We start from the raw sequence: 57,671 nt of genomic DNA, 5'->3' as shown, positions 1-57,671 counted from the left end.
AGAGGGTTCGCCCTGCAAATGCCTTGCGATTGAGCTAGAATCTGTCAAGATTTCGTGAGCTAAGTACGTCATTCGCGACGCGTTTGGCCTCAAACTACTGGTAACCGCCCCAATGGGGGGCACCCTTCATATTTTTCCCGGAGCAGACCCGTATGGCGCTGGAGCGCACCCTTTCGATCATCAAGCCCGACGCCGTCGCCAAAAACGTCATCGGTGAAATCTACTCGCGCTTCGAAAAGGCCGGCCTGAAGGTCGTCGCCTCGAAGATGAAGCACCTGTCCCGCAAGGAAGCCGAAGGCTTCTACGCCGTGCACAAGGAGCGTCCCTTCTTCAATGCGCTGGTCGAGTTCATGATCTCCGGTCCGGTCGTGATCCAGGCGTTGCAGGGCGAGAACGCCGTGCTGGCCCATCGCGACCTGATGGGTGCCACCAATCCGAAGGAAGCCGCGCCGGGCACGATCCGCGCCGATTTCGCCGATTCGATCGATGCCAATGCCGTTCACGGCTCCGACTCGGCCGAGAATGCGAAGATCGAGATCGGTTACTTCTTCGCCGAGACAGAAGTCTTTCCGCGCTGAGCAATGACGTGAATCAGGCTGCAGACAAGGTCAACCTGCTCGACTTCGATCGCCAGGGGTTGCGCGACTACTTCGCGCAACTCGGCGAGAAGCCTTATCGCGCCGAGCAGGTGATGAAGTGGATCTACCATCGTCTCGAAAACGATTTCGAGAACATGACCGATGTCGGCAAGAGCCTGCGCGAAAAGCTTGCGGCCGTGTGCTACGTCGGCCCGCCGAAGTCGATGTTCGACAAGGCGGCGATCGACGGCACGCACAAGTGGCTGCTGGGCATGGATGGCGGTAACGCCATCGAGACGGTTTATATCCCGGAACCCACCCGCGGCACGCTCTGCGTATCGTCGCAGGTAGGTTGCGCGCTGAACTGTCAGTTCTGCTCCACCGCCACACAAGGGTTCAACCGAAACCTGTCGACCGCCGAAATCATCGGCCAGGTCTGGGTGGCGGCCAAGCATCTCGGCAACGTCCCGCACCAGCAGCGTCGCATCACGAACGTGGTGATGATGGGCATGGGCGAGCCGCTGCTCAATTTCGACAACGTGGTCGCCGCGATGAGCCTGATGCGCGACGATCTCGGTTTTGGACTGGCCAGCAAGCGCGTCACGCTCTCGACCGCGGGCCTCGTGCCCATGATCGACCGCCTGTCGACAGAAAGCGACGTATCGCTGGCGGTTTCGCTGCATGCGGCGAACGACGAGCTGCGCACGGAGCTGGTGCCGCTCAACAAGCGTTATCCACTGGCCGAGCTGATGGCTGCCTGCGATCGTTACAACGAACGCCGGCCGCGTACGCACATCACGTTCGAATACACGCTGATGAAGGGCGTTAACGACCAGCCCGAACATGCGCGCCAGCTCATCAAGTTCATGCGTCGCGTGCACGGCCGGAACAAGGTCAACCTTATTCCCTTCAATCCGTTCCCGGGTACGCGTTTCGAGCGCTCGGACCCGACGGTCATCCGCGACTTCCAGACGCAATTGCTCAACGCAGGAGTGCTCACCATGCTCCGTCGCACGCGTGGCGACGACATCGATGCGGCGTGCGGGCAGTTGAAGGGGCAAGTGCTCGATCGTACCCGCCGGCAGGCGGAATTCCGCAAGAAGCTCGAAGAGGGATCGGTGAATGCGGCTTGAGCGGTGGGGAATGATTCTGGCGCTTGCTCTTGCAAGCGTCGGCTGTGCCGGCGGCGGCGGGGGCCTTCGCGAACCGACGAGCGCGGACAAGCGCTCAGAGGGTGCACAGGTGCACACCGAGCTCGGTCAGCGTTATATGCAGAATGGCGATCTGCAGGGCGCGCTCGAGAAGCTCAACAAGGCGCTTCAGTTCGACCCGAACTATCCGCCGGCGCATACCGTCATCGCCGTGCTTTACGAACGTATCAACGATAACGCGAACGCGGAACTGCACTATCGCCGCGCCGTGGAGCTGGAACCGAAGAAGGGTGCGGCGAACAACAATCTCGCTGTATTCCTGTGCAAGGAAGGCAAGGTTCCCGAGGCGCAGGGCTATTTTCAGCGCGCGTTGGCCGATCCCTTCTATGCCACGCCCGACCTGGCCATGGCCAATGCCGGTACGTGCCTTCTGAAAACCCAGGACCTGGACGGCGCCGAGGTCTGGTTCCGCAAGGCGCTGGAAAAGAATCCGTCCAACGTGGATACCCTGTATCAGGTCGCCCACGTGTTGTACCTTAAGAACGATGCATTCCGTGCTCGTGCTTTCCTGCAGCGCTACGAGGCGCTCGGGGCGGTCAGTCCGGATTCGCTGAAGCTCGGTCACGATATCGAGCTCCGTCTGGGCAATGGGGAGGTTGCCCGGGACTATGCCAAGCGGCTGCGCGACAGGTTCCCGGATTCGGAACCCGCGCGCGCCCTAGACGCCAGCGCACCTTAAATGACATCCGTACAGTCGAATACACCAGGGCACGACGACCGCGAACAGGATCTCTTCGCCGGTCTCGATGTGAACGCACCCATGGAGGATGCCGTGGAGCAAAAAACTGAATCGAATCCGCAGGAAAGCGGCCGCGTACTGATCGATCTGCCCGATGCCATGGCATTCGGGGCGCGCCTGCGTGCCGCTCGCGAAGCACGGGGCTTCACGATCGAGGCATGCGGACAGGCACTGCGCCTGCCGAGCCGGCTGTTACGCCAGTTGGAAGCAGGCGAGTACGGCGGTATCGACTACCAGGTCTATCTGGCCGGTTATCTCACCAAGTATGGCCGTCACGTCGGGCTGGACGAGGATGCCATCCAGGCCGAGCTGGCGCGTCTGACGCCACGTCAGCCCGATCTTGTCGTCACGGGTGGCGTATCGCATTCGCGCTTCCTCTTCGAGCGCTATCTCACCGCTGCCACCTATGTGGTGCTGACGGCTGTGATCGTCGTGCCGATGGTCTGGCTCGGCGTACGTGGCACGCTGGACCGGGATATGGCCCATCTGTCGCCGCTGGATGCCTCGCCGGTAGCACAGCAGGATGCTCCGGCCGGGACCAGTTCTTCGGCCGCGGTGGCCGCAACGGATACAAAGCCGGTTCCCGTCGCTCCCGAGATGCACCCGGACGAACAGCCCCTGCTTGCGTCCATGGCGATGTTCCCGTCGCTCGACCATGCCAACCGTCAGCCGGCCGCCCCCGCGGCCAGCGCTCCCATCGGGGTCGGTCATAGCCTTACGCTGAACCTGCCTTCGGCCAGTTGGGTGGAAGTCACGGCCGCCGATGGTTCCCGCCTGGAATATGGCCTGCTGCCTGCCGGCACGCAGAAATCGTATTCCAGCGAGTCGGCTCTCGACGTGCGCATCGGAAATGCCGCCGGCGCCCAGGTCACCATCGACGGCCAGCCGATTCAGCTTGAAACGTTCCGCCGCGCCAACGTCGCGCGTTTCCGCGTCGACATCAGCGACGGCAAGGCCACGCCAGTTACGCTCTGACGCCCGTTCCCGAGCCGCTTTGCGCGGCCCGGTACTCGCCTCCGACGCCGTTCGGAGGCGCTTTTCGGTTATGCTTGCCTATTATTCCGGTCCGCGGGTTCCGCTGGCCGGGTTCACGGCTCTCAATAGTTTTTTACTGCGCGGAGCGCAGTGGGTGATTGCATGGCATTCGACGTTTACGACGACTACGAACAGGGCGAACGCGTCCAGCAATGGCTGCGTAAAAACGGTGTATCCATTCTCGTCGGCATCGTGCTCGGCCTCGTGCTGATCTTCGGCTGGCAGAAGTGGAAAAGTCATCGCGCCGAACACGACCAGACCGCGGCAGCCGAATACGAGGCATTGCAGCTGGCCGTCTCGCTTAACAAGGCGAACGAGATCGAGTTGCGCACCGATACGCTGACCAAGGACTTCGGCGACACGTCCTATGCGGTCTTCGCGGTCGGCGAACGCGCCCAGCGCAACGTTATCGCAGGTAAGGCCGACGCCGCCCAGACCGACCTGGAATGGGCGAAGACGCATGCGAAGGGCGACACGCTCAAGGGGCTGGTCGAACTGCGCATTGCACAGGTTCAGGTCGCCCAGAACAAGCCGAACGACGCTATCGCTACCCTCGATTCGATCGCCGGTAATGCATTTGCTTCACTGAAGCAGGAACTACGCGGCGACGCGATGGTCAAGCTTGGACGCTCCGACGATGCGCGCAAGGCCTACCAGGCTGCGCTCTCGGCAATGGGCGAAAGTGCGCCGCAACGCGGCGTCGTTCAAACGAAACTCGATGATCTGGCTGCGGCCGGGAAGCAGGGTGCATGAAACGTTTTTGGGCTATTGCGTTGACCTCGCTGGTCGTACTGTCCGGCTGCCATTCTTTCAAGAAGGAAAACGTCGAGCCACCGACACCGTTGGCGAAAGATTTCAAGCCAACGATCAATGTCACCCGTTTGTGGAAGTCCAGTCTGGGTGACGGCGCAGCCGCCACCGGCGTGCGCATGCGTCCCGCGTTCTCCGACGGCGTGCTCTACGCTGCCAGCACCGATGGCAAGATCGGCGCGTTCGATGCCGCCAGCGGCAAAAAACTGTGGGACAAGAGCACACGGACCCATGGCTGGTTCGGCTGGGGCGACAAGAAGCGTCCCGACGCACTGTTTTCGGGCGGCCCCGCGGCCTCCGGCGATCTGCTGGTCGTCGGTACGCTCGATGGCCATCTCTATGGCATGAACGCGAAAGACGGCACCCGTCGTTGGGAAGCCGAGCTGTCCTCCGAAGTCATCACCGCTCCGGTGATCGTTGGCGATCTGGTGGTGGTCCGCACCAACGACGGCCGTATCTACGGCGTCGATGCGGCCAGCGGCGAACGTCGCTGGGCCTACGATCAGTCCTCGGTGCCGCTGCTCAGCCTGCGCGGCAATGGTCGCCTGCTGGTAGCCAACGGCGTGGTGTTCATGGGGACCGACGGCGGCAAGCTGGTGGCGCTGCGTCTGGACAACGGCGAGAAGCTCTGGGAGCAGACGCTCTCCAGTGGCGAAGGCCGTACCGAGATCGATCGCCTGAGCGATGCCGACGGCGCCATCGTGCTCGATGGCAGCACGCTTTACGGTGCCGCTTATCACGGCCAGATGGTCGCGGTCGACGGCCCCAGCGGCCGCCCGCTGTGGAACCACGCGTTCTCCACGTTCACGTCGCTCGACGCACATGAGAACTCCGTGTTTGGTGCCGACGACCAGTCCGTCCTTTATGCATTCGACAAGTCCGGTGGTGCGAACATCTGGAAACAGGATGCCCTGAAGTACCGCTGGGTCACCGGTCCGGCCGTGCAGGGTAACTATGCCGTCGTTGGCGATGCCGAAGGGTACGTCCACTGGCTCAGCACCACCGATGGCAAGATCTCCGCCCGCGAACGCCTGTCGAAGAAAGCCATCCGCGCCCAGCCTCTCGTGGTTGGCGATACCGTTTATGTCGAAGATGTCGAGGGTCATATTGGCGCCTATCGCATCGCGACACCCTGATTAACAGGATTAATGCGTTCCCATGTTGCCCGTCGTCGCTCTGGTCGGTCGTCCCAATGTCGGTAAATCGACCCTCTTCAACGCGCTGACGCGTAGCCGGGACGCTCTTGTCGCGGATATGCCCGGCGTCACGCGCGATCGCCATTATGGCGTTTGCCGCCTGGCGCATCGGCCCTTCGTCGTTGTCGATACCGGCGGTCTGTCCGGTATCGACGAAGGCATCGAAGGCCTTACGGCCCAGCAGGTTCGCCTCGCTATTTCCGAAGCCAACCTGCTGGTGTTCGTCGTCGATGCACGCGACGGCATCCTGCCGCTCGATGCCGCGATTCTTGGCGAGCTGCGTCGCAGCGGCAAGCCCATCGTCGTGGTGGTCAACAAGGTCGACGGCACGGACGAGCAGGCCTCGCTGGGCGAGTTCGCCAAGTTCGGCATCGCGTCCACGTTGCCCATGTCGGCCGCGCATAATCGTGGCATCGATCTTCTCGTCGAAACCGCGTTGCCGCAATTGCCGGACGATCGCGACGACGACCCGGGTCTGGAAGACAGCGGCATCCGTGTCGCCATCGTCGGCCGGCCGAACGCGGGCAAGTCCACCCTGATCAACCGTCTGCTCGGCGAAGATCGCCTGATCGTTTCCGATGTGGCGGGCACCACGCGCGATCCGATCCGCGTGCCGCTGGAGCGCGACGGCAAGAAGTACACCCTGATCGATACCGCCGGCGTCCGTCGTCGCGCTCGTGTCGAGGAGGCTGTAGAGAAATTCAGTGTTATCAAGACATTGCAGTCCATTGCTGCGTCGCAGGTTACGATCGTTCTGATCGATGCCCGCGAGAATCTGGCGGATCAGGACCTCACGCTGATCGGTCATGCCATCGAAGAAGGTCGCGCGCTGGTCATTGCCGTCAACAAGTGGGACGGCATGGACACGTATGCGCGCGAGCAGTGTCAGCGGGCACTGGAGCGTCGCCTGCAGTTCGTCGAGTGGGCGAAAACCGTCTTCATTTCGGCGCTGCATGGTTCGGGCCTGCGCGAACTGATGAAGGCCGTCGTGCGCGCGCATTCCGCGGCCACGCGCGTCATGAGTTCGTCGGAACTGACTCGGACGCTGGAAAAAGCCTACGAGGCCTACCAGCCGCCGCTGGTACGCGGCCACGCTCCCAAGCTGCGTTATGCGCATCCGGGCGGCTCCAATCCGCCGACCATCGTCATCCACGGCAGCCGCACGAAACATATCGCGCCGGCTTACCGTCGCTATCTGGAAGGTTTCTTCCGGAAGCGCTTCAAGCTGGAAGGTACGCCGGTCCGCGTCGACTTCCGCGATGGCGAGAATCCGTTCGCCGGCAAGAAGAACGTACTGACGGACAGTCAGGCGGCTCGCCGCCAGCGTATGATCCGAAACGCAAAACGCCGCGAGAAGTAGTCGCGCGTCCATTGAAGGGAGACCCTCGTGACCGACGCGTTCGACCGTGACCAATGGCTCGCGGCATTGCGCGGGCGGATCGTCGAGGTTCCCGTCGTGGAAGCCATGGCGCGTCAACTGGCCGGGGCGCTGATCGTCGACGTACGCGAAGATGGCGAGCGTGCCTCCGGGTCTCCGGTGGGCGCCCTCGGTTTATCGCGTGGTTTCCTTGAATTGCGCATCGAGCAGGCCGAGCCCGATCGTTCCCGCGACATGCTTCTCGTATGCGGCAGTGGCCAGCGCTCGCTGCTTGCGGCCGAAGCACTGCAACGCATGGGTTACGCCCGGGCTGCCTCTGTCGCTGGCGGTTTCGCAGCGTGGAAGGCGGCGGGGCTGCCCGTCGCATCGGGCGCATTCGATGCCGATGCCAGCGAGCGTTACGCGCGGCAGATGCTTCTGCCGCAGGTCGGTGAAGCGGGGCAGGCGAAGCTCGCCGCATCGCGCGTGGTATTGATCGGTGCGGGCGGCCTCGGTGCGCCAGCGATGCTGTATCTCGCCGCTGCTGGAGTAGGCCGCATCACGCTGGTCGACGACGATCGGGTCGAACGTTCCAACCTCCATCGACAGGTAGTGCACGCCGATGCGCGTGTGGGACTTTCGAAGGCGGAATCGGCGCGCATGACGCTGCTCGGGCTTAATCCGCGCATCGTTGTCGACACGCGCGAGGAACGCCTCCGTGCGGAAAACGTCGAGGCACTGATTCGCGACCAGGACGTCGTCATCGACGGGGCGGACAATTTCGCGACGCGCTATCTGCTCGCGGCCGCCACGCGCCGGCTCGGCATTCCGATGGTTTACGCCGCCGTCGAACGCTTCGCCGGCCAGCTCAGTGTTTTCGATCCGCGTCGCGACGATTCGCCGTGTTATCGCTGTCTGTTTCCCGAGCCGCCGGCCGCCGCCGATGCACCCAATTGCAGCGAAGCGGGCGTTCTCGGCGTATTGCCCGGCGTCGTTGGGCTATTGCAGGCTACCGAAACGCTCAAGCTGTTGTTGTCCATGGGCGAGCCGCTGGTTGGGCGGTTGCTGACCTATGACGCGCTCGACATGCACTTTCGCGAGTTGCGTTTGCGGCGCGATCCGGACTGCCCGGGGTGCGGCACATCCGCGCACTTCGACGGTTATGTCGACCTCGAACGGATGTGCGCCGCCGCTGGTTAAAGGCCTTCAGTCAAGATCGGTCGGAATCAGCGAATACATCGCCGCGTCCACGGCCACGCCGCGCAACACGAGACGATGGCGCTCGATGCCTTCGAAACAGGCCCCGATGGATTCGGCGGTTCGCCGGCTGGGTACGTTCGCGGCGGCAGCGACGACCTCCAGCCGCGTGACTTTCACCGCATCGAAAGCAAAGCGGGTCGCAAGGCGTCCGGCGCGCGTAGCGATGCGCTGTCCCTGGCGGCTCTGGCGCACCCAGTAACCAAGATTCGCGAACCGGTGTTCGCGATTGATCTGGTTTATACCCATGCCGCCCAGGAATTCGTCCGTTGCCGCATCGACGATGAGGAATGCGTAGTGATCGCCGACGAACCACCCTTCGAGGCAATGCTCGATCCATGCGCGAGCCGTTTCGAGGCCATAGTCCGCATGGCACCAGTCCTGCCAGTACCCCACGGTATCGACCGATTCGCGAACGGCGTCGGCCAGCGCGTCCGCGTCGGCCTGCCGGTACGGGCGAAGCGATATGCCGTCGCCCGTAAGGTCGCGCGGGTAGGGAAGAACGCCGGTCGGTGGGGTCGTCGTATCCATGTGTTTAATTCTTACTGTCGGTTCGGGGCCCAAGAGGCGATAATGCGCGATCCGCCCCCGAAACGAACACAATGACCGCACGTATTCTCGACGGCAAGCGCATCGCGCAGGAATTACTCGATCGCATCGGTCGTCGCGTGGCCAAGCGTGTCGCCGAGGGCAAGCGTCGTCCCGGTCTGGCCGTGGTGCTGGTGGGCGAGGATCCCGCATCGGCGGTGTACGTGAAGAACAAGCGCAAGGCCTGCGATCAGATTGGCTTCACGTCGTTCGGTTATGACCTGCCGGCATCGACGACGCAGGAAGATCTCATCGCGCTTATCGACCGTCTCAACGCGGACCCGGCCGTTCACGGCATCCTCGTACAGTCGCCATTGCCCCACCATATCGACGAAGACGCCCTGGTCGACCGTATCGACCCGGGTAAGGACGTCGACGGCTTCCAGGCCGTCAATGTCGGCCGTCTCGCCCTGCGGCGCTTCGGCCTGCGGCCGTGCACGCCCAAGGGTGTGATGACCTTGCTGGGTCATACCGATCGCCCGGTACGTGGCCGGCACGCCGTGATCGTCGGCGTCTCCAATCACGTCGGTCGCCCTCTTGCGCTTGAGCTTTTAATTGCTGGATGTACAACAACTTGCTGCCATAAGTTCACGCAGAATCTGGAAGATTTTGTCGCCCAGGCCGACATCCTCGTAGTGGCCGCCGGCAAGCCGGGCCTCGTGAAGGGCGAATGGGTGAAGCCGGGCGCGGTGGTTATCGACGTGGGTATCAATCGCCTGGACGACGGTCGTCTCGTCGGCGATGTCGAGTTCGCGCCTGCCGCCGAACGCGCCTCGTGGATTACGCCGGTGCCGGGAGGCGTTGGACCGATGACGGTAGCGACGCTGATGGAAAACACGCTGGAAGCAGCCGAAGCCATTGACGACCTGTCATAGACGTCCTGTAAAAATGTGCACTTGCAAGGTATAATGCCGCGATTTACTCGCGGGACTAATGCTTATGCGCATCCTTGCCGAGGCACTCACTTACGACGATGTGTTTCTGGTTCCCGGCCACTCCACGGTTATGCCGCGCGATGTGGACACCTCCACGCGCTTCACCCGTGGCCTGCGACTGAATATCCCCATCGTTTCGGCGGCCATGGACACGGTCACCGAAGCACGACTGGCCATTACGATGGCGCAGAACGGTGGCATGGGCATCATCCACAAGAACATGACGTTCGATCAGCAGGCCGCCGAAGTGCGCCTGGTGAAGAAGTTCGAAGCGGGCGTTATCCGCAGCCCGATCACGGTCCGTCCGGACACATCCATCAGCGAAGTCCTCCGCCTGACCCGTGCGCACAACATCTCCGGCGTGCCGGTGGTCGACGGCGAAAAGCTCGTCGGCATCGTTACCAGCCGCGACTTGCGTTTCGAGCGCAAGCTCGACGATCCGGTCCGCAACATCATGACCCGGGAAGACCGGCTGATCACGGTCAAGGAAGGTGCGGATCACGACGCCGTGCTGGAATTGCTGCACCGTAACCGCATCGAGAAAGTCCTCGTCGTCAACGACGCGTTCCAGTTGCGTGGCCTGATCACGGTCAAGGACATCCAGAAAGCGCGCGACAATCCCAACGCCGCCAAGGACACCCACGAGCGTCTCGTCGTCGGTGCCGCGGTCGGTGTCGCGGGCGATACCGAGCAGCGCGTCGAAGCGCTGGTCGAAGCGGGCGTCGACGTTATCGTGGTCGATACCGCCCACGGTCACTCGCAGGCGGTCATCGACCGTGCCGGTTGGGTAAAGAAGCGCTATCCACAGGTCCAGGTCATCGCCGGCAATATCGTTACCGGCGAAGCGGCGCGCGCGTTGCTCGACGCGGGTGTCGACGCCGTCAAGGTCGGCGTCGGTCCCGGCTCCATCTGCACCACGCGCATCGTCACCGGCGTGGGCGTGCCGCAGATCACCTCGATCGATCTCGTCGCCACGGCGCTGAAGGGTGAAATCCCGCTTATCGCCGACGGCGGTATCCGCTATTCCGGCGACATTCCGAAGGCCCTCGCGGCGGGTGCGTCGTCGGTGATGCTGGGTTCCATGTTTGCCGGCACTGAAGAAGCGCCGGGCGAGGTCGAACTGTTCCAGGGCCGTCAGTACAAGAGCTATCGCGGCATGGGTTCCATCGGTGCGATGCAGCTCGGCTCCAAGGATCGTTACTTCCAGGACGAAGCCGACGCCGACAAGCTCGTGCCCGAGGGTATCGAAGGTCGCGTGCCGTATCGTGGCTCGCTGAGCAATATCGTCCATCAGCTGATCGGCGGCCTGCGTGCTTCGATGGGCTACATGGGCGCGGCCTCGGTGGAAGAAATCCACCAGAAGGGCACCTTCGTGAAGGTCACCGGCGCGGGCGTGCACGAAGCGCATCCGCACGATATCCAGATCACGAAGGAAGCACCTAACTACCGTCTGGACTGACGCGCATAGCGCGTCTTCCAGGCTTACAGGACGCCCGACACTCGCCGGGCGTCTTGCTTTCCGGGTAACGCTGCGCAGTGGCGCGCGGAACCCGCAGATTTTCATTCGCTGGAATTTACGATGACCGACATCCATAGCGACAAGATCCTCATTCTCGATTTCGGCTCGCAGTACACGCAGCTGATCGCCCGTCGGATCCGCGAGATCGGCGTCTATTGCGAAGTCTGGGCGTGGGACCACGCTTCCGACGACATTGCGGCTTTCGCACCGCGCGGCGTCATTCTTTCCGGCAGCCCCGAATCGGTCACCGAAGAAAACTCGCCGCGGGCTCCGCAGTGCGTGTTCGAGCTTGGCGTGCCGGTGCTGGGTATCTGCTACGGCATGCAGACCATGGCCGAGCAGCTCGGTGGCAAGGTCGAGGCGGGTCATCACCGCGAATTCGGCCCGGCCGACCTGCGCTTCGGCAGCAGTGCGCTGTTCGAAGGCGTGGTCGCCGACGGCGAGACGCTTGGCGTGTGGATGTCGCACGGCGATCGCGTGACTGCGATTCCGCCCGGCTTCGCCGCGATCGCTGCCACGCCCAGCCTGCCGCTCGCCGGGATGGCCGACGAGACGCGTCGTTTCTACGGCCTGCAATACCATCCCGAAGTCACTCACTCCCAGCGGGGCCTGGAGCTGTTGCGTCGCTTCGTCGTCGACCTCTGCGGCGCGGCCACTTTGTGGGATGCGACGCACATCATCGAAGACGCCGTTGCGCGCGTGCGCGAACAGGTCGGCAGCGACAAAGTGTTGCTCGGTCTTTCCGGTGGCGTCGACTCGTCCGTTGTTGCCGCGCTGCTCGAGAAAGCGATCGGCGACCAGCTGACCTGTGTCTTCGTCGACACCGGTCTGCTGCGTTTCCAGGAAGGCGACCAGGTCATGGCGACCATGGCCGAACACATGGGCGTGCGCGTCATCCGCGTCGATGCGAAGCAGCGTTTCTTCGACGCGCTGGCGGGGGTCGAAGACCCCGAAGCCAAGCGTAAGGTCATCGGCCGTCTGTTCGTCGAGGTCTTCGATGAGGAATCGCACAAGCTCGAAGGCGTGAAGTGGCTCGCGCAGGGCACGATCTATCCCGACGTCATCGAATCGGCCGCCGGCAAGACGGGTAAGGCGCACGTCATCAAGAGCCACCACAACGTGGGCGGCCTGCCGGAGACGATGAAGCTCAAGCTCGTCGAGCCGTTGCGCGAACTCTTTAAGGACGAAGTCCGTCGCATTGGTGTCGAACTCGGTCTGCCGAGCGACATGGTCTATCGCCATCCGTTCCCGGGGCCCGGCCTTGGCGTACGCGTCCTTGGCGAGGTCAAGCCGGAGTTCGTCGACCTGCTTCAGCGCGCCGATGCGATCTTCATCGAAGAGCTGCGCAAGCACGGCCTTTACGATCGCGTCAGCCAGGCGTTCGCCGTCTTCCTGCCAGTACGTTCGGTGGGTGTGGTCGGCGACGGCCGCGCTTACGAGTGGGTCATCGCGCTGCGCGCCGTCGAGACCATCGACTTCATGACGGCGCACTGGGCGCATCTGCCGTACGACTTCCTTGATCGCGTATCAACTAGAATTATCAATGAGTTGCGCGGTATATCTCGTGTTGTTTATGACATAAGTGGCAAGCCGCCCGCGACGATCGAGTGGGAGTGATTTGCATGCTATGGGTGGATGGTCAAGGCCATCCACCCATAGCCATTCCGTGGGTGGTTTTGCGTCGAGCTTCTTGCGTGTATACAACGTCAACACACTAAGGGGCGGCAACCATGGCCGCGGCACCACGTAGCTCCACCATCAATCTGCGAATCCAGACGCCTCAACGGGCCCTGATCGATCAGGCGGCGCGAGTCGCGGGTAAGAATCGTACGGACTTCATGCTGGAAGCCGCGTTCGAGAAAGCGCAGCAGGTACTGCTCAATCAGACGGTGTGTTCGCTCGATGCCGAACAGTTCAGCCGTTTCGAACAAGTGCTGGATGCTCCTGTGGAGCGCCTCGATGCATTGAACGACCTGTTGCGACGCAAGGCGCCATGGGATCTTTGACGGGCGGGACTCTCACTGTCCCCATGCCGTTGACGGAAGAGCATCGACTCGATGCATTTCGATGCGTCGAGCCTTCCCTCGAAGATTGGTTGAAACGACGCGCGCAACGTAATCAATACGGCGCGCTTCCCGTGTCTATGTCACCTGCCATGAGCGGGACGTCGTGGGTTATTACGCTTTATCGACGGGTGTCGTGGCGCATGCCGAAGCGCCCGGACCGCTGCGCCGGAACATGCCCGATCCTATTCCGGTAAGTGTTCTTGGGCGGCTGGCCGTTCACCGGGATGGGTCGGGCCAGGGCATCGGTTCGGGGTTGCTCAAGGATGCGGTTCTTCGAAGCGTTCGTCTCGCCAGGGAGGTCGGCATGAAGGCGATGCTGTATCACGCCCTGGGCGACGAAACAAAGGCGTTCTACCTGCATCACGGTTTCTCCGAATCGCCCATCGAACTGCTCACGGTGATGCTCAACCTTACGAAGATCGTTCCCGGTTGACGGAATGGTCGGTTCGAATCACCCCGTCCATGCCAACGCACGGATAACCCGGCCAAAATTGCCACGCGCGGAGCCGGGTTCCTTTATCGATGGCATCATTCCGAACGGCGGCGTTCGCCACGGCGTGTAAGATCGCGTCACACCTATGGCGGAATGGCACAAATGGCTCTGCGCAACCTCGACGACCTGACGGTCTTCCTCAAGGTGCTGGACTGTCAGAGCTTTTCCGCGGCCGCGCGTGCGCTCGACCTCGCGCCGGCCACTGTCAGTAAGCAGATGGCCCGGCTTGAAGCGGCGCTGGGAACCAGCCTCTTCGAACGCAATACGCGGCGATTGAAAATCACCGACGAAGGAAGGGCAGTCGCCGAGCGCGTACGTGCGGCAGTGGCTTTACTTGACGAGGCGGGCGACGTTGCGCGTCAGGGCAACGATGGACTTTTCGGCATGCTGCGCGTCACGGCGCCCGTCCTGTTTGGAAGCCGCTACGTGGCAGCGGCTATTGCCTTGTTTCGCGAACGTCATCCCCAGGTCGGCTTCGAGCTGCACCTGACCGATCGAGTGGTCGATCTTTACGCCAGCGATCTGGACCTGGCGATCCGCTTCGGCCGCCTCGCCGATTCGCGGCTCCTGGCGCGGGGGCTGGCAACCAGCCGGCGCATTCTTGTTGCGTCGCCCGACTACATTCGACGTCATGGCCAACCAATACATCCACGCGACCTCCGGCAGCACCGGTGTTTGCTCTTCGCGTATCCGGGTCTGCGCGATAACCGCTGGTCGTTGCGCAAGATCGGTGGTCGCGGCCTGGTGGAGCAGGTCGACGTAAACAGCGATCTCAGCAGCGATAACGGCGATGCGTTGCGCGTGTGGTCCGCGGCAGGCATGGGCATCGCGTTGCGCGAGACGTGGAATGCTGCCGGAGATCTGTGTCAGGGGACGTTGCTGCGCGTGCTTCCGGAATGGGAAGAGCCCGGGACACCCATCAGCGCGGTGCGTGCGCGCCGCGATCCCGTGCCAGCACGTCTTGCCGCCTTTATCGATTTCCTGGCCGAACTATGGACGGAACCGGCCCCCTGGGACCGGTTGCTCGGCCCGTCGGCGGATTCGAAACCGCCCGGAGAAACGCCATGACCGCCTATGTTGCCCTGTTGCGCGCAGTCAATGTCGGCGGGACCGGAAAGCTGCCGATGAGCGAACTGAAGGCCATGTGCGAGCGCGCGGGTTTCGGCACGGTAAGCACGTACATCGCCAGCGGCAATGTGGTTTTCACGACGCGAATGGCCGAAGCGCGCGTCAAGGCCGCGTTGGAGGAGCAACTGGCGGCCTATGCCGGCAAGGCGGTCGACGTCGTCGTCCGTAGCGCGAGCGAAATGGCGGCGGTACTCGCCGCGAATCCGTTTCCAAAGGATCCGCCCAATAGCACCGTCGCGATTTTCATGGACAAAGCACCCCCCGCGGACGCACTCGATCGCGTTACCGGTGTGCGCGACGAGCGCATGGGCCTCGGTCTTCGGGAAATCTATGTCAGTTACGGAAGCGGCATGGGAACGTCGAAACTGAAGATTCCCGCCGCGGCGAAAGGCACGGCACGAAACCTCAATACGATTGCCAGGCTCGCCGGTATGGCGGCTGCCTTACAATAGGGCATGTCCGATACCTCGCCATTCGAAGCGTCCGCCGCTTCCCTGTTCTCCGACGATGACCGCGCGTTCATGGCCCGTGCGCTCGAACTGGCCGCGCACGCACGCGACGCCGAGGGCGAAGTGCCCGTGGGTGCCGTGCTGGTAGTCGACGGCGCCATCGTCGGGGAAGGCTGGAATCGCAACATTTCCCTGAACGATCCGACGGCGCATGCGGAGATTCAGGCGCTGCGCGCGGCCGGTCAGGCGCTGGCCAACTATCGGTATCCGGGATCGACGCTATACGTCACGCTGGAACCATGCTCGATGTGTGCGATGGCGATGGTGCATGCACGGGTGGGGCGCGTCGTATACGGGGCTGCCGATCCCAAGACCGGCGCCGCGGGCAGCGTGTTCGATACGTTGGTATCGGACCGCCACAATCACCGTGTTTCGGTGCAGGGTGGCCTTTGCGCGGACGAGGCGTCGACGATGCTTCGCGAGTTCTTCCGCGCCCGCCGCTAACCGCTTTTTTGTAGGATCCCGCAAGCGGGCTCCTACAAAAAAGCGGCCAGTGCTTCGGCTATGGGTCGTTCGATCTTCAGCGTCAGCAAATCGTCGGCACGGGTTACGCCCAGGTTGAGCGACGCGATGGGCAGACCGCGCCGCGATGCTTCCAGTACGAAGCGATATCCCGAATAGACCATCAACGACGAACCGGCGACGAGCATGGCGTCGGCGCGGTCGAGGTGCGCCCAGGCGGTATCTACGCGTGCACGCGGGACGTTCTCTCCGAAGAACACGACATCCGGTTTCAGGATGCCGTCGCAGACCAGGCACGGCGGCACGTTGAACCGCGAAAAATCGACACCGTCCAGATCCGCATCGCCATCGGGGGCGATGGCGGCGCTGACCTCCAGCCAGTCGGGATTCGCCTCGATCAGCCGGTATTGGAACGCGTTGCGCGGGCGAATGTCCCCGCAGTTCATGCAACGCACGCGATCGAGTCGTCCGTGAAGATCGACCACATTCAGACTGCCGGCGGCTTCGTGCAGCCCGTCGACGTTTTGCGTCAGCAATAACTCAATGCGGCCGGCATGTTCCATCGCGGCAAGTGCGCGATGCGCGATATTGGGGCGCGCGCGGCCGAAGGATTGCCATCCGATCATGCTGCGGGCCCAGTATCGGGCCCGGGCCAGCGCCGTCCCCATGAATGCTTGCAGGGTCATCGGCGGGCTGCGTTTCCACGCGCCGGCCCCGTCGCGATAGTCCGGAATGCCCGAATCGGTACTGATACCGGCGCCCGTCACGACGAAAAGACGCTTGTGCGCGAAAACGAAGTCTTCGAGCGGCGTGCGCTGGGAGTCGCGTTCGGCAGGCAGGTTCACGGGAAGGCCGGGAGGCGGGAGAGTGGAAACTATATCGCAGCCTATTCACGGAAGGATGGCGCATATCTGGCAAAATGCGAGGTCGAACAAAGGGCGTGGCCTGGAACTTGCCCGTCTTTCGTGACATGCCGCATGGAGCATTCGATCGATGGGTCGCGCAGGAATGTGCAGGCAGGCGACCGGTCGCGTGACGCGCTCCGGGTGCGTTCACGTTAAACTGGTTAGGGTTTGTAATGGCACCAGGAAGGGCACCTGGCGATGTCATGGTAAGGGGATAGTGGTGAGTGTACGTTCCGGGATGCATGCCACAGGACTGGCTGTTGCCATCTCTGTTGCCCTGTTGTCGATGTCCGGCGCGGTTCGGGCAACGCAAGTCCGCGAATTCGTGTCGCGCGACGACCTTATGCGGCGCATCGCGGACGAACGCGCGGCTGGTCGCCGTTTCGATGCCCTGAAGTTATGTGAAGACATCCTGGCCCGTTGGCCGGACGATCGCGTCGCGCGCGCGCAGGAGGCGAGCCTGCTCGCCGAACTGGGCGGTTCCGTTCGCGCGGAGGAACTGGCGCGTAACGAACGATCGCCTCGCGAAGCCGTCGCGATGCAGCGCTTGCGTGCGGATGTGGTGGCGCACGAAATCCGTTGGGCCGATGCCGAGCCGGTCGATCCGCGCGTGCCTTACGCCGAGCCCGACGCAGCGGTCGCCGACCTGGATCGTCTGATTGCCGAAAAACGTCCCGATATGCAGGACATCGCCACCCGCGCCCGCATCGACCGCCTCGTTGCGCTGGAAAAGGCGGGCAGGGCGGACGAAGCGGTGTCCGCGTACGACGAGATGCGCGCGACCGATGTCACGGTTCCCGCGTATGCGCAGCGACCGGTGGCCGATGCATTGCTCCAGCGACATCGCCCCAGGGAAGCCGTTGCACTGCTCGAGGACAGCATCCGTCAGGACCCCGGTCCATACGATCCGATCGAAACCGATCCGCATATCCCCCTGATGTATGCGTACATGGAATCGAACCGCACATCGAAGGCCTTCGAGACGATCGATACGCTCGCCGAACGCGAGCCGCGCTGGATACGCAGTCCCGTAACGCCCACTCCGATACAGAATTCACGCAAGGTCGATGCCGATCTGAATGCGGCACTGTTGCGTGAATATGTCGGCCTGCTCGACGAAGCCCATCGACGTCTCGTGCTCATGAGCGACGAAGCGCCCGCCAATGCCGCCATCCGGCGCGAACTGGGCCTGTCCGAACTTTCGCGCGGGTGGCCGCGGCAAGCCGCGGACACGCTTGCGATCGCGGGAACGCTGGATACCAACGATACCGGCGTCGACCTCGGCCTCATAAACGCCAACCGCACGCTGAACGATTACGCGAGCGTCGAGCCGTCGTTGCGCCATACCGAAACCCTGGCGCCACGCAGCAATCGCGTGAAGGAAGAGCGATTGTCCTGGGAGCGCGAACGCGGCTGGCAGTTCGACATCACACATGCGAACGGTAGCGGTAGCAGTCCCGACTACGGCGACCGTGACGCGGAGACGGAGGCGACCATCGCCAGTCCGCTTATCGACGATCATTGGCGCGTGCTCGGCATCGCGCGTTATGCCTCCGCGGCGTTGCCCGAGGGCAATGTGCAGCGCGAGCGCGTCGGTCTGGGCCTGCGCGGCTACGCGCGTGGTCTTGAAGCCTATGTGCAAGCGCTGCCGTCCACCGATCGTTTCGTCGGCCGCACGGCCATCGAAGCCGGTGCGAAGTACGCGATCAGCGACCACTGGACCGTGACCGCCGACTGGAGTTCCGCGGGTTCGGACGTGCCATTGCGTGCTCAGTATTACGGTATATCGGCCAAAACGTTGGATACCGCGGTCATCTGGCGCGCCAGTGAACTTACCCAGGTGAAGTTCACCGCTTCGCAGGGTCGCTTCAGTGACAACAATAAACGCAATGCGTGGCAGGCGGCGCTCGTCCAGCGCGTTTACACGGCGCCGTATCTCACGCTCGACGGTGGCCTGGAACTGGGCGGCTCGCGTAACACCTTGCCCGACCGTCCTTACTTCAATCCCAGGCACGACACGTCATGGGCGGTTACCGGACGGCTGGAAAACCTGCTCCACCAGTTCTACGACCGCACGTGGCGGCAACGTATCGACGTTGCCGTGGGGCAATACGCGCAACGCGGTTATGCGACAGGCTGGCAGGCCAGCGCGCGCTACGGGCAGACTTTCGAGCCGCGCGCAGGCCTCGGTTTCGGCTGGGGCGTGGGTTGGCACAATCAGCCATACGACGGCAAACGCGAGTCCCGCGTCGTGCTGGACCTGACGATGCACTGGGGCGAATGACATGACGTTACGCAAGTTTGTTGTTTTCCTGCTCCTGATGGTGATTGCCTCTGGCGCGGCGGCCGAACCGGCGGCGCCGGGCAAGAACACGCTCATCGTGCTGGCGTATCACGATGTTCGCGACGACGTGCGTAGCGATGCCGACCGCGATCCCGATGCGATCAGTTCGGACCGTCTGGTATCGCACTTCGACTGGCTGCGCGCGAACGGCTATCACGTCGTCAGTCTCGAACAGGTCGTCGCGGCCAGTCATGGCGGTGCCGCATTGCCGGATCACCCGGTATTGCTGACCTTCGACGATGGCTTGCGTAGTTTTTATACGCGGGTCTATCCCTTGCTGCGCGCCTATCGCTACCCGGCGGTAGCCGCGCTCGTCGGTGCCTGGATCGACATGCCCGACGGAAAGACCATGCCGTACAACGGAAGCACATGCGACCGGTCATGCTTTATCACCTGGGATCAGGTCAAGGAAATCCAGTCCAGCGATCTGGTCGAGTTCGCTTCGCACAGTTACGACCTGCATCACGGCATCGACGGCAATCCTCAGGGTAGCCAGCCGCCTGCCGCCGTGACCGCGCGTTACTTCGCCGACAGCAAAAACTACGAGGACGAAGCTGCCTACGGTGCACGCATCCGCGCCGACATGAAGAAGAGCGCGGACGAGATCGAAGCCCGGACAGGCCATCGGCCGCGTGCCATTGTCTGGCCTTACGGCGCGTATAACCTCGTCGCGACGAAAATCGCAGCGGAAGAGGGTATGAGCGTATCGATGAGTCTCGACGATGCGCTGCCGACCCTCGATCCGTCGCACACGATTCCGCGTCTCCTGATCAGCGACAACATCGACGCTATTCATCTGGCGTGGTTGATGCGCCATCCGCCGCGCGTCGATCCGATTCGCGCGGTCCAGGTCGACCTGGACTACGTCTACGATCCCGATCCGGTGCAGCAGGATGCGAACCTGTCGAAGCTACTGGATCGCATCAAACGCATGCATCCCACGCAGGTATGGCTGCAGGCTTATGCCGATCCGGACGGCGATGGCGTAGCCGATGCGGTGTACTTCCCGAATCGCCATCTGCCGATGCGGGCCGATCTCTATTCGCGCGTCGAATGGCAGTTGCGCACGCGCGCCGGCGTGCAGGTATTCGCGTGGTTGCCGGTCATGGCGTTCCGCTTTCCCGATGGCGCGACGCTTCCTTCGCTCGGTGCCGGCGATGCGAAGGACAAAGACCACTTCCGTCTTGCTCCGTGGAATCCCAAAGTGCGCGCGATGATTGGCGACGTCTACGAAGATCTCGCACGGCACGCGGACTCGGCAGGCATCCTTTTTTCCGACGATGCCTACCTGCGCGATACCGACAAACTCGGGCCCTGGGCAGGCGACAGCGCCACGCAGCGTACCCAGCGTCTTGTGGACTTCACCAAAGAACTGGCCGAGCGTGTACGGCGCTGGCGTCCGCTGGTGCTGACTGCGCGTAATATCTATGCCCGGCCGATCGTCGACCCAAAAGCCGAAGGGTGGTTTGCGCAGAGTCTTCAGGCGTTCGTCGCGGCTTATGACGTCACCGCTGTGATGGCGATGCCGCAACTGGATAACGAATCGCCTTCGGATGCCTGGTTCCGGCGTCTGCTGGCGTCGGTAAAAGCCCAGCCGGGTGCGCTCGATCGCACGTTGTTCGAAGTAGCCACCGAGGACTGGACTCGTAAGCAGCCCATTCCCTCCGCGACGATCGCCCATCGACTACGCTTGCTGCAAACGGGTGGAGCGCTTCATCTCGGCTATTACCCCGACGATTTCCTGAGGGACCATCCGAAGCTCGAGACCATCCGGCCCGCGATTTCCGCCGCGGATTATCCCTATCCCTTGCCGGATCGGTAGCCATGGGCGGAACCATCATTCACTGGTTACTTGAGTTCGCTTTTTTCTATCCGCTATCGATGTCGTTGATATGGATGAGCGGCGGACTTATTTATTTCTTCCGCTGGGAGCGGAACGAGCCCTTGCGCGTGACCCCGCCCGAGCTTCCCGATTATCCCTTCGTCACGCTGATCGTTCCGTGCCATAACGAGGGCGCACAGGTTCGCGAAACCATCGCGCACCTTTCCGGTCAGCGTTATCCCGCGTTTGAGATCATCGCGGTCAACGACGGTTCGACGGACGATACCGGGGCGCAGCTCGACCAGCTGACACGCGAAGTATCGAATCTGCGCGTCATCCACCTGGCCAGCAACCAGGGCAAGGCGATGGGATTGCGCATGGCCGCGCTGGCTTCCCGTGGCGACTATTTCGTCTGCATCGACGGCGACGCGCTGCTCGACGAATACGCCACGCACTGGCTCATGTACCACATGAACGACGGATCGCGCGTGGCCGCCGTGACCGGTAACCCGCGCATCCGCAATCGTTCCACCTTGCTGGGCAAGCTGCAGGTCGGCGAGTTCTCGTCGATCATCGGCCTGATCAAGCGGGCGCAACGGGTTTATGGCCGCATTTTTACGGTTTCGGGCGTGATCGCCGCGTTCCGCAAGAGCGCGCTGCACGATGTCGGTTACTGGAATACCGACATGGTGACCGAGGATATCGATATCAGCTGGCGGCTGCAGATGCGCCACTGGGATATCCGCTACGAACCGAATGCCCTGTGCTGGATTCTGATGCCCGAAACCGTGCGTGGCCTCTGGAAGCAGCGGTTGCGCTGGGCGCAGGGGGGCTCGGAAGTGCTTCTTCGCTACTCCCGCCTATTGTTGCGCTGGCGACAGCGGCGCATGTGGCCGGTGGCGCTGGAGTATCTGCTCAGCCTGTTGTGGGCTTACGACATGGCCGCGATCTTCACGTTGTGGGTGACCGGCAAATTCATCGAGCTGCCGCCGGCGCTATACGTCGATACGTTGCTCCCCCACTGGCATGGCGTCGTACTCGGCGCTACCTGTCTTATCCAGTTTCTGGTGAGCCTGATCGTCGACCGCCGGTACGAAACCCGGGTAGGTCGCAATTACTACTGGATGATCTGGTATCCGCTGATCTACTGGGTACTCAACACCGCCACGTCGATCGTCGCCTTTCCCAAGGCGCTGCTGAAGCGCAAGGGTACCAAGGCCGTCTGGGTCAGTCCTGACAGGGGGATCCGATGAAAGCCGAAGCGATCATTATCCAGCGGCCGGATCGCCAGAGTCCGGCGCAGCGCGTGTTTTTCGGTCTGGCTACCCTCGTGGCATGGGCCTTCTGGGTTTTCCTCTGGTTGCCGCTGATAACGCTGGTGGCCTGGGGCTTCGGTTTCCGTACGACGTACGTGGAGATGTTCGTACAGTCCAGGGGGAAGGGCGCTACGGACCTGATCGAACTGCTATTACTGGCGGCTGTGTGCGCGCTGATCGTCATCGCCTGGTCGCTGTACAACCGTTTCCGCTACGGGGGCAGGGTAAGGCGTCGCGCGTTCCGTTCGATCCAGTCCGACGAGACGGCCCATGCGATGGGCACGACGGAATCGGCCGTGCTTGCCATGCGCGATGCCCGCATCAGCACGATCGCGTTCGCCGAGGACGGCACGCTGCACGTCGGAGAGATCCGGGACCGTTAGGCCGGACCTGCACGCAAACTTGACAACCGCCGGGCCGGCGGCAACCTACAATGTCCGGATACCGCATCGGCGGTCGGCAGGAGAAACACTTGAGTTCCAGCATCAGTCCGCTTGCAGGTAAACCGGCGACTTCGGCGCCGCTCGTCGACGTGGCGCGACTTCTCGCCGCCTATCGCGACCTGACTCCCGATCCGGCGGTTCCGGAGCAACGCGTCGCATTCGGCACGTCGGGGCATCGTGGCTCGTCGTTCGATCGCTCGTTCAACGAAGCCCATGTATGGGCCATCGTCCAGGCTATCTGCGAATACCGGAAAAACGACGGCGTGGACGGCCCGCTCTTCGTCGGTATCGATACGCACGCGCTCTCGGAGCCGGCATTCGAGAGCACGCTGGAAGTCCTTGCCGCCAACGGCGTCGGCACCCTGATTTCCAAAGGCGGCGAATTCACGCCGACGCCGGCTGTGTCGCATGCGATTCTTCGGTACAACAGCGGCCGGGAGCATGGTCGTGCCGACGGTATCGTTATTACGCCCTCGCACAATCCGCCGGAAAGCGGCGGCATCAAATACAACCCGCCTCATGGCGGTCCCGCCGACACCGATGCCACATCCTGGATCGCGGCCCGCGCGAATGCGCTGATCGAAGGAGGGCTGCGCGAGGTGAAGCGCGTCACCATCGATGTCGCGCGCAGAGCGGACACCACGCACGAACACGATTTCCTGCAGGAATACGTCGCGGACCTCGAACACGCGCTCGATCTCGACGCGATCCGCGCTGCCTCCGTCCATATGGCGGTGGATCCCCTCGGCGGTGCCGGCGTGCACTACTGGGCGGCGATCGCGGAGCGCTACAAGCTTGACCTCACGGTGGTCAGCGACACCGTCGATCCGACCTTTTCCTTCATGTCGCTGGACTGGGACGGTCGCATCCGCATGGACCCGTCGTCGTCCTATGCGATGCAGCGCTTGATCGGCCTTAAGGACGATTTCGACGTGGCATTCGCCTGCGATACCGATCACGATCGCCATGGCGTCGTCACCCGAAGCGCTGGATTGATGCCGGCCAATCATTATCTCGCAACCGCTGCGGAGTACCTGTTCCGGCATCGTCGTGGCTGGCGTACCGACGCTGCGGTCGGCAAGACGGTAGTCAGTACCGCTTTGATCGATCGCATCGCGAAACGGCTTGGAAGGCCGTTGCTCGAAGTGCCCGTCGGCTTCAAATGGTTCGTCCCGGGGCTCTACGACGGCAGCCTGGGGTTCGGATGCGAAGAGAGCGCGGGGGCCTCGTTCCTGGCGAAAGACGGCTCTGCCTGGTCCACCGACAAGGATGGCATCGTGGCCGCGCTCCTCGCAGGCGAGATGACGGCAAGGCTCGGTCGCGACCCGGGCGAGATATACAAGGGCATTACCCACGATCTCGGGGACCCGGCCAGCGCGCGCATCGATGCCGCGGCGACACATGCCCAGAAAGCAAAACTGTCGAAGCTGACACCGGAACAGGTAACGTCGAAGACGCTCGCTGGCGAACCGGTCATACAGATCCAGAATCGTGCGCCGGCGAACGATCAGCTTATCGGCGGCATCAAGGTGATTTCCAGCAATGGGTGGTTTGCCGCCCGTCCATCGGGCACCGAGGATATCTACAAGGTCTATGGCGAATCGTTCAAGGGGCGCGATCACCTCGATCGTATCCTGGAAGAAGCCCAGGCCATGGTGGATGCCGCCCTGGCCGGGAGCTGACCGGCGCGCGCAACGATGGACACGTCTTCACGCGCTGCCGCTTGCTTCCCACCGTCGTCACGTGGCAGCGTGAGGTCTTCCCCGTCATGTATGAGGCTGTCATGTCGCGTATCCGGATTACGTCGCTGCTCGTCGGATGTTTTCTTGTCTCGGCTGTCGCGGCCCCCGTCGCAGCGCAGAACGGCGCGGGCTATATCGCGGACAAAATAGCGGCCATGCAAAAGAACTTTACCGCAGCGGACAAGGACAAGGACGGCTTCCTGACCCGCGACGAAGCAAAGGCCATGCCGTTTGTGTCGAAGCATTTCGATGAAATCGACACTCAGAAAACGGGCAAGGTTTCCGAGAAGGATATCGGCCAGTACCTCAAGACCCAGGCCGAGATGCGGCGCGACGCGCAGAAGCCGCCAACGCACTGATTTCTCCGCCCCAGGGGAGAATCCCGACCCCGTGCTACCACGCCGCTAGCGGTGTGTGAACGAGTGCGCCTACAACGAAAGTTATATTGTCAGGCGTGCCTCCAGGACCGATGCTCGCAAGCGACCGCTGCCCAGACCGATTTTCGGCCCTGCATCCGCGGGGGAGGCACTGTGGCGTTGCACCTGCCCAAACGTATGCGCCACCGCCGGTTATCGGGTGACGCCGCAGAACCTGGCGTGACGCGACCGAACCCCTGCAACGAGGTCGCCGAGCCCGACCGGGATGGGTTGCCTGCGATGTCGTCCATACGACTTCCCTGGCGCACCCGGGCTGTGGTCAGCGTCCACGTAAGGCAGGGACGCTGGCGTTGTTGACTTAAGACTTTTTCGATTCATGTGGTGACCGCGCACTGCTCCAATACGGGGCGGCTTTGCGCTTTCCTCGTGCGGGCCGCGGTTTGAGGCCCCGACGCATCGAAAAACAGGGAGGAATTTCCGGCAACGGAAGTAACCGGCAGGCAAGGGGCAAACGGATGGTGGAAGTCGAGCAGGGCAACGGTGTAGGCGATGTAAGTCGTGTTGCTACGGACGAGATGCTGGCTGGGTTGCGTGCATATCACCGGCGCCTGCTCTATGGAGGCGGCTTCCTGCTGTCATTGCTGATCGTGGTCATGATGGCCGGAAGCGGGTGGCAGCAGATACAGGGTTACGTCGCCCAACAACGCCAGATCCTCGAGGACAACAAGACCGCGGTCAATACCTACCTGATCCAGCGCGAGCGAGGTTACGCGCGAAGCCTGTACGGAATGGAGCTGGTCTGGCGCGAACGTCGGGAGCTGCTTACCCGTGCCGGTACTGCGTACGTCGAACCGTTCTTCGACCATGGCGAACAAGCCGTCATCCGGGCAGGCGATTCGGGTGTGCCGATGCTCGTGCTGGGTGTGAACGCGCGACGTCTTCCGCCGGAAGACATCGCGGCGTATCTCGGACTGATCCACGAAACCTCGTCGCTGGCGGCGGCCACGGTCACGGAAGTCGAGTCTCCGGGCTCGTTGTCCGTGTACGGATACGACCCGTCGGGATCACTGATGACCTTTACCCGCGCCGCTTCCGAACAGCAGCTTTCCGCGCGATTCGGCCTGGCGACGCGGCGCGATCTGTTCGCTCGTCTCCGCTTGAACGACGAGCATCTGCCTGCACGATCGGCACGCGATCCCGTGATTTCCTTTTCGGGGATCAACCCGCTCAATGGCGAGCGTTCGATCGTCGGCGTGCTGACGCTGGTGGCCAACGGCGAACCGGCGTGGCGCATCGTCGCTTTCGAAGCCTTCTCCGATATACAGCGACGTGTGGCGCCGTATCTCCGCGGCGCGTCGCTGGTGGTGACGAACTCCGGCAACGTCGTTGCGGGCCTGGGCATGAGCCCGGAAGATACCGGCGAGCAGGTCGCCCGCGCGAAGCGAGGGGGGCTCGCTGTCGCGACGGACGGGGAACCTGTGTTCGTACGATCGGGTACCCGCTTCGCGGCCGCGGACAATCTGCACGGTATCGACTGGTCTGTCGTGCAGGTCTTTTCGCTGAAGGATATTCTGCGTGCGACAGGCATGTGGCTGGCTTGTCTCGGGGGCGCTGCGCTGGTCTGTCTTGTCGTGCTGTGGTTCTGGCTTCGACATATCGATCGACGGGTTTTTGCGCCTGCGCTGCGCGATGCCGAACACGTGTTCGATAGTGAGGAACTGAGCCGCACCATCGTATCGACCTCACCCGTCGGCCTGTGTTTGATCGATCTGGATACGCTCCATCCACTGCTCGGGAACGCCGTGATGGATGGATTCGCGAAAGAGGCGAACGTGGCAGGCGTGAGTCTGTATACGCGCATTGTCGATATGGATCGCCGTCTTGGCGAGCGCGATGCCCGCTCCGCGGACAAGCATGGCAGCGAGTTTCGCGTCGAGTATCGCCCGACTCTTGCCATGACGCGTACGCTGCTCGTCGCCGCCAGACCGACGGCCTATCGTCGTCATCGCGTACTGCTATGCGTGGCGCGAGACGTGACTGGTATCGCAGAGCTCGAGGAAAAACTCCGCGACGCCCGTGCGGCGGAAGAACATGCCCGTATCGTGGCCGAATCGGCGAGCGCGGCCAAATCGGCCTTCGTCGCAACGATAAGTCACGAAATACGAACGCCGCTCAGTGGAATCATCGGACACCTGGAACTGTTCGCCAATGGCGGTATGGACCGCGAACAGGCTGTGCATATCGCGCGTGTGCGGGTTGCATCCGATTCGCTTCTGAAAATTGTCGGCGATGTGCTCGACTTCTCAAAAATCGAAGCGGGGCTGTTCGACATCGAGCCGGCGCCATTCGTCCTGCGAGCGCTGGTGGAAAACAGTCTGCACCTGTTCGCTCCCCTTGCCAGGCGCAAAGGCCTCGGACTCTTCCATGACATCGATGTGTCGATCGATATGTCCTATGTCGGCGATGCCCAGCGTATCGGGCAGGTACTGAACAATTTGCTGGGTAACGCGATCAGATTCACGGCCGAGGGTGCCGTTACGGTAAGAGTCCGGTCTTCGCGGGACCCGCGCTCGCGCGGTGCCGGCATAACGGCGTTGCGATTCGAGATAGCCGATACGGGGATCGGTCTGGCCAGCACGCAGATCGAGGGCCTGTTCGAGCCATTCGCCCAGGCAGGTGGCGCCGCCTCGCGTCGCTACGGCGGTACTGGACTGGGGCTCGCGCTCTGCCGACAACTCGTGACACTGATGGGAGGCAAGATCGGGGTCGATAGTGTTGAGGGCGAAGGCTCCACATTTTCGTTCATGCTCCCGCTAAAGGTCTCCGCCGCAGACAATGGCTTTCCGCGGCTCGACGGCAAGTCGATCCGCCTCGTTTCGTCCGATGCCGTCTGGCGCTCCGCCTGCACTTCCTTTCTCGTCGCCCGTGGCGCCGTCGTGGAGGTGTTTGCCAGTGTCGAAGGAATGAACCTGCGATCCGGCGATATCGGCGATATCGTCGTCGTGGGCGACCAGTGGGTGCTTGGCGCGACAGAGGCGCGCGACATGGTGGCGAAGGGTGCCCGCGTCGTACGCGCTTCGCGTGACGGCCCACTGCATCCACGATATGACCGTGGTGTGGTATTCGTGTCCTGCTACGCCAGCGATGCATTGCTCGATATTCTCCTGGCCAGACGCGGTCCGGGCGCGATGCGCGATGCGATGAAGCGCGTGGCGCATACACCGGCGGCTGGACGGGTACTCGTCGTCGACGACAATCCGTTCGGGCGCGAACTGCTTCGACAGCAGCTTTCGACGCTCGGCTACACAACGGACGAAGCCGATAGCGGCAAGACGGCGTTGGATATGTGCGACAACTATCCGTACACGGCGGTACTCACGGATATCGAGATGCCCGGCATGGACGGTTGCGAGTTGGCGCATGCGCTTCGCAGGCGGGGCTCGGACATTCCCGTGATCGCCGTTACCGCCGACGCACATGCTCAGGAGCGTGGTCGTTGCGCGGCGCAGGGCGTGGCGGAACTGCTCCTGAAGCCGGTGACACTGAGCCAGCTGGAAGACACCCTGCGCAGAAACCTGCCCGATGAGGCGTGGCCTTTCCATCCGGATACCCACAATGGCTCGGCCGAGCTGATCGAAATACTCATGGGCTCGGTTATCCACGACTGGGAAAGGCTGGTGCAGGCCGTCAGCGCGAATGAGGAAAGCGGCGTCCTCGACCGCCTGCACTCGCTGAAGGGCGCCTTTCTGATGGCCAACGAACAGATGCTCGCGGAACACAGCGCCGAGCTGGAGCGCTGGATCGAAACGCATGGTCTGGACGATATCGGGCCTGTTTTGCAGGGATTGCAGCTACGTATCGACGAACGGCTGGATGGATATAGGGCGCGACTTAACCGTATCGACACCGGCAGCCGCGCGCCGCCGTCATCCCTATGAATCGCGATCGGCCAGGATCACTTCTTCTCGTCGTCATGACTACGCGTTCTGGCCGCACCGGATGCGGCGACCATGCCGCTGGTTACGGCATAGCGGAAGAGGTCGGCGTCCTGTTCGAATCCCAGTTTGCGTTTCGCGGACACCTTCTGCGCACTGGTGGTTTTGTGGCTGCGACCGGTAAGTTTCGCGATTTCCGTTGCGGTAAGCCCTTCGGCAAGCAGCCGGACGACTTCCGCTTCGCGGGGAGTGAGGTGCGCCGAAGGACGATCGGCACTGGCATGCATACCGCTCGCGATCAGGCGGGCGATGGACGCGGATCGATACGGTGCGCCCTCAAGCGCCGCCTTGATGGCCATGTCGATGTCGCTGGCTTCGTCGGCCTTGGAAACGATACGGACGACGCCCCTGGCTACGATAGTGCGCAGCAGTTCGGCATTGTCGATGCCAGTGAGCAGCACGATACGTATCTGCGGAAAGCGTTTTGCTATTTCGCCGAGCAGCGGCAAGCCATCGGCCTGTTCATCCTTGTCGGGCATGGCGTAGTCGGTTACCACGACATCGCATGGTGTGGTTTCAAGCAACGCGATCAGATCGCCCGCATTCTGGGCGGTACCCACGATCTCGATACCTTCGAGTGCGCGCAGCCGTCGCGAGATGGCGGCATGAACAAGTGGGTGGTCATCGGCGACAACGATTCGGATAGTCATGGAAGGGCTCGCTGTGTCCGGACGTCCATCGTAATCGTAACGCAATGAAAAAAGGACGCAATCGATGAGCATGGAACGCATTCACGTCGTGATCGCGGACGATCATGCGATCGCGCGGGACGGGGTGCGCATGGCTATCCAGGAAGACTCGCGCATGAGCGTGGTCGGCATGGTGGGCAGCCCCGCGGACCTTTACCATATGCTTTCCAGTGTTGCGGGCGACGTACTTGTGTGCGATTACGCCATGCCCGTAGGCGAAGGCGACGATGGACTGAGTCTGCTACGTTCCCTGCGCGCGGAGTATCCCGCGCTTGCAATCGTCGTGCTTACCTCGATCGAAGAGGCTCCGATCCTGCGCGATATCGCCGCATATGGCGTACGTTGCATCGTCAGCAAGCGCGACGGGCCGCGACACCTTCGTTACGCGATTCGGTCCGCTTACGACAAGCGGGCGTATCTGTCTCCCATCATGAAGACGGCACTGGACGCCCATGTGCCGGATCGATCGAGCGGGAAGCGTGCAAAATTGAGCGCACGCGAAGACGAAGTTATCGGGCTGATCAGGCAAGGGATGTCCATGAAGGAGATTGCCGCGCGACTTGGTATTTCGACGTCGACGGCAAGCACTCACAAGGCCAATGCGTTTCTGAAGCTCCACGTGACGAACACGGCGGAGCTGATTCGCTATTCGGAAGAAACGACGGCGCCCGGCGACGTTCCCCGGGCGTCGTAGAACTCGGGATGCAGGAAGGGCGCCATCGCCAGTACCAAAGCCTGCGTATACACGCTTTCGCGCGTCTCGTTTCCGTTGGTGACCAACGCCACCGTGCCGCCTTTCTGTTTGATGTTGTCGGTGCCGAACAGCCGGTCCATGACGATGCCGAGCTCGTCACCGCTTTCCAGCGCCGCGTATACGTGCGCGGGCAGGGAGAGTGCCGCGGAGCGTCCGACCGATAGCCTCGTGGCATCCGCTACGGCGACATAGGCGAACGTGGCCGGCCCATCCTCTAGTACGTCGATGCCGCCCTCCATCGACACATACAAATCCGCACCACCGCGATCCCTGAGATACGCCAGACGGTTCAGCGCGCCTGCGCGCGTTTCATCCTGCGTCATCGGCTGATCGCGCACGCCGGATGGCGCATGAATGCCTTCGCACTCGACGATACGGTTGGGATAGAGCGGCGCGATCGCGCCGCGGACGGCGTTGATCTTCACGGGGTTATGCGAGCCGACGAGGATTCGTAGCTTGGTATGGGACATGGGCGGGCCGATACAGCTGTGATTGGGATGGCGGCAAGTCTAACAGCCGTCCCGGATGCGTCAGGCTAGTCGCATCATATGCCTGGCCTGCGCATCGTCGAATCCCCAGGCATAGGAGTCCATCGAAAGGACACCGTAGGTCATGCCGCCTTCGATAAGGAACACCGGGTCCGACGTATCGCTCGCGCCAAGCGCGACAAGCAACGGCAGGTAGTGCTCTTCCGTGGGATGCGCGCGGGAAGCCTCGGGTGCCCGACTACGGTAATCGACCACCGCTTCGATGTCGCGGGCGCCGATCGCATCGCGATTCCACGCGGCGAATCGCCGCGCGTAAGGCGCTTCGTCGGTCGTCCGGCGCACTTCGTACAGATTGTGCGTAAGACTGCCCGATCCCACGATCAGTACGCCGCGATCCCGCAATGGCGCAAGTGCACGCCCGAAGGCAAGCGCACCGGCGGTGTCCAGATCATGCGGCATCGACACCTGGATAACAGGAATCGTGGCGTCGGGGAGAAGGTGCGACAGCGGCACCCACGCGCCATGGTCGAGACCGCGCACGGCATCGGGCGTTACCCGGAAGCCGGCATCGTTCAACAGGTTCGCTGCCTCGGCGGCAACATCCGGTGCGCCTGCCACGTCGTAGCGTAGACGATAAAGCGCCTCGGGGAAGCCTCCGAAGTCGTGAATGGTCGACGGGCGCTTGCTGGTCGTTACGCGTACGCCATCCGTCTGCCAGTGCGGCGATACCACCAGCACCGCACGTACGTTCTCAAGCAAAGGTCCTGTCTCGCGCAGCCGCGGACCCAGTTCGCCCGGCTCGACGGCGAAGGAGGGAGATCCGTGGGAAATGAAGAGCACGGGCTGGCGGGGAATCGAGACATGATCGTTCATCCCCTCAGTGTATGGGTTCGACACGGCAATTACAGGAGGTCCAGCCGGAACGGATCGTTTCCCGCAAGGGACGTTCAGGCCTCGCGTTCGAAGCAGAATCCGAAATAGCGATCCAGCGAACGGTCGTCGTGGAACGGTATGACGCAACTGCGGTGCGGATTTTCCCAGCGATCGCGAAGTGTGTATCCAAGTGCCTTGAGGCCGTGTAGAAAGTCGCGTTCGCTCGTGATGCGGTACGGACAGCAAGCCGTACCCATGTTCTGGACGGTGAAATACGAGGCGGACGGATGGATCGGCACCGAGTTGAGAAGCAGGTAACGCGGAAGCGTTTGCAGGTTGCCAAGCAGGTCGGCCAGCGTGTAGTCGAGATATTGCAACGATCCGGCCGCGAAGAAGATATCCACACCGTCGGCGTCGTCGCGATGTGCCGTGAATGTCAGGCGTCCCAGGTTATCGTGTTGCGATGCCCAGGCGGCTCCGGCGGCGTTGACGGCGGGAACGTCCAGCACGCGCCAGGCAATTTCTTCGGGAAACGTTACATGGCGCTGGTAGGCATAGTAGGCGATGCCGATGTGGCCGCCGAGATCGAACACCGACGCGCACCCGGCCTCGAACAACTTCGAGAACCAGAGCATCGCGGGATAATCGTTGATATAGACCCGCCGCGTGCGCTCGCGATAGAGCTCCGCGGACGGGGTGTTGTCGTAGCCCGAGGGGCGGGTCTGCGCGATGCTTGCCTGCGCCTGCGCGAACGTCTCGAAGACGCCGCGATACATATTGTGCGTCAGTGCGGAATGGGCGAAGAACTCGCGCGCGTAGCGAGCTTCCAGCCAATGCCGGATCGCAGGCAGGGATGCGGCGCGTTCGCGAACCGTATGCAGCGTGGAATGGACGGCCATGGCCGCTTTACCTCGTTGTAAGACCCTTGCTTTTTATCACTTCGGGTCTGCCCGGTCCGTCCGATAGATGGTCTATGCCATCCGGACGATCACTTCTGGACCGGGACCGGTACGTCTTCGTCATCCGGCGCGGCGACGGTGTATCCGCGTGCCTTCAGTTTCGAAAGAGGGCCGTCCTTCGCCACGATCAGTTCCATGGGCAGTACCGCGAAACTTTGCGAATTCGTTGCCAGCGCCTGCTCCGCCGCGGTAAGCCACAGGCCTTCCATATGTCCGACCACATCGTCCAGCCCGAGGCGTTTTGCGATTCCCGCTTCCGTGACGGCATTCAGGCAGGTATCCCCGCGATCCTGGGCAAGCATGCCGCGGAGCGCGCCGATATCTCCCGTCGCCCACGCGTTGGCGCGATCGGTCAAGGTGTCGAGCCGTTTGTCGATGTTTTCGAGCGTCTGGTGAAAACAGCGGACATCGTCGAGTTCCGCCGCCTTGAACGCCTTGATGGCCTTTCTCGGTTCGTCGATCTCGACCGTATACCGCACGGATTGCAAGGGTACGCCACGGGTTTTCGCGATACTGACGACGGTACCGGCAACGCCTGTCGACTGCTTCAGGCCAATCGCTTCGACGGCTTTTTTATACAGCTCCAGCGCGGCGAAGATCGGCCGGTAGCGTTCGATGCCGCGATCCTTGCCGATGTAGCGCAGCTTCAGCGTCGACCACAGAGCATAGTCGCCAGCCGGCACGGTGCTCTGCAATGTCCCGTCGTCTGGCAGGTTGCGCACGCTGATCAGCGACGGGAGAAGGAATAGCCTGCCGAAGAAGTTCGTTTTCGGTTTGATCGTCAACGACGGCGCACGCAACACGACCTGCGAACTGGCGATGACTGCCTCGACCTCGGTCGATCGCCATTGCATGCGTGCAGGCAACGGCGAAAGTATGCCCAGTACGTACATCACGTGCTCGCCGCGCGACACCTTCCACAGGCCGGGACCGGGTTGTTCGCCGCTGACGGTTACCGCGTCGAGCATGACGGCCGAGGTCGCGGGTGCGGGCGCGTCCTGCGCCGAAGCGACCATCGGCAGCAGGAACAGGAACAGGGCGGCAACGTGAATTCGCATGGTCGGCTCGGGGATGCCTTGAGGGAATGCCGCGATCTTACCGGTCGGGCATACGGTAACGCTGCTCTTTGTACGCCCAACTTGGCCACAATGCATTGGCGAGCGCTTCTTTGGCCAGGATCGGATCCACGGTTGCGGGCGTCAGCGTCGATTTTCCGTCGTAAGTGAACTGGGAAGCCGGCTTAAATGGTTCGTAGACCACGAGCTGGTCGTCCTTGAGATAACCGAAGTTGTCGCCGTACTGCATGATCGCACGATGCGGATCGCGCACCGTCAGGTCGGCGCCGGGCATGGGATGGGTGCTGGAAATGCCTATCAGCGAGAGCAGCGTTGGCGCCATATCGATCTGGCTGACGATACGGTCGTCGCTGCGTACCGGTACCTGGCCGCCCAGGATCAGGGCAGGGATATGGAAATGCTCCACGGGCACCAGGCTCGCACCGTGCACGCGTGCATCGTGGTCGGCAATGAGCAGGAATACGGTGTTCTGCCAGTAAGGCGATTTCTTCGCTTCGTTGAAGAACTTGCCGATGGCGTAATCGGCATAACGTACAGTGTTCTCCACACTGGCCGGATTGCCGATCGGCGCGATACGCCCGGCGGGATATTGCCATGGCGTGTGATTGGACACGCTGAAGGCCACCGTAAAATTCGGCTTGTCGCCGTCGCTCAGCAGGCGCTTGTGCAGTTCGTTGAACATGTCTTCGTCGGACGCTCCCCATGAACCGACGAAAACAGGATCGACGAACGAACTGCGATCCACCACCTCGTTGAAGCCATTACCGAAGAAGAAGCCGCGCATGTTGTCGAAGTGCGCTTCGCCGCCGTAGATGAAGCGCGAATGGAATCCCTGCCTGCCAAGTAGCGCGGCGACGGTGAAGAAATCCCGTTGCGAACGGGGGAGCTTCAGTACGGCTTCCGCCGTGGTCGGCAGGAACCCCGTCGTGATCGCTTCCAATCCTCGCGCCGAGCGCGTTCCCGTGGCATAGGCACGGTTGAAGGCCCAGCCTTCCTTGCTCAATGCATCGATGTTCGGCGTCAGGTCCCGTCCGCCGAGATTGCCGACGAACTGCGCGCCCAGACTCTCCTGCACGATGATGACCAGATTGAGCGGACGCGGATGGCTCGTGCTGGCCTCCTGACGATGCATGCTCGGATAGCGCGCATCGGACGCCGGACCGTCAAGGCCCGTACTACGCCGCAACTCGGCATTCATCGTGTCGACATCCATTGGCGGATAGACGTCCGCCGAGGAACGCTCGCTGCGCATGTCGTCGATGGCATTGGCGACGTTGTAGAACGAGTTCAGAGGCAGCGCGTTAACCATGCTGTCGCTGCTGAAGGCGACCGTGGCCTCATTGATCGGTCGGTGTTGCAGTGTGCCGCGCGCAGCCAGTAGACATGCGACGAAGATGAGCGTGGAAATCGGTACGCGCGCGATCCAGTTCGTCCGTGCATCGCGCAGTTGCGGCGACAGCATCCGCCAGCCCAGCCATCCGATAATCGCCCAGGCAACGAGGCCCAGGGCGATCGGAAGTTTGTAACCATGCCAGAGCATGGAAGCGACTTCGACCGGGCTGGAAAGGTATTCGACGAACAGACGGTTGGGGCGCGTGTCGTATTCGACGATGAACTGTGGCGTGGCGACTTCCAGCAGCACCAGTAGCAACCAGCACAGCCGATACCACCATGCGGTAACCCGGATCGCCAGCGGACGGTGTCCCATCCACGGGGAGAGGATCGCGGGCAACGCGACCATCATGGCAAGCAGGCTCAGGTCGATGCGCCATCCGCCGAAGATCACCGGCCATAGCCCGCCGGCATCCGAAACGCGCGCGTGTTGCCAGAGGGCAAGACCCAGTCGCGAGAGGGTAAGCAACAGCAGCGTCGCCGCAAGGAAACGCAAGGTAAGGCGGCGCATGGAAGACCTTCAGGAAGGTGAAGTATTCGTGAATACTATATGACTGCTGCAAATTAAAGGTTCTTCGTGCACTACGGTGGCGATCTCTCGCGTCTGGCCGCTCTTTAGGTTGCGGACAGCCGCTGGGTGGCTCGTGTTATTCGTGACTTGGTCGCCTCACGCTCGTGGCTCGGGGAAGCCGCGACCGGGTTGGCCCTTGGGGCCTTCGGCGCCGTCCCTGCGGGAGCGGGCCGTAGCGCCGCTTTCGCTCCAACTAGTCATCGCGGCCCTCGGCTAAGGCGGCCCCAAGGGCCAACCCGGCCACGGCACCGTCGACGGCGGTTTGTTGTGGGCAGAGCACGAGCCGAGCACGTGACGGAACCGCACCGGATGCGGCATGACGGGTCATGCGTCACGCGCTGCTTTCCCTCACGCGACCGCAACCTCCGGAAGAGCCGTCGGCCACCGCCCTCGACGCGACTTGCGGAACCGAGCGCGGCGGGCGGAAAAGGCCCGAAGGGGGCGGACCAGGACGGTCCGTCGTTTTCGCTGAGGCAGGAGCCGAATCGAAAACCCCCGCCCGCCGCGCGGGCGCGACGGGGCGCAGCCATTAAAACACCAGCCGCGCAGCGGCTATCCCTTCCCGAGCGACGGTGGAGACGGAGCGTCGAGGGCGGTGGCCGACGGCTCTTCGCGAAGCGCCCGAACGCAAAAGCGATGGCAAAGCCGAGCCCTCTCCCTGAAGGATCAGCCAGGAGCCCCATGCAACGCCGCAATAATCTCGGCAATGACATCGCCTATACCCGTGCCTCCCTCGACGCTGATACCAAGCCGTGCAACCACGAGGTGTTCGGATGGCACGATGACGACGTATTGTCCGAATGCACCGCGCGCGTAGAACATGTCTTTCGGCAGCTTGGGCATACCCCACGGTGCATCCCAGACCGGCACGGTGCCTTCGTTGACCAGATTGGTCCAGAAGCCCGCGCCGTAACCGGTCTTCAGGGTCTGCGAGCGACTGAAGGATACCCAGCCTTCCGGCAGGATCCGCTGTTCGCCCAGCATGCCGTCGTCGAGATACAGCTGACCGAACCGCGCGAAGTCGCGTGCCGATGCGTAAACATGGCTGGAGCCGATCGGCGTACCGCGAATGTCGGTTTCGATGACCGCCGTGCTCATGCCCAGCGGCGCGAACAATTCTCGCCGGAAGAGTCGCTCGGCGTTGACCGCGCCACCGCCGCCAGCGGCATCCACGGCGATCCGCGACAGCAGTACATAGCTCGCGTTGCTATATCCCCAGACCGTCCCGGGAGGATGTTCCATGGGCAGTTTCGCCGCGAATGCCGTCATGTCGCGTTCGAGGAACCACATACGCGTCGTCGGACTTTCGGGGCCATTGGTCTCATCGAAACCCAGTCCGCTGTCCATTCGCAGGAGCTGTTCGATGGTGACGGCGTGATGCGGGTTGTCCGGAGAAGCCCACGCGGCGATCGGAGCGGGTTGGTCGAGCTTGAGTTTGCCCTGGCGCACCAGGATACCGATCAGGGCACTCGTCAGCGACTTCGACAGCGAGTGGCCCCAGATCGGCGTATCCGGGCCGTAGCCGGGTGCATATCGCTCGGCAATGAGCTTGCCGTCGTGAAGAACGACAAGCGCTTTGGTCTGGCGAAGATGCTGTGGATCGGGTTCGGCGAACGCATGGTCCAGCGCGGTGCGAATGGCAGGATCGGTCGGTTCCACGACGCCGGTGTCGACGAACGAGTGTTCGATCTTGGAGGTATCCGCGAAGCCAGCGAGATCCGGTACGTCGTGCTTGCCATGGACCAGAAGGCAGCCCAGGCCCGGCCGGAATATGGCTCGCGCGCCGAATCCGCCAAGAATGTGCGTCCGTACCTGGCGCGCGTCGCGATCCACGTGGTAGTGGATTGCCCAGGCGATGGATCGCATGTTGGGCAATTGTTCTTCCTGGAACATTTTGTCCGGGTCGACGTTCGAGACGAAGGTCGCCGTGCACAGCGAGCGACTGACGGAATTCGTGGCGACCCTGAGCGCGTCTTTCTTCGATACGACGAAGGCAGCGAGCGCAAGCACGACGATAATCGCCGTTGCACCGGCGATTGCGAATGTACGACGAGCCATGCCTATTTCCCCCAAGTTGCCTCGTCCGGAGGGTAGCGACGGCTCACCCGGCCGGCAAGGGCCGCTAGCGAGGTCTGCACCTCTTCGAGCGCACGTCGCGCCGACAATCAACCGCGATCCAGGGTGTGGATGCGGCATAATTCAGCGTTGCGGATAGCCATCGACGCGAAGGGACGACATGAGCCTGTGGACCGATCGGAGAATTCTGGATCTCCTGCAAATCGAACAACCGATTCTTCTCGCACCCATGGCGGGTTCGGGGGGATCGGCACTGGCCGTCGCCGTGGCGCTGGCAGGCGGACTGGGTGCGATTCCATGCGCATCGATCTCCGTCGACGCGGTCAGGAAGGAAGTCGGCGCCTTCAGATCGGTGGTGAGTGCGCCCATCAATCTCAACTTCTTCGCGCATGCCGCACCGGTTGCCGATCCCACGCGTATGGCGGCGTGGCGGGAGCGTCTGCACCCGTACATGGAAGAGTTTGGTGTGCAGGCCTCCGAAAACGCGGCCCCCGGTGGCCGGGCGCCTTTCGACGATGCCATGTGCTCGCTTGTGGAGGAGTTGCGCCCGGAAGTCGTCAGTTTTCACTTTGGCCTGCCAGCCGCGGATCTGCTGGCACGGGTGAAAGCGACCGGCGCGTGCGTCCTGTCGTCGGCGACGACCGTCGCCGAAGCGCGCTGGCTGGAGCGGCAGGGTTGCGACGCCGTCATCGCGCAAGGTTACGAGGCAGGCGGTCATCGCGGCAGTTTTCTCACCGACGATATGAGTGCACAGCCTGGCACGATGGCCCTCGTGCCCCAAGTCGCGGATGCGGTGAGTATCCCGGTGATCGCCGCGGGTGGCATCGGCGATGCTCGCGGCATACGGGCGGCGCTTGCGCTGGGTGCTTCCGCGGTGCAGTTGGGCACGGTATATCTGCTGACGCCGGAGGCACTGACCGTATCCGTGCATCGCGCCGCGCTGCGTAGCGCGGGCGATAACAGTACCGCCGTGACCAACGTATTCACCGGGCGCCCGGCTCGCGGCATCTACAACCGGCTTATGTCCGAAGTGGGGCCGATGAGCGATCTCGCGCCATCCTTTCCTCTCGCCGGGCAGCCACTTGCGCCGTTGCGCGCCGCCACCGAACCGAAAGGCATCGGCGACTTCCAGCCGTTATGGGCGGGGCAGGCCGCGACTTATGCGCGTGAAATTTCCGCACTACGACTGACGGAAGACCTGATAAAGGCTGCTTTGTCCTGAATGCACCGCGACGCGTTCAGCGGCGGCTCTTGCCCACGAAGCCCAGTGCGCGCGCCCATTCCGCATCCCTGCGCTGCGTGTCGGTACGCTGGCGGCGATAGTGACGTTCCGCGCGGTCCTGTAGCCAGGTGACATAACGGCGCAGCAGTTTTTCGCTCGCGTGCTCACCGCGCACCAGCGATGCGAGGATGGCGCGAAGCGGCGCCGGTGCGAAACGCGCGAACAGATCGTCGTCGATGCTGACCACCGCTTCGGTCGTCCCCGGATCGCCTTGCCGTGCGCAGCGGCCGAACAGCTGACGGTCGACGCGTGCGGACTCGTGGAACTCGGTCAGGATCACATGCAGGCCGCCGGCCTGCTCGATCTCCGGCGCAAGTTTGATGTCCGTGCCGCGTCCGGCCATGTTGGTGGCCACGGTGATTCTTCCCGCGCAACCGGCCTGCGCCACGGCTTCCGCTTCGCTCTTGTCCTGCCGCGCGTTGAGCACCGCATGTTCGATGCCGCTGGCACCGAACAGGGCGGCGAGGCGTTCGGACGCTTCGACGGATCGTGTCCCGACAAGTACCGGCCGTCCGGTACTCGCGACTTCGACCGCGCGTCGTGCGACCGCCTCCCAGCGCAGATCCGAACTGGCGCAGACGATATCGCCCAGGTTTCGCCGCCGCGTTGGCTTATGCGTCGGAATGCGGGTCACCGACAAGTCGTAGCTGCCTTTCACTTCGGCGGCGACTTCCTGTGCCGTGCCGGTCATGCCGCACAACAAAAGATAACGGCCGAAGAAACGCTGATAGGTAATCTGTGCAAGCGTTCGCCGCTGGCCCGTGATCTCGCAGCCTTCCTTGCATTCGATCATCTGGTGCAGGCCGCGCTCCCAGGTACGATCCGGCATGACGCGACCGGTCGACTCGTCGACGATCTGAACCTTGTCTTCGGCCAGGATGTAGTGCTGGTCGCGCTGGAAGCCGTGGATCGCCGAAAGCGCTTTCTGTACGAACTCCTCGCGCCACATGGCCGAACGCCACATGCCGCCGAACTCCGCGGTGACCTCGCGCACGTGCACCTTGCCGCCCGGTGTGAGCCAGATGTCCCGATGGTGGTTCGCCGCGAAATGCACGTCGCGTTCGAGCGACGCGGCCAGTTCGATCGCGCGCGTATAGATCGTCGGGTCGAGATCGTCGGGCAAGGTCTCGCTGATGATCAATGGCGTACTGGCTTCGTCGATCAGTACGCTGTCGGCTTCGTCGATGATGGCGATGTGCAGGCCACGAAGGATGGGCGGTTCGCCCGCGCGGCCGCCGGCGAATTCGGCCAGACGCTGCTGCGTGCGCGACGATTCGCCCATGGCGATGGCGTCCTTCAGGTAATCGAACGTCAGTTCCTTGTTGGATACGTAGGTGATGTCGCAAGCATAGGCCGTGCGACGGTCCGCGACGCTCATGTCCTGCAAGACCACGCCGATTTTCAGCCCGAGGAAATCGAACAGCGGAGTATTGTGTTCGGCGTCGCGCTCGGCGAGATAGTCGTTGACCGTGACGACATGCGTCGCGGCACCGGTCATGGCCGCCGAGCACGCCGCAAGCGTGGCCGCCAGCGTCTTGCCTTCGCCTGTGGACATCTCGGCAAGACGACCCTGCAACAGCGTGCGACCGGCGAGCAACTGGACATCGTGATGACGCATGCCCAGCGTCCGCCGCGACGCCTCGCGGATCAGTGCGAACGACGCCGCAAGGCACGCATCCGTAAAGCCCTCCCGATGCATGCGCCGTGCTTCCGCGGCCAGGTTCGTGCGCAGGGTGTCGTCGTCGAAGACTCGCGTGGCTTCTTCGAGTGCATTGGTCGCATCGAGAAAACGTTGCGCGCGGCGGCCGTCGAAGCGGGGAAGTTTCGCAAGCCACGTGCGCAGGCGCGCTTCCCACGGTGCGCGCTTCGCATCCACGCGTTCGAGATAAGGACCGTCGCCGAGTTCGACCTCGCGCCCGGCCAGCAGTGCGCGTACGTCAGACACCGAAGTGACTCAGGAAGACCTGGCGGAGGCGCCGAACCGCCTGCAGTGCCATGGGTTCGTAGCCGTGGTCGAAGCGGATCTGCACGCGCTCGCCGAACACCGGCCGCGAATCCTGGGGCAGGGCCAGGTCGACGATAAAGACCCGCTGGATGGTCTTCACGCCTTTGGAATCGTTCGGATGCGTTGCGATCGTTCCACCGGCATTGAGACCCAGGGCCGCCGTCGGCAACTCGTCGACGCCGCCGGGAAACGCACGGATGACCCGGGTGGTCCATACGATGCCCAACGAGTCCGCCAGCCGAAGGCCGACACCGGACAATCGCGCGTGGACCAGATCGATATCGTCCTGTTGCACCACGGCGCGCACGATCAGCTGGCGATCCTGCAACACATAGCCCAGCAGCTCGCCCTTCTTGTAATAGCGTCCCGGCATATCCTGCGCCGTCGCAACGACAAGACGGCCGTCCTCGCCGGCGAAGCCGGTCAAATTCGCCATCCGGGTATCGATGCGGGCGAGCGTTTCGCGCGCCTCGTCGAGCTGACGTCCCGAGATCGCGGCCTTCGTCGGGTCGGTGAACTGCTCGGCGTCGTAACGCGCCTCGGCCTGTGCGACCTTCGCGCGATCGACCGCGTGCTCGGCGCGAAGCTGTGCGTTGTCCAGCACGTACAGCGGCTGGCCCGCATTGACTTGCGCGCCCGGGGCGGCCAGCCAGCGTACGAAGAAACCATTGCCACCCGCATGCAGCATCGCCTGCTCGGGGAGCCAGACGACCCCCAGCGCACGGGTATGCAGCGGTACCGGCACGAACAGCAGCAACACCAGTACACCGCCGATGAACGCGAACGTGCGGCGCATCGCACGCGTTCTTACCCGGTGCAGCGCGCCAGCGGTCGACAGATGCTTCCAGCCCTTGCGGATCGGCGCGCCGATCAGGCCATAGGCGCTCCACAACGCCATCATCGTGCCAACGAAAAAGAACTTGGCCGCCACCACGAAGATCACGGAAACGGTGACGAACGTGCGGTAACACCAGGCGAGCGGCGTATAGACCGTCAGCCAGCGTTGTTCCGACGGTGTTTCGTCCGGGCGCGTGGCGTCCATGGAGCCGAAGGCGTAGCGATCGATCAGATAGGTCCACCAGGCCTGCCCGCGCTGGGCGAGATTGGGAATCTCGATCAGGTCCGAAAGGATGTAGTAACCGTCGTAACGGAGCAGGGGATTGCCGTTGACCACCAGCGTGGAGACGCCGCAGATCACCATGACGTTGAAGGCGACGCCACGCATGACACCCGGCTCGGCGAGCAACCAGACATGCAGCGCGACGGCCGCGAGGAACAGTTCGACGAGCATGCCCGCCGCCGCGACCGTCGCTCGCCGGTACTTCGAAGGAAACGCGGCCGACGACGACGCTTCGACGTAGGGAACCGGCGCGAAAATAAGAAACATCAGGCCGAGTTCGCGCACCGCGCCGCCCCAGCGTTTTGCGGCGAAGCCATGGCCGAGTTCATGCAGCAGTTTCACGACCGGATAAACACAAGCCATGACGAGAAGATTGCTCGACGAGAGCACCCGATCCGACAGGTTATGCGTGAGATCGGTCCAGTGCACGCCGGCCAGGAACAGCGCGGGAATCACCGCCAGTGCCCAGAGTACGGCGCCAATGGGACCAAAACACCACGCGAAGTACGGCGACAGCACCGTCAGGAAGCGATCTGGATTGACGAGCGGAAACTTCAGGCTCATCGGATTCATGAGCCACTGGCGGATCGTTTCTGAACGCTTCTTGTTGTGCCGTTCCAGCGACGCGGCCGAGTCGGGTACCGCATCGGTCTGCAACAGATCGGCGCCGTGCAGCTGCGAAAGCAGATCGACGATTTCCGGCTGCGTGCACGCATCGCGCAGCTCGGACGTATTCGCCTGTTCCCACAGCGACTGGACGGTGGCGTTGCCGTCCATCCCTGCAAGAAAGGCATACGCGGCGGCGGAAAGCCGGTAAACGCGCCCGCCGGTCTGGTCCTGCACGACGTACCATGGACGTCCGCGGAACACGACGCGCTGGATACGCGCATAAGGCGTAAGACGCGGTCGAAGCGACGCGACGCTATGCCATGAGGGACTGAAAGGGCTGCGCGCCATGACCGGTCAGAGACCCCACGTCCAGAGTTGCAGACGCAGCCAGTCCAGCGCCCCATGCAACAGCACCCACCCGAGCTGGCGGCGGCCGACGTCGACCTTGGCCACGCCTTCCATGCCCGGCAACAGCAGGTTCGACGGCTTCGTCAGCCGGGCCTCGACGCGGTAGAAATTCTTGCCGTCCTCGGCCGTTGCCACAGGCATCACGCGAAGTACGTCGATCGTCATCGCATGACCGGCGAAACCGTTCATGACCAGCTCGCCGTGCTGTCCGTCGCGGATGGGTGCGATGTCGCGCTCGTCCACCTCCAGGATGATGCGGTAGCTGTCCAGCGGCGCGATCTCGAACAGCTTCTTGCCGGCTTCCACGGGCGTGCCGATGTCGTGGGACAAGTCGCCGCTGACGATGACGCCATCGTAGGGCGCGCGTACCGTTGCCCGGTCGAGTTTGTCGTCCAGCAGGTCCAGCTGCGCCTGCGCTTCGGAAAGCTGGGCGCTCGTTACGCCGATGGCGGTCAGGTCGTGTCCGGCCATCGCTTCGCGCAACTTGTTGTCGTACTGATCGCGCTCGCTGGCCCAGCGGATGCGTTCGACGCGCAATTCGTGATCGTCCAGGCGCGCCACCTGCTGCCCCTTACGAACGGTATCGCCCGCGCGGACAAAACCTTCGGCAAGGAAACCTTCGAACGGTGCGGCGGCGACGCGCTGGATTTCGCCTTCGGTGACGGTCTTGGCCGATACGCGATAGTCGACCGGTATGCAGACCAGAGCGACGGTGACAAGGAGGACGAGCCCCCCCACGGCTTTCCACACGAGGAATCGCGGTCCGACAAGGTTGCGCCAGAACCGTACGGCTTCGTCGCGCATCCTGCCGAACGACGTGCGCTCGGCAAGCATGCGTTGTTCGACGACCGGCGCGACCAGGGCGGCGAACGCGTCGATCCAGCGCCGTTGCGTCTCATCCAGCGGAGTGCCTTCGCGCTCGAAGGTCACGACAGCGATGGTCCTGGCGTGTTGCACGATGGGAACGGACAGGACGACATGCGCGCCCGTGCGCCGCAGGAGTTCGGTATGCGCGCGGTAGCCGGACGCGGGACGCCCGTCGCGTCCGTCGCTGGCTTCCACCGACTGCGCGAGGTCCGTGGCTTCGGCCATCGCATCGCGATAGGCCTGCACCAGGGGCGAGGACTTCTCGAACGTCGCCGCTTCGGACAGGGCGGCAAGCCGCACCTGCGCGTCGCGAACCAGCCCGATAGCGACACGCGTGCAGTCGAAACGGCGGCGCAGTTCGTTCACCAGATCGAACATTGCCTGCTGGAAGCGCACATGACGCAGCGCCGTGGCCAGCATGTGCACGATGCCTGAGGCGCGCTGACTAGCTTCCACCGCGTCGTCCAGTTCGCGTTTGCCCAGCAGATGGGTCAGCCACGCACTGGCCCAATGCACTTCGCGCAGCAGGGCGGCCAGCACGATGGGATCGGTCGGCAGCTCGAACACCGCCGCGCCGGCTATACGTTCGCCCGACATAACGGGTATCGCGGCATGCAATACGCCCGGTGCATCGGCGGCGGGCAAGACGGCGATGCGACGGTCGCTCAATGCCTGGCTGACGGCAGGTCCCATGCGGGCCATATCGGCATCGACGGCGGGCCAGACCGCGATGGGCACGTAATTCTGGCCGTCGCTGGCTTCGATCAGTACGGCGGCTTTGCCCACGCTGGGAAACTTTTCGCAGATCAGCGTCAGCCAGGCATCGCAGAAAACGTCCGACGTGCGCGCGGCGACGAAGCGCTCCCATGCGGGTATCGCCGGAAGAGCCGCGACGACGTCCTGATCCGGTTGTTCGGTAACGGCGTTCATGGACCGGTCTCCGCGGCGATGCGGTCGCGATCCGCGCGAACCGCGACGAACAGACTGTCCAGTTCATCGATGTCGGTACCGCTCAGGTCGCCGAGCGTTGCCTTGAGCTTGATGAACGAGGTGAGTTGCTGATACGCGCCCTTGCGCACGTCGCGTCGCGCGCCCGCCAGCTGCTGTCGCGCGGTGAGCACGTCGGCGTCGGTTTTCACGCCATGCAGCGCGCCGCGTTCCGCCAGCGCAAGGGCACGCTGTGCCGAATGGATGGCGGTGCGCGCCGCGTTGGTCTTTGCGCGACCCGCCCGCCAGCCGAGGAACGCCGTCTTTACATTGAGTACCGCTTGCCGGCGCGCGGACTCCTGATCGTCGCGGGCCTTTTCGCGCATGGCGATGGCCTCCGCGACCTTGGCCGACTGCGCGCCACCGGAGTAGAGCGGCACATTGAGCTGAAGGCCGATGGCCAATTGACGGATGCGGTAACCCGGCTGTCCGGGGAAGTTGCCGACGTTCTGATCCGTGTTGCCAAAGGTCGCGACCATGTCCAGCGTCGGCTGGTAGCCCGCGCGCTGTTTCGAAATTTCGTCTTCCGCCGCGGCAACCGCCGTCGCCGCGGCACGCAGGGCGGGGCAGTGGCTGTCGATCTGCGCGAGCCATGCATCCGCGTCGTCACCGAGCAGATCCGGAATGCTGGCGTCCTCGCGCAGCCAGGGCTGGACGAGCCCTTCGCTGGAACCGATCCATTGTTCGATCGCGGCGGCCTTGGCGGCGAGGTCCATCTCGGCGGAGAGTTCGTCGGCCGCGGCTTCCTCGTACTTCGCCCGGGCATCGTCGGCCTTGGGCTCGGACTCCGCACCGAGTTCGGCCCCTCGTCGCGCGATATCCCACTGGGCGCGCAGCGCGTCCCGCTGGGCGGTGGAGAAATCGACGGCGTCCCGTGCCTCCATCAGGTCGAACCAGCTGGTCGCCAGCTTCAGGTAAAGCTGCTGCTCGGTGTCGGCCAGCTGATAGCTCGCCTGTTCGGCGGCTTTTCCCGCTTGCTGCAAAGCGACTGTATTCGCCCGCCGCCACAGGGGCTGGTTCAGGCTCAGCTGATTGCCGTTGCTGTGGTAGTGATCGCGTAGCGTCGCCGTATGGGTATCGAGCGTGTTGTAACGACGGCCATTGCCGTTGGTGTTGGCGGTGGCGGTGATCTGCGGAAGCATGGCGCCCAGCGCCTGCCGTTCGCGCGCGCGCGCCGCATCCACGTTGGACTGCGCCGCGCGATAGCCCGGTTCGCTGTCGTGGGCAAGCGAGAACAGTTCGCCCAGCGTCACCGTCTGTGCGACGGCGGTGCACGAAGCGACCAGGCAGGCGATGGCGAAAATCGGTAAGCGGTAACGGTTGACGACGTACACCTCAAGTCCCTTCGCACGCGCAGGGAGAGGCGGACCGTCATGGCCCTGAGACGGCACGACGCACGCCCCGGCTGATGGCCGGGCATGCGATCGGACGCTTTGCGATTTCCCCCTGTACGCGTGCATTTTCGCACCCGCCCCGGTCCGGTGCCAAGTGCAAAGAGGGGTATCTTCACAAACCCGCGGAGGCGGTGTCCGGGTACAATCGCCGGGCGGTTTCCAAGGGGGAAAACATGAAACGCATCATCGGAACGGTCGCCCTCGCGATCGTGGCAACGGGCTGCCAGACCACCGGTAGCAGAATCACGCAGATCGACGTCGGCTCCTCGCGCGATCAGGTCGTGGAAACGCTCGGCCGTCCTGACTCGGTCCGCACGGTAACCGACTTCGAAGTACTCTGTTACCTGGATCGCCATCGCACCCGCATGTCCGTCGCGCACACCGATTATTCGGTAGTGCTGAAGGAGGGCAAGGTGGTGCAGTTCGGGCCGGGACAAGTACGGCGCGACGGGCTGCATTCGGTGGTTATCGATCCGGCGTTGCGATAACAGCGTTCAGGGAGGAAATACCGGCGTGACGATCACGCCGAGTTTGCGTTTTACTTCAGTCAGCGCGGCGGCATCGGCGGCACCGAAGGTATGTTGGGCCTCGACCCACTCCTTCGGGGCGTACTCCGACACGTTGCCAGGGATAAACATGTCGCGCTGGACCCAGCAGGGTGCGCATCGCTCGGTTGTTATGAAGATCAGCGTCACCCATCCATTCCGTCGTCCTGGGGGGATTGCCCGGTCCGACTCGAATTTCACGGCAGTGACAATGCTGCCGTCCTTTTCCTGATGCGTCGAGCGTTCGGCGACGTGGAAGCCCGCTGCCGCGTATGCGTTTTCGTAAGTCGAAAGCAGCTCGATCGCCGTTATGCCCGCGTACTCCGTCATGGGGACGACGGGGGTTGTCGCGACGCTCCTGTCGCTCAGGACGGATCCAATGGTCAGAAGGAGGCCGGCGATACCGACGAAGTGCCTGGGGCCAGTGCCGCGATTGTCGCTTTGAGTTTTCATAGCCGTCCCCATGCCAGGCACTCTCAGTGATTCCCTATGTCGAGTTCGTGCAGATGATAGGCACCGATCTCTTCTTCGGCTTCGCGCTGGGCATCATTGCCCGCCTGGCCAAGAGCGTGCTGCACTTCTATTTCCCGCTGTGCGTCGAGCGCGCCGCCGAACGAAAAGGCGCTGCCTTGCTGCGCGACTCCGGTACGTCCGGATTTTCCTGCTGTGGGATCGTACGAGAAGGTAAACATCAACTCGGCGTAATAAGGAGCCTTGACCGACGCTAGCGCGAACGTCCGGTTTTTCGACTCGCTTACCCGGCTGATGTGCTGGGTCGTTCGTGTTTTGATGACGAATCCCGCATGGGCGAAGGCTCGTTCATAGGCTTCGATCACTTCGTTCGGTGTGATCCCCTGATAGTAAAACGTAGGGATGTGCGGGCGAGCGGGTGGCGGTGGTGGCGCATCTGCCGCCGACAGGGGCAAACTTGCGGCGAGCAGATAGGCGCCGGTGAGCACCGTAGCGCTTCTTCCCGTTTTGCGGCCGCCGCCATCATTCGAGCTGGCTGTCATATTCCTGTCCTGGTCGTTGCTGTCACTGGCCTATCTTATGGGAACCCGGCGCCGGTCGTCCGCCGCCAGGTTTGCCGCCGCTGCACGCGTTTGTCAGACGCGTTTTACGATCAAGCCACTCTGTTTCGCGAGTTCGTCCGCGCGGGGACGTCCTCCTTCGAATACGTCCTGCCACCAGTCGATGCCCGATACCGCCGTGCCCGAGGTGACGGTGGATGCGTTCCAGTCGATGACCGGGACATCCGACGATCGTGAGCCTTGATTGAGGACGATGTAGCCACCGGCTTGTGAACTGTTGCCAGCGTCACCTGGCGCCGCGTCGAAGACAAGGCTCATCGCGTTGCCGCAGGGCGGATTCTTCGATACGACCAGTGTCACCGTGCCGCTTGCCGACAGCTTGCCGTCGGTTACGGAATAAGTGAACACATCGGTGCCGGTGAAACCGCTCTTCGGACGATAGGTATAACTACCGTCGCGATTGCGGCTGAGCGTGCCCTTCGACGGATTGGACAGACTGAGCGTCAGGCAGTCGCCATCCGGATCGTTGACCAGGCAGTCGAAGTCGATACGTACGCTGCCGTCCTTCTGTACCTGGAACGTCGCGCTCTGTGCCGTAGGTGAATGGTTTACGGGCTGCACGGTGATGTTGACCATGGCCACGCCCGATCGCGCATCGCCATCGGTTGCCCGGTAGCTGAAGCTATCGGTGCCATACCAACCCTTGTCCGGCGTGTATGTGTAGCTGCCGTCGCCGTTCAGAACCAGCTTGCCGTGACTGGGGGCACAGACGAGTAGGGCGGCAAGACGATCGCCATCCGCATCCGTGTCGTTCGCCAGCACATCGATCCGTACCGCCGCACCTGCGCTGGTCGTTGCTTTGTCGTCGCGTGCGACCGGAGCGTGATTCGGCGCAAGCACGGTAATCGTCACCGTCGCCGGTTTCGACGTCAGCGAGCCGTCGGTCGCCGTATAAGTGAACGTATCCGTGCCCACGAATCCTGCCGTTGCCGTATAGCTGAAGCTGCCGTCGCGATTACGCGTCAACACACCGCTCTTCGACGAGCTCACAAGCTTTGTCGTCAGGCTGTCGTTGTCGGCATCCGTGTCATTGGCCAGGACGTTCAGTACGGTGGCCACGCCGGCGCGTGCGGTGAATGCATCGTCGTTCGCTACCGGGGTCTGATTTACATGGGCCACATGTATCCACACCATGGCCGGATTCGATCGGTACTGACCGTCGAATGCCTGATAGGTGAATCCATCCAGACCGTACCAGTTGGCGTTCGGTGTGTAAGTGAACGTGCCGTCCGAATTCAGCGCCAGCGTGCCGTGGCTGGGACCGCAGAGGGGCAGGGCCGTGAGCGGGTCGCCGTCGATATCCCAGTCGTTGGCGGTCGGATCGATACGTACCGAGCCATTCTCGTTGACCCCGGCGACATCGTCGAAAGCCAGAGGTGGCAGGTTGGGGCCAAGCACCGTGACGGTAACGGTCGCGATGTTCGAATCGACCTTGCCGTCATTGGCCACGTAAGTGAACGTATCGGTGCCCGTGTACCAGCAGTCCGCGGAATAGCTGAAGGTGCCATCGGCATTGGCCGTCAATGTGCCGTGTTTGGGACCGCTGACGATACGTGCCTTGAGCACATCGCCATCCGCGTCGCGATCGTTCGCCAGTACATTCACGACTGCCGTTTGGTTGTTATGAACGCGAACGCTGTCGTTCGCAGCGATCGGTGCCTGGTTCGCCGCCGACACCACGAGACGCACCGTTGCCACGTTGGACAACGATTTGCCGTCGCTGGCCTGGTAGGTAAGGGTATCCGTACCGCTCCAGGTTCCGTCGGAAACGTAGTTCAGCGAGCCATCCGCATTTCGCGTCAGTACACCATGCGCCGGACCCGATACCACTACCACGGAGAGCGCGTCGCCGTCGGCGTCCACGTCGTTGGCGAGCGGGTTCAATACGATGGTCTTGCCCTGCACGCCGCTGAACACATCGTCGTTCGCCACGGGTGCGTGATTCGTCTGGCGCACCGTAATGGTCACCGACCCGACCGCCGAGTCCACCTGGCCGTCGTTGGCGACGTAGGTGAAGCTGTCCGTGCCGCTGAAGCCTGGCTTCGGCGTATAGGTCAGTGTGCCATCGACGTTCACCGTCACCGAACCGTTGGCCGGTTGTCCCACGATGCGCGCCGTAAGTCCGGCATTTGCCGGACGCGGCGCACCCGCGTTGAGTCCGGTGCTGTTGTCGATATCCGTATCGTTGGCGAGAACGTCGATCGTGACAGTCTTATCCTGATCGGTTACAGCCGTATCGTTGATTGCCACGGCGGCATGATTCACCGCCGTCACGGTCAGCGTGACGGTAGCGACGTTCGAGTTTCCGGTGCCGTCGTTCACGGAGAACGTAAAGCGATCCTCGCCCGCGTAGTAGCTGTCCGGCCGGTAGATGTACAGGCCGTCGGATCCACGAACCAGCGTGCCATGCAGCGGACCGTCGACGATCGAAGCCGCCAGCGTATCGCCATCGACGTCCGTGGCAGCCGTACGTGGATCGATCGACAGCGAACCGTCCTCCGCCACGGTGGCGGCGATGTCGTGCGCTACCGGCAAGTGGTTCACCGGCGCCATCACGATCGTGATGGTGGCAACGGCCGAGGTAATCGAGCCGTCGCTCACACGGTAGCTGAAGGTATCTTCACCGCGGTACAGATCATTCGGACGATAGGTGAAGCTGCCGTCCGCATTGAGCTGAAGCGTGCCGTGTAAAGGACCATTTACGAGTTCGGCAACCAGCGGGTCTCCGTCCGTGTCCGTAGCATAAGACAGGACATTGCCCGTGGCTGTCTGTTCCTCAAGCGACTGCAACGTTGCATCGTGCGCGGACGGTGCATGATTCACGTGCTCGACGTTCAACGAGACCGTCGAAGGTGTCGAGTCCGTGCTGCCATCGTTCATCACATAAGTAAACGCGTCGGTGCCATGGAAGCCGGCCGCCGGCGTGTACGAGAACGTGCCATCGGCGTTACGTACCAGTGTTCCATGCAACGGACCATCCACGATCCGGGCGACGAGCGTGTCGCCATCCATATCGGACGCATGGCTCGCCAGATCGACGATCGCGCTGCCATCTTCCTTCAGGGATACGGCGAAATCGCCAGTCACCGGTGCATGGTTCACCTTCTGCACCGTCAGGTTCACGGTGGCTACGTTCGACTGGATTTTGCCGTTGTCGAGGACATAGGTGAACGTGTCGGTGCCGTACCAGAGCGCATCGGGCGTGTAGCCGAAGCTGCCGTCCGCATTCAGGCTCAGCGTGCCGTGCGTGGGACCGTTCACGACGACCGCCGTCGCTCCGTCCGCGTTGACATCGTTGCCGACGACATCGATACGGGCGGACGTATCCTCGTTCAGCGTCACGGCGTCGTCGGTAGCCTTCGGGTCGCCCATCAATCCGATATCGCGGATAGTGACGTGGCTATCCTGCGGCCCGAACCCGAGAATATCGAACGACAGCAGGAGCGCCGTGCCGGCGGGAATGCCGCGCAGATCGACCACATAGGTCCGGCTGCCGTCGGGATGGGTCACGTAAGCGATACCGCTGGCAAGGAATTGCTGCCCATTGCCTTGCACGTTCAGCATATCGTCCGTGCGGGACAGCGCCATGGCGCCGCCGAGCGAACGACCGGTGACCGCATCGAGAAGAAGTGCCTCGAAGGCATCCAGCGGCGAACCACCCGCTGCACCCAGCGCGAGATCGGAGATCGTGAAACGAAGGAACCGATCGTTCTCCCCGACCACCAGTGCCCTGGTTACCGCCGTCTGCCGATCGCTGGCCTCGGTCAGCGAAAGCACTTCGCCATTTGTCAGTGTGGGAACCGCCGCGCTTGACGTATCGGTGGCTGTTGCGCCGCGATTGAAGGTCACGTTGGCCTGGGATACCGACGAGGTTTGGGCCTGCGTTACCGCTACCGCATCGTACGGAATGACCTGAGCTGCGAGGCTGGTCGATCCGGCACCGGCGGCCGCGATGGCACCGTCGCTGGCGCGCGGAGTGCCCGTAAGGGATGCCGACAGGTTCATCGTCGCCTTGTAGAAGGCGATAGCTGCCTGCAACGAATTGACGGTGCTCGACTGGGATCCGACAGCTACCTTCAGGATGGTTTTCTGTTCGGACAGGAATTGCAGGAAACCATCGCCGTCGCCACCGGAACCCATAACGTTTGGTATCCCGCCGGATACGCCTGGATAGACGAACTGCTGTCCATACACAGCCGGAACTCCCGGCGAAGCCGGAGTCCCAACGAAATAGTCCTCGCCTACGCCGAAGGTATGCGCCATTTCATGTGCCATCGTGTTGACAAGGAAAGCGCCGAAGGTGGTACCCCCCGTCCACGACATGCTTCGACCCACGGCGACGTACACGATATCGGGCACCGTCATATTCAGTGCGTCGCTTAGTGCCCACTCCTTGGCGACGACAGGGATTCCGGTCGTGCCGGGCCGGTTGGTCATAAGTATCGTATCGATCCAACCCGGATCGGGCGGGAAGTGCCGTTTCGAGTCGTATGGATAGAAAGGATTGACGTTCGGGTCCATGTAGCCATAGACGCTTTGACCTGCGTCGCCCCAGAGCATCGTCGGACCTTTCGTCCAACCGGTCGCACCGCCATTGTTGACAAAAGTAATCCCGGGCACGCCTGCGTACACCTGACGCATCGCCGCGGCGACATCGCCGACGATCCCCGCGACCATCTGGTCGAAGGCGATCTGAATGACGGTCTTGGGGCCCGTGCCCGTATATGGCGTATAACCGCCAAGGAACGCACCGAATGTGCTGACGAACGTCGCGCTGAGTGGAATGGGCCCTGCTGCCCATACACCTGTGCTGGACCCCGTAGCCGGAGCGGCGGCATGGTAGGTATAGCCGGTTGCCGGCGTGCCGGTAATGACTCCTGGTGTACTGAAAATACGCAGGAGTTCGGCGCGCAGACCGTCCAGATTAAGGTTGACTTCAACCGGCTTGGTTTTCCGTCCCCGGACATCGAGGGCGCCGATGAGGGTACCGTCTGCGTTCCTGATCTTCAGCGTATCGTAGGAATACGACGCGTGCATGTTGTCGAACCCGGTTCCGGTTGCCAGTGGGTCGAACTTCCATTGCACCGCGCCGTTCTGGGCCGCACCGAACGTGAACTCCGAGTTGATTCCGTCATCGCCGATATCCAGATGCATCGAACTGGACAGATGCATGGTGACTTCCTTGATCCGGACGACATTGCCCGCACCGTCCGCCAGCGTGTTTCCGAACACCGCGCTGGCCGTGTTGACGACTTCGGATGCCAGCATCCCTCCCGACTGGAATGCTGGGTTAGTCGGATCGATCATCTTGAGCGCCGCGACCGCATCGGTTGCATCGACCCAGCGGACGATCTGGTAGATCTTCACGGTCTTCACGCCATTGGTGACGATCGTGACCTTGATCTGGCCGCCGTAGAGTTCGTCGCCGGTCAGCAACGAGAACTTGTTGGCCGGATACATCTCGGCAAGAGTCATCGCATCGGCCGAGATGAACGCGCTGGAACCGGCGGCAATCGTGAAGTTCTGGGTTGTCAGTCCGAGACTGCCCGCACCGGCCTTCAGGAACGAGCCGATCTCGCTGTCCACTTCGACGGTGACGTAAGTCGGCTGGTGCGCCGACCCGGGAATCGTCAGGGAGAACGCCTGGTCCTGAGTCGTTCCGTTCTGGCTGCCCGTGCCCGTGATGAACTTCGTGGTGGTGGTAGTGGTGGAGCCGCTACTGGTTTCGGTACCGGCGGGTACGCCGATCGGTCCACCTGTTGGAGACGGAATGTTCTGCTCTCCGTTTTCGCCGATCTTGATGTGATGAGACAGGCGATCCTTGTCGTTCATCGCCAGCGTCGCATCCAGCAGCGCGTCGATACTCCACGAATGATCGAGGTTCGGGTTCTGCTGGTTGGGATTGACCGTGCCGAAGCCTCCTTTCAGCTGGCCGACAAGGACCTTTCCGTCGGCGGAAAGACTGAGGTTGATGATGCCGTAACCGTCCAGCGGCAACGTGGCGCCCAGATACTGGGGCGCACCGCTCTTGCCGAACGGATCGCGAATGATACCCAGCTTGCCGCCCACCGAGACTTTCTTCGCACTGGCACTGCCACCCACCGCGATCGGAGGACCGAATGGCATGTAGATGAAGTCCGGGGCCTCGAACATCGCCCGGTAGTACGGATCGTTGAAGTTGTAGTTATCGTCCGAAACGATGGCGTATTCGACACCGTCGCGAACGACGAGCACCACGCTTTGCGCTCGCTGTATGTCGAGTCGGTCGGAAATAATGGCGTTCGTCGGTTGCGACAGGTCGATCGCGTTCATGACGGCGGATATGACATGCCCGGACTTGTCGCGAGTGAGGACAAGGGTCGACAGGCCCCGGTTGTAATCCTCGATATTCGTGACGAGATAGTGATCGGCATCGGTCGTTGCAACGATGCTCTGCGGCGATTTTCCGCTGAAGCCATCGCCGGGAAGCGATGCGGTGATCGGCGTATCGATCCGGCCGGTCGCCATCTTGAGCGTGGACAGATCGAATATAAGCACGTTGCCGAGCTTCGTCTTGTCGCCGAGCATCGTCGAGTTCGCGTTCTTAGGTGTCGCGACGATCAGCGTGCGCCCGTCCGGGCCGATCGTCATCGACGAAACGCCGTAGACCGTCGTTTCGATGCCTGTGCCCTGGATCGAAACCACATTGCGATACGTCTTGCTTGCCGGGTCGATGTCCATGGCGCGCAGCTGGAAGTTGCCAGCACCCGAACCGTAGTTGCTGCCTTCGCCGATAAGCAGGCGATTTCCGGCGACGAGCAGGCTCGTGATGTTCTTGCCTCCCGCGATCGTTATCGTGTCGAAAATCCGGAACGTTATCGTGTCGATCACGTAGATGACGCCATTACCCCCGATGTAGCAACGCGTGTAGTCGTCGGAGAATGCAATGGGTTGCACCTTGGTGCCGGTAATGTATTCGGCCAGAGCGGTCGAGCCGAGTCGTTCGAGCAGATTGACCTGGCCCACTACGGTGTTCTCGCGGAGGAAGTCGATACCGGTCCGGGTCATGACGGCAACAATGTTCGGCAGCGGCGACACGCCGAACAGATTGCCCTTGAATTCGCGGGGCGATCCAGAGGTAAGCGTGCCGGACGACGTAAACGCACTCGTCGGAATCTGTCGCACCAGCTGCCAGCGTACGGAACCGATCGCGATGCCCGCGGGCACCTGCACGGTGATATTGCCGGTCGTCGTACCTGGAATTCCCGTCTTGACGTCGATAGGCGTGCCGTCGGCCAGGATCGCTCTCAAGACCAGCGTGCCCGCGAAAGCTCCCGGGTTATTGCTGGCAATTGTGATTGTGATCTGGTCGGTTCCGGCAACCGGAACGATCGCCGTAATGTTCGGCAACGCGACGCTGCCATCGGGTGTCTGGACAGCAGGCAGGGCGGCGCCGGTGTTGATCTTGCCGATCTGGCCCGGTGGTACCTGGGGTAGCGGAATGTTGGCGGACTGCGGAATGCCGAAGTGATACGAACCGGCGAAGAGCGACGTCGCGGCCTGGGCCAGCGAATCGATCAGACCGGAATACATCAACGTACCGGCCAATCCGCCGCCCATGGTGAGACCGAGGCCTGCGAACGTTAGCCAGGTTCCCCCAGTGATGGCCAGTTCGTACTGCCCGGAAATAACGCCGGGGATGCCGCGCATGACGTAGTACTCGCCAGAACTGTCCACGCCGTCGAAGGGCGGACTGGCCGTCCTGGCGACACCGTCGGCTCCCACGAAACCGTTGTCCACGATCCACCACGTATCGATCATGTTTCCATCGGGACCCGGTACCTGTCCTTTGCGCAGGAACAGCACTTCATCGCCGGCCGACGCAAGACCCGAACCCTGCACGGGTATCGCAAGCTGCAACGGATAATTCGAGCTTGTGCCGCCAAGGTCGAGATGGAAGGCCGCCAGCGGTACGAGCACGCCCGTACCGGGGATGCCACCCGCGCCGGGCAGGGACGGATCGTCGAGCGAGATACGCGAGATGGATACGGCCGTATCGACGGGCAGCGCGCCTGCGCCGATGAGAACCGTCTCGCCTGTCGTGGAGCTGACGACGCCACCCGCATCATGTGAGATCTCGATGGCCTGCGGCGTCGTCTGAACCGCGGCCTTGTCCACATGGATCAACACCTCGCCCATGGCGACCGACTGAGTGAGGATCGTTCCGTCGGACAGCCGACCGGTGTAGACATAGACCACGAAAATACGCGCTACGCCGACCGCGCCGGCTGTGACAAAACCATTTGCATCCACGGTCGCCACGGTCTCGTCGCTGGAGACATACAGGACCTGACCATGGCTCACGTCGACGACCGCATCGCCGTAAGGATCGGTGGCATGCACCTTGATCTGGCGCGTACCGCCTTCGACCATCGCCAGCGTCGCGGGATAGACATCGGGCGTGACGAGTGGCGACGGCGCGTCTGGCTGCGCGTCCGTGATGCCCGTCGCGGCGACGTTGAAGGTTTCGACCGTACGGACCACCGAACCGTCCGCACGAACGTGCGACGCAATCAGCAGCACGGGACCGGTTCCGACGGTGACAAGGAAATCCCTTGCATCGTCGACCGTGACAGCCGCCGGCCCCGTGACGCCCAGGCCACTCAGATTGCCCAGCGTGAGCGTGAGATAGCCGGAGTCCGCGCTGATGTCGACGCCTGCCTGATCCTCGAAATCGACCGTGGCCTTTACATGCACGGCCTGACCCGGCAATACCTCGCCAACGGGTTCCAGATGGATGCCCGTAAGTTTGGCGGCACTCACCGTTACGTTGAGCTGGATCGGCGCACTGCTCGAATAGCCGTCGTCGGCACTGACGAAAATCGCGGCGACGCCGCTATAACCGGGCTCCGGTGTAAAGATGACGGAGAGGCCGTCGGCACTGAGTCGCGCACTGCCGTGGGTGACGCCGACGATCTTCCAGAACAGCGTATCGCCTTCATAGTCCTGCGCGATCGAAGACAGCGGAATGGCAACGCCCAGGTCCGTGTGTGTGAGCACCGCGGGTATCGAAGCCGATGCCTCGGGTGCGCCATTCGCGCGCCATCCGTAGTTCGCGTACAGCAACTGCCGGTCGGCCTGATCGATGTTTCCATCGCCATTGATATCGCCAGCCGCCAGGCCGCCGGCGAGGTCGGTAGCAAATGCCGCGGTGTCGGCACCGTCGATGCGACCATCGTGGTTCAGGTCGCCGGCGACGGATAGGGATACCGTGGCGTGACCGTTGCCGGTCAGCCGGATCAGCTTCAGGCCCGCTTCGTCGACGCGCACGAGCAGCGTAAGCACGCCGTTGTGCAGCACGCGACCGAGGATAGTGCCACCCACCACATCGACCGTCGAACTGGCGTCGTCGAAAGCGACGCTGATGGCCAGGACGATCGCGCCGGTCGTGCCGGGAATCTTCACACTGGAGGCGAGCTCGCTATCGCGTACCGTAAAGCCCAGTGTTGTCGTTCCCTGATTGGGGAGGCTACCCGACCAGGTGTTACCACCGCTGTTGCCCAACCAGTTCGCCGCTGTGCCGAGATTCGCCGTGACGACGTCCGGATAAGGCTGGCCGTTGCTGTCGTAACCGTAGGCGTGCCCGGTATCGGCTGTATCCAGCGCGCGAACGAGCGAG

42 protein-coding genes (1 of these 42 only partly in view) are annotated in these 57,671 nt (G+C 62.7%); 26 read left to right on the top strand and 16 right to left on the bottom strand.

Annotated features, from left to right (window positions below):
• Positions 1 to 152: 152 nt before the first annotated feature.
• The 8 genes from ndk to moeB all read left to right on the top strand — a co-directional run bounded on the left by ndk (position 153) and on the right by moeB (position 8,126).
• Positions 153 to 578, top strand: coding sequence for a nucleoside-diphosphate kinase (gene ndk / locus AC3IR3_RS11305; RefSeq protein ID WP_489192153.1), 426 nt, complete (start codon positions 153 to 155; stop codon positions 576 to 578).
• Between the two features lie 8 nt (positions 579 to 586).
• Positions 587 to 1,711 carry a dual-specificity RNA methyltransferase RlmN gene (gene rlmN, locus AC3IR3_RS11300; protein WP_243649279.1) on the top strand — a complete coding sequence of 375 codons (1,125 nt, stop codon included), beginning with the start codon at positions 587 to 589 and terminating at the stop codon, positions 1,709 to 1,711.
• Positions 1,701 to 2,468, top strand: a complete 768-nt coding sequence (pilW, locus tag AC3IR3_RS11295; protein WP_489192150.1) for a type IV pilus biogenesis/stability protein PilW — start codon at positions 1,701 to 1,703, stop codon at positions 2,466 to 2,468. The genes rlmN and pilW overlap by 11 nt, the downstream gene beginning before the upstream one ends.
• A complete protein-coding gene (locus tag AC3IR3_RS11290; RefSeq protein WP_489192149.1) occupies positions 2,469 to 3,503 on the top strand; it encodes a RodZ domain-containing protein in 1,035 nt (344 codons plus the stop codon). It begins immediately after the preceding gene.
• 162 nt (positions 3,504 to 3,665) lie between these two features.
• Positions 3,666 to 4,316, top strand: coding sequence for a YfgM family protein (locus AC3IR3_RS11285; protein WP_489192148.1), 651 nt, complete (start codon positions 3,666 to 3,668; stop codon positions 4,314 to 4,316).
• Positions 4,313 to 5,509 (top strand): outer membrane protein assembly factor BamB, encoded by a 1,197-nt coding sequence (gene bamB / locus AC3IR3_RS11280; protein WP_489192147.1) that lies wholly within the window; start codon positions 4,313 to 4,315, stop codon positions 5,507 to 5,509. The genes AC3IR3_RS11285 and bamB overlap by 4 nt, the downstream gene beginning before the upstream one ends.
• Positions 5,510 to 5,531: 22 nt before the next feature.
• Positions 5,532 to 6,929: a ribosome biogenesis GTPase Der gene (gene der / locus AC3IR3_RS11275; RefSeq protein ID WP_489192145.1), complete on the top strand. Its 1,398-nt coding sequence runs from the start codon at positions 5,532 to 5,534 to the stop codon at positions 6,927 to 6,929.
• Between the two features lie 105 nt (positions 6,930 to 7,034).
• Positions 7,035 to 8,126 carry a molybdopterin-synthase adenylyltransferase MoeB gene (gene moeB / locus AC3IR3_RS11270; protein ID WP_489196917.1) on the top strand — a complete coding sequence of 364 codons (1,092 nt, stop codon included), beginning with the start codon at positions 7,035 to 7,037 and terminating at the stop codon, positions 8,124 to 8,126.
• Positions 8,127 to 8,132: 6 nt separating this feature from the next.
• On the opposite strand, the gene AC3IR3_RS11265 is transcribed toward moeB, so the two are convergent.
• A complete protein-coding gene (locus tag AC3IR3_RS11265; RefSeq protein ID WP_489192143.1) occupies positions 8,133 to 8,714 on the bottom strand; it encodes a GNAT family N-acetyltransferase in 582 nt (193 codons plus the stop codon).
• A gap of 71 nt (positions 8,715 to 8,785) precedes the next feature.
• On the opposite strand from AC3IR3_RS11265, the gene folD reads away from it, so the two are divergent.
• From folD to tadA, 8 genes are all read left to right on the top strand, one after another.
• Entirely contained in the window at positions 8,786 to 9,646 is an 861-nt protein-coding gene (gene folD / locus AC3IR3_RS11260) for a bifunctional methylenetetrahydrofolate dehydrogenase/methenyltetrahydrofolate cyclohydrolase FolD (protein ID WP_489192141.1), read from the top strand.
• A gap of 64 nt (positions 9,647 to 9,710) precedes the next feature.
• The gene (guaB, locus tag AC3IR3_RS11255; protein ID WP_132145022.1) at positions 9,711 to 11,165 is read left to right on the top strand and encodes an IMP dehydrogenase; all 1,455 of its coding nucleotides are present in this window, start codon (positions 9,711 to 9,713) and stop codon (positions 11,163 to 11,165) included.
• A gap of 120 nt (positions 11,166 to 11,285) precedes the next feature.
• Positions 11,286 to 12,842 carry a glutamine-hydrolyzing GMP synthase gene (guaA, locus tag AC3IR3_RS11250; RefSeq protein ID WP_489192139.1) on the top strand — a complete coding sequence of 519 codons (1,557 nt, stop codon included), beginning with the start codon at positions 11,286 to 11,288 and terminating at the stop codon, positions 12,840 to 12,842.
• A 113-nt stretch (positions 12,843 to 12,955) separates the two neighbouring features.
• Complete coding sequence (locus tag AC3IR3_RS11245; RefSeq protein WP_489192138.1) at positions 12,956 to 13,231, top strand: type II toxin-antitoxin system TacA family antitoxin; 276 nt, start codon at positions 12,956 to 12,958, stop codon at positions 13,229 to 13,231.
• A gap of 163 nt (positions 13,232 to 13,394) precedes the next feature.
• On the top strand, positions 13,395 to 13,724 hold the full coding sequence (locus AC3IR3_RS11240) for a GNAT family N-acetyltransferase (RefSeq protein ID WP_489192137.1): 330 nt from the start codon (positions 13,395 to 13,397) through the stop codon (positions 13,722 to 13,724).
• Between the two features lie 162 nt (positions 13,725 to 13,886).
• Positions 13,887 to 14,852 (top strand): LysR family transcriptional regulator, encoded by a 966-nt coding sequence (locus tag AC3IR3_RS11235; protein ID WP_489192136.1) that lies wholly within the window; start codon positions 13,887 to 13,889, stop codon positions 14,850 to 14,852.
• The gene (locus tag AC3IR3_RS11230; protein ID WP_489192134.1) at positions 14,849 to 15,364 is read left to right on the top strand and encodes a DUF1697 domain-containing protein; all 516 of its coding nucleotides are present in this window, start codon (positions 14,849 to 14,851) and stop codon (positions 15,362 to 15,364) included. The genes AC3IR3_RS11235 and AC3IR3_RS11230 overlap by 4 nt, the downstream gene beginning before the upstream one ends.
• Positions 15,365 to 15,433: 69 nt before the next feature.
• A complete protein-coding gene (gene tadA / locus AC3IR3_RS11225; RefSeq protein ID WP_489196916.1) occupies positions 15,434 to 15,865 on the top strand; it encodes a tRNA adenosine(34) deaminase TadA in 432 nt (143 codons plus the stop codon).
• Between the two features lie 32 nt (positions 15,866 to 15,897).
• On the opposite strand, the gene AC3IR3_RS11220 is transcribed toward tadA, so the two are convergent.
• On the bottom strand, positions 15,898 to 16,722 hold the full coding sequence (locus AC3IR3_RS11220) for an NAD-dependent protein deacetylase (RefSeq protein WP_489196915.1): 825 nt from the start codon (positions 16,720 to 16,722) through the stop codon (positions 15,898 to 15,900).
• A gap of 286 nt (positions 16,723 to 17,008) precedes the next feature.
• Here AC3IR3_RS11220 and pgaA point away from each other — a divergent pair, with 286 nt between their 5' ends.
• From pgaA to AC3IR3_RS11185, 7 genes are all read left to right on the top strand, one after another.
• Positions 17,009 to 19,072, top strand: coding sequence for a poly-beta-1,6 N-acetyl-D-glucosamine export porin PgaA (pgaA, locus tag AC3IR3_RS11215; protein ID WP_489192132.1), 2,064 nt, complete (start codon positions 17,009 to 17,011; stop codon positions 19,070 to 19,072).
• A gap of 1 nt (position 19,073) precedes the next feature.
• Positions 19,074 to 20,954: a poly-beta-1,6-N-acetyl-D-glucosamine N-deacetylase PgaB gene (gene pgaB, locus AC3IR3_RS11210; RefSeq protein ID WP_489192130.1), complete on the top strand. Its 1,881-nt coding sequence runs from the start codon at positions 19,074 to 19,076 to the stop codon at positions 20,952 to 20,954.
• A 2-nt stretch (positions 20,955 to 20,956) separates the two neighbouring features.
• Complete coding sequence (gene pgaC, locus AC3IR3_RS11205) at positions 20,957 to 22,207, top strand: poly-beta-1,6-N-acetyl-D-glucosamine synthase (protein ID WP_489192128.1); 1,251 nt, start codon at positions 20,957 to 20,959, stop codon at positions 22,205 to 22,207.
• Positions 22,204 to 22,653: a poly-beta-1,6-N-acetyl-D-glucosamine biosynthesis protein PgaD gene (pgaD, locus tag AC3IR3_RS11200; RefSeq protein WP_489192126.1), complete on the top strand. Its 450-nt coding sequence runs from the start codon at positions 22,204 to 22,206 to the stop codon at positions 22,651 to 22,653. The genes pgaC and pgaD overlap by 4 nt, the downstream gene beginning before the upstream one ends.
• An 89-nt stretch (positions 22,654 to 22,742) precedes the next feature.
• A complete protein-coding gene (gene pgm, locus AC3IR3_RS11195; RefSeq protein WP_489192124.1) occupies positions 22,743 to 24,395 on the top strand; it encodes a phosphoglucomutase (alpha-D-glucose-1,6-bisphosphate-dependent) in 1,653 nt (550 codons plus the stop codon).
• Positions 24,396 to 24,496: 101 nt separating this feature from the next.
• The gene (locus AC3IR3_RS11190; protein WP_489192123.1) at positions 24,497 to 24,814 is read left to right on the top strand and encodes a hypothetical protein; all 318 of its coding nucleotides are present in this window, start codon (positions 24,497 to 24,499) and stop codon (positions 24,812 to 24,814) included.
• A 533-nt stretch (positions 24,815 to 25,347) separates the two neighbouring features.
• Positions 25,348 to 28,770, top strand: a complete 3,423-nt coding sequence (locus tag AC3IR3_RS11185) for a hybrid sensor histidine kinase/response regulator (RefSeq protein WP_489192121.1) — start codon at positions 25,348 to 25,350, stop codon at positions 28,768 to 28,770.
• Between the two features lie 17 nt (positions 28,771 to 28,787).
• Here the strand turns inward: AC3IR3_RS11185 and AC3IR3_RS11180 are convergent, their stop codons facing one another.
• Complete coding sequence (locus tag AC3IR3_RS11180) at positions 28,788 to 29,477, bottom strand: response regulator (RefSeq protein WP_489192119.1); 690 nt, start codon at positions 29,475 to 29,477, stop codon at positions 28,788 to 28,790.
• Between the two features lie 64 nt (positions 29,478 to 29,541).
• Between AC3IR3_RS11180 and AC3IR3_RS11175 the strand changes: the two genes are divergently transcribed.
• Positions 29,542 to 30,210, top strand: coding sequence for a LuxR C-terminal-related transcriptional regulator (locus AC3IR3_RS11175; RefSeq protein ID WP_489192117.1), 669 nt, complete (start codon positions 29,542 to 29,544; stop codon positions 30,208 to 30,210).
• On the opposite strand, the gene yjjX is transcribed toward AC3IR3_RS11175, so the two are convergent.
• The 6 genes from yjjX to AC3IR3_RS11145 form a co-directional block, all read right to left on the bottom strand.
• The gene (yjjX, locus tag AC3IR3_RS11170) at positions 30,162 to 30,740 is read right to left on the bottom strand and encodes an inosine/xanthosine triphosphatase (RefSeq protein WP_489192115.1); all 579 of its coding nucleotides are present in this window, start codon (positions 30,738 to 30,740) and stop codon (positions 30,162 to 30,164) included. The two genes, AC3IR3_RS11175 and yjjX, sit on opposite strands and share 49 nt — an antisense overlap.
• A 60-nt stretch (positions 30,741 to 30,800) precedes the next feature.
• Positions 30,801 to 31,631 (bottom strand): DODA-type extradiol aromatic ring-opening family dioxygenase, encoded by an 831-nt coding sequence (locus AC3IR3_RS11165; RefSeq protein ID WP_489192113.1) that lies wholly within the window; start codon positions 31,629 to 31,631, stop codon positions 30,801 to 30,803.
• A 74-nt stretch (positions 31,632 to 31,705) separates the two neighbouring features.
• A complete protein-coding gene (locus AC3IR3_RS11160) occupies positions 31,706 to 32,530 on the bottom strand; it encodes a methyltransferase, TIGR04325 family (protein WP_489192111.1) in 825 nt (274 codons plus the stop codon).
• Between the two features lie 89 nt (positions 32,531 to 32,619).
• The gene (locus AC3IR3_RS11155; RefSeq protein WP_489192109.1) at positions 32,620 to 33,648 is read right to left on the bottom strand and encodes a TraB/GumN family protein; all 1,029 of its coding nucleotides are present in this window, start codon (positions 33,646 to 33,648) and stop codon (positions 32,620 to 32,622) included.
• A gap of 37 nt (positions 33,649 to 33,685) precedes the next feature.
• The gene (locus AC3IR3_RS11150; protein ID WP_489192107.1) at positions 33,686 to 35,569 is read right to left on the bottom strand and encodes an LTA synthase family protein; all 1,884 of its coding nucleotides are present in this window, start codon (positions 35,567 to 35,569) and stop codon (positions 33,686 to 33,688) included.
• A gap of 726 nt (positions 35,570 to 36,295) precedes the next feature.
• A complete protein-coding gene (locus AC3IR3_RS11145) occupies positions 36,296 to 37,687 on the bottom strand; it encodes a serine hydrolase domain-containing protein (protein WP_489192105.1) in 1,392 nt (463 codons plus the stop codon).
• Between the two features lie 178 nt (positions 37,688 to 37,865).
• Between AC3IR3_RS11145 and AC3IR3_RS11140 the strand changes: the two genes are divergently transcribed.
• Positions 37,866 to 38,927, top strand: a complete 1,062-nt coding sequence (locus AC3IR3_RS11140; protein ID WP_489192103.1) for an NAD(P)H-dependent flavin oxidoreductase — start codon at positions 37,866 to 37,868, stop codon at positions 38,925 to 38,927.
• Between the two features lie 16 nt (positions 38,928 to 38,943).
• Here AC3IR3_RS11140 and AC3IR3_RS11135 read toward each other — a convergent pair whose 3' ends face one another.
• Genes AC3IR3_RS11135 through AC3IR3_RS11120 form a run of 4 tightly spaced genes read right to left on the bottom strand, consistent with a single transcriptional unit; the run spans position 38,944 to position 46,317 of the window.
• Positions 38,944 to 40,932 carry a preprotein translocase subunit SecA gene (locus tag AC3IR3_RS11135; RefSeq protein ID WP_489192101.1) on the bottom strand — a complete coding sequence of 663 codons (1,989 nt, stop codon included), beginning with the start codon at positions 40,930 to 40,932 and terminating at the stop codon, positions 38,944 to 38,946.
• Positions 40,925 to 43,069: a hypothetical protein gene (locus AC3IR3_RS11130; RefSeq protein WP_489192099.1), complete on the bottom strand. Its 2,145-nt coding sequence runs from the start codon at positions 43,067 to 43,069 to the stop codon at positions 40,925 to 40,927. Before AC3IR3_RS11130 ends, AC3IR3_RS11135 begins: the two co-directional genes overlap by 8 nt.
• A 6-nt stretch (positions 43,070 to 43,075) precedes the next feature.
• Positions 43,076 to 44,926 (bottom strand): GAF domain-containing protein, encoded by a 1,851-nt coding sequence (locus AC3IR3_RS11125; RefSeq protein WP_489192097.1) that lies wholly within the window; start codon positions 44,924 to 44,926, stop codon positions 43,076 to 43,078.
• The gene (locus AC3IR3_RS11120; protein ID WP_489192095.1) at positions 44,923 to 46,317 is read right to left on the bottom strand and encodes a TolC family protein; all 1,395 of its coding nucleotides are present in this window, start codon (positions 46,315 to 46,317) and stop codon (positions 44,923 to 44,925) included. Before AC3IR3_RS11120 ends, AC3IR3_RS11125 begins: the two co-directional genes overlap by 4 nt.
• A 233-nt stretch (positions 46,318 to 46,550) precedes the next feature.
• Here AC3IR3_RS11120 and bamE point away from each other — a divergent pair, with 233 nt between their 5' ends.
• Positions 46,551 to 46,865, top strand: coding sequence for an outer membrane protein assembly factor BamE domain-containing protein (gene bamE, locus AC3IR3_RS11115; protein ID WP_489192093.1), 315 nt, complete (start codon positions 46,551 to 46,553; stop codon positions 46,863 to 46,865).
• A gap of 6 nt (positions 46,866 to 46,871) precedes the next feature.
• On the opposite strand, the gene AC3IR3_RS11110 is transcribed toward bamE, so the two are convergent.
• From AC3IR3_RS11110 to AC3IR3_RS11100, 3 genes are all read right to left on the bottom strand, one after another.
• On the bottom strand, positions 46,872 to 47,375 hold the full coding sequence (locus tag AC3IR3_RS11110; protein WP_489192092.1) for a hypothetical protein: 504 nt from the start codon (positions 47,373 to 47,375) through the stop codon (positions 46,872 to 46,874).
• A 23-nt stretch (positions 47,376 to 47,398) separates the two neighbouring features.
• Complete coding sequence (locus tag AC3IR3_RS11105) at positions 47,399 to 47,935, bottom strand: hypothetical protein (RefSeq protein WP_489192091.1); 537 nt, start codon at positions 47,933 to 47,935, stop codon at positions 47,399 to 47,401.
• Positions 47,936 to 48,028: 93 nt separating this feature from the next.
• A protein-coding gene (locus AC3IR3_RS11100; RefSeq protein ID WP_489192089.1) for an Ig-like domain-containing protein crosses the window boundary here: on the bottom strand, positions 48,029 to 57,671 show its end. 26,594 nt of this gene lie beyond the right edge of the window; only the last 9,643 of its 36,237 coding nucleotides appear in the window; its start codon lies beyond the right edge, outside the window — the gene reads right to left on this strand; the stop codon is at positions 48,029 to 48,031.

It is taken from the genome of Luteibacter sp. GL_149 (assembly GCF_057834065.1).
This window is presented reverse-complemented; position numbering and strand designations above follow the sequence as displayed.

What these genes read in the sequence shown, in the direction of transcription:
- ndk (WP_489192153.1), top strand. Translation starts at nt 153, where the DNA reads ATGGCGCTGGAGCGCACCCTTTCGATCATCAAGCCCGACGCCGTCGCC.
- pilW (WP_489192150.1), top strand. Translation starts at nt 1,701, where the DNA reads ATGCGGCTTGAGCGGTGGGGAATGATTCTGGCGCTTGCTCTTGCAAGC.
- AC3IR3_RS11290 (WP_489192149.1), top strand. Translation starts at nt 2,469, where the DNA reads ATGACATCCGTACAGTCGAATACACCAGGGCACGACGACCGCGAACAG.
- AC3IR3_RS11285 (WP_489192148.1), top strand. Translation starts at nt 3,666, where the DNA reads ATGGCATTCGACGTTTACGACGACTACGAACAGGGCGAACGCGTCCAG.
- bamB (WP_489192147.1), top strand. Translation starts at nt 4,313, where the DNA reads ATGAAACGTTTTTGGGCTATTGCGTTGACCTCGCTGGTCGTACTGTCC.
- der (WP_489192145.1), top strand. Translation starts at nt 5,532, where the DNA reads ATGTTGCCCGTCGTCGCTCTGGTCGGTCGTCCCAATGTCGGTAAATCG.
- moeB (WP_489196917.1), top strand. Translation starts at nt 7,035, where the DNA reads ATGGCGCGTCAACTGGCCGGGGCGCTGATCGTCGACGTACGCGAAGAT.
- AC3IR3_RS11265 (WP_489192143.1), bottom strand. Translation starts at nt 8,714, where the DNA reads ATGGATACGACGACCCCACCGACCGGCGTTCTTCCCTACCCGCGCGAC.
- folD (WP_489192141.1), top strand. Translation starts at nt 8,786, where the DNA reads ATGACCGCACGTATTCTCGACGGCAAGCGCATCGCGCAGGAATTACTC.
- guaB (WP_132145022.1), top strand. Translation starts at nt 9,711, where the DNA reads ATGCGCATCCTTGCCGAGGCACTCACTTACGACGATGTGTTTCTGGTT.
- guaA (WP_489192139.1), top strand. Translation starts at nt 11,286, where the DNA reads ATGACCGACATCCATAGCGACAAGATCCTCATTCTCGATTTCGGCTCG.
- AC3IR3_RS11245 (WP_489192138.1), top strand. Translation starts at nt 12,956, where the DNA reads ATGGCCGCGGCACCACGTAGCTCCACCATCAATCTGCGAATCCAGACG.
- AC3IR3_RS11235 (WP_489192136.1), top strand. Translation starts at nt 13,887, where the DNA reads ATGGCTCTGCGCAACCTCGACGACCTGACGGTCTTCCTCAAGGTGCTG.
- AC3IR3_RS11230 (WP_489192134.1), top strand. Translation starts at nt 14,849, where the DNA reads ATGACCGCCTATGTTGCCCTGTTGCGCGCAGTCAATGTCGGCGGGACC.
- tadA (WP_489196916.1), top strand. Translation starts at nt 15,434, where the DNA reads ATGGCCCGTGCGCTCGAACTGGCCGCGCACGCACGCGACGCCGAGGGC.
- pgaB (WP_489192130.1), top strand. Translation starts at nt 19,074, where the DNA reads ATGACGTTACGCAAGTTTGTTGTTTTCCTGCTCCTGATGGTGATTGCC.
- pgaC (WP_489192128.1), top strand. Translation starts at nt 20,957, where the DNA reads ATGGGCGGAACCATCATTCACTGGTTACTTGAGTTCGCTTTTTTCTAT.
- pgaD (WP_489192126.1), top strand. Translation starts at nt 22,204, where the DNA reads ATGAAAGCCGAAGCGATCATTATCCAGCGGCCGGATCGCCAGAGTCCG.
- AC3IR3_RS11190 (WP_489192123.1), top strand. Translation starts at nt 24,497, where the DNA reads ATGTCGCGTATCCGGATTACGTCGCTGCTCGTCGGATGTTTTCTTGTC.
- AC3IR3_RS11185 (WP_489192121.1), top strand. Translation starts at nt 25,348, where the DNA reads ATGGTGGAAGTCGAGCAGGGCAACGGTGTAGGCGATGTAAGTCGTGTT.
- AC3IR3_RS11180 (WP_489192119.1), bottom strand. Translation starts at nt 29,477, where the DNA reads ATGACTATCCGAATCGTTGTCGCCGATGACCACCCACTTGTTCATGCC.
- AC3IR3_RS11175 (WP_489192117.1), top strand. Translation starts at nt 29,542, where the DNA reads ATGAGCATGGAACGCATTCACGTCGTGATCGCGGACGATCATGCGATC.
- yjjX (WP_489192115.1), bottom strand. Translation starts at nt 30,740, where the DNA reads ATGTCCCATACCAAGCTACGAATCCTCGTCGGCTCGCATAACCCCGTG.
- AC3IR3_RS11165 (WP_489192113.1), bottom strand. Translation starts at nt 31,631, where the DNA reads ATGAACGATCATGTCTCGATTCCCCGCCAGCCCGTGCTCTTCATTTCC.
- AC3IR3_RS11160 (WP_489192111.1), bottom strand. Translation starts at nt 32,530, where the DNA reads ATGGCCGTCCATTCCACGCTGCATACGGTTCGCGAACGCGCCGCATCC.
- AC3IR3_RS11155 (WP_489192109.1), bottom strand. Translation starts at nt 33,648, where the DNA reads ATGCGAATTCACGTTGCCGCCCTGTTCCTGTTCCTGCTGCCGATGGTC.
- AC3IR3_RS11150 (WP_489192107.1), bottom strand. Translation starts at nt 35,569, where the DNA reads ATGCGCCGCCTTACCTTGCGTTTCCTTGCGGCGACGCTGCTGTTGCTT.
- AC3IR3_RS11145 (WP_489192105.1), bottom strand. Translation starts at nt 37,687, where the DNA reads ATGGCTCGTCGTACATTCGCAATCGCCGGTGCAACGGCGATTATCGTC.
- AC3IR3_RS11140 (WP_489192103.1), top strand. Translation starts at nt 37,866, where the DNA reads ATGAGCCTGTGGACCGATCGGAGAATTCTGGATCTCCTGCAAATCGAA.
- AC3IR3_RS11130 (WP_489192099.1), bottom strand. Translation starts at nt 43,069, where the DNA reads ATGGCGCGCAGCCCTTTCAGTCCCTCATGGCATAGCGTCGCGTCGCTT.
- AC3IR3_RS11125 (WP_489192097.1), bottom strand. Translation starts at nt 44,926, where the DNA reads ATGAACGCCGTTACCGAACAACCGGATCAGGACGTCGTCGCGGCTCTT.
- bamE (WP_489192093.1), top strand. Translation starts at nt 46,551, where the DNA reads ATGAAACGCATCATCGGAACGGTCGCCCTCGCGATCGTGGCAACGGGC.
- AC3IR3_RS11110 (WP_489192092.1), bottom strand. Translation starts at nt 47,375, where the DNA reads ATGAAAACTCAAAGCGACAATCGCGGCACTGGCCCCAGGCACTTCGTC.
- AC3IR3_RS11105 (WP_489192091.1), bottom strand. Translation starts at nt 47,935, where the DNA reads ATGACAGCCAGCTCGAATGATGGCGGCGGCCGCAAAACGGGAAGAAGC.